This window comes from Oscillibacter sp. (assembly GCF_032018205.1).
Taxonomy (GTDB): Bacteria; Bacillota; Clostridia; order Oscillospirales; family Oscillospiraceae; genus Oscillibacter.
Genome location: NZ_DALZOY010000001.1, coordinates 221344 through 278317 on the forward strand (window position 1 = coordinate 221344; position 56974 = coordinate 278317).

Consider the following 56974-nt stretch of genomic DNA (forward strand, 5'->3'; position numbering starts at 1 on the left):
AGCCGGGCGGGGTGCTTTCGAGGTGGTAAAACCATTCTCTACCCGGTGAAGCCGCCATCCACCGTGAGGATCTGTCCGGTGATAAAGGCAGCTTCGTCTCCCGCCAGAAACGCCGCCGCCGCAGCCACGTCCTCCGGCATTCCCAAACGGCCGAGGGGCGTTTGCGCGGCAAGGTCAGCCAGCGTCTCCGGGCCGAGGGAACGGAGCATGTCCGTTTCGATGCAGCCGGGGGCCACCGCGTTTACCCGGATGTTAGAGGGGGCCAATTCCAGCGCCAGTGAGCGGGTAAGCCCGATTACGGCGGACTTTGTGGCGGCATATACCGTCTCGCATGAGGCCCCCCGCAGGCCCCAGATGGAGGAGATGTTGACAATGCTGCCTCGCTTTTCGTGGAGCATATGGGGCAGAGCGCGGCGGATGGCGCCGCGCATTCCGCCTACATTCACCGCAAAAGTGCGGTTCCAGCTTTCATCGTCCGCGTCTTGAAACAGTCCGCTGGGTGGAGAGATTCCCGCATTGTTGATCAGCGTACCCACCGGCCCCAGTGCGGTTTCTATGGCGTGGAACATCGCGTCCACTTCGCCGGATTCCGCCATGTCCGCGCCAAACGCAGCCGCGTTGCATCCGGCGCGGCGCAGCTCGTCCGCCAGCTCCTCGGCGGCTTGGCGGCTGCGGTGATAGTTGATGGCCACGTCATAGCCCTGCTGGGCAAGCTTTCGGGCAATTGCCCGACCAATTCCCCGGCTTCCTCCTGTCACCAGTGCCACGTTTGTCATGCCTGTTCGCTCCTTTGCTCCTGCCCGTCCGGAGGGCAGAACTGTGGTTATGGGTTGGACGCGCTGAATTCTCTGGGTGTGTGCCGTCCTGTCCGTCTGCGGATATTATAAATGCTTTTTATCGGGACTGCAACGGCCTTTTCAGCCGAATCACCGCGCTTTAAAGCTTTTTTGCCGTTTGAACCAAGCAAAGGGAATCTGACCGGGGCAAAGTTGTGCGGGGCTTTTCAATTGACAGCGGGGCAGAAATCGGGTAGAATAGCAAGCGGTTCACTCCTCCGCGCTTCATATGTCTCCGTAGCTCAGCTGGATAGAGCATCCGCCTCCTAAGCGGAAGGCCGGCAGTTCGAATCTGCCCGGGGACGCCACATATAAAAAAGCCGAAGCCCTTGATCAATCAGGGACTTTGGCTTTTGTGTTTTGCACTCTATGGATTTGCCAATCGTATTAGATTTTACAGATGAAAAGTTCATGGAACCACACGCTGAACAGAAGAGCAGGCTCCAATCTGTGAAGTGCCCCGCAAAAAAGTTAAACAAATATTTGAATTAAGCATTCTTGAGGGCTTATGATTACCTGCTCATCGTGCACGGACGTGTCCATCGGCTCCAGATTTATGGGCGGCATTCTTCCCGGCGTTGCGCTGGGCGTTTGCGTGATGGTGATTGCGGTGAGCTATGGCATAAAGCACAAGGCGGAAATTACCCGGATTCCCTTCAGCGTTCGCCGGGTGGGGCGGACCTTTATTCGCGGTATCGGCGCGTTTTTAATGCTGGTCATTATTCTCGGCGGTATTTATACCAGCATTTGGCATCAACCCCATTCACTTTGGCATCATCGTATGCGTGAATCTGGCAATCGGCTGCGCAACACCGCCGCTGGGCGTGAACCTGTACGTCGCGGCCGGGCTTACCCGCGACAAGGTCGATAAGGTGATCAACAGGCTCTTACTAAACTACATTATTGCCTCTGTGATCGCGCTCTTAATAATTACCTACTGCGAGCCGCTGGTGATGTTCCTTCCGAACATGATGGCTTAAAGCACGGACTTCGAAAGGATATGGCTGTCATGGACAGATTAAAAGGAAAAGTTGTTGTAATTACCGGCGGCATGGGGACGGCATTGGTGATTAAAAGCTGCTGAAAAACGGGCGCTCACCGAACGAATTACCGGGGAGCGTCCGCTGCGTTAGTTTTTTGCGGTAAGTGATTTAATCACTGAAAGGGGAGAGGGAACCTGTTATGATAACGACATAATAAATAACATAGGGGGAAACAAATATGTCAGTCATGAATATTACGAAAAACAACTTTCAAAAGGAAGTCGTTCAAAGCGATAAGCCCGTTCTGCTGGACTTCTGGGCAACTTGGTGCGGCCCCTGCCGCATGGTCAGTCCCATTGTGGACGAAATTGCAAGCGAGCGCGGCGATCTGAAGATCGGAAAAATCAACATAGACGAACAGCAGGAGCTGGCCTCCGCCTTCCAAATCATGAGCATTCCCACACTGGTGATGATGAAGGAGGGCAAGGTGATCAACCAGATGATTGGCGCTCGGCCCAAGAGCCAGATTCTTTCCATGCTGTAAAGGAGAAGTGTTATGGGATTCTTTGATTTTTTAAAAATGCCGGACATCAACACCGGCGTAGAGCAGTTTCATTCCACGCCCAACGCGATTCTGCTGGACGTACGTACGCGGGAGGAATATGCCGCAGGCCGGATTCCCGGCAGCAAAAACATTCCGCTGGACCAACTGCGCATGACGGCGCGGGAAGTGAAAAACCACGAAACGCCGCTGTTTGTTTACTGTCTCAGCGGGGCGCGAAGCCGTCAGGCAATTCCCGCGCTCCAGCGCATGGGCTATGCAAATCTCACCAATATCGGCGGCATCAACGGCTACCGGGGAACGGTGGAACGGTGAGCGCATGAAAATTGTAATTATTGGCGGTGTGGCGGGCGGGGCCACGGCTGCGGCCCGCATCCGCCGTTTGGATGAACAGGCCGAGATTGTGGTGTTTGAGCGGTCCGGCTTCGTGTCCTATGCAAACTGCGGCCTGCCCTACTACGTGGGCGGAGTGATTGAAGACCCGGAGGAGTTGACGTTGCAAACTCCCGAAAGCTTTTTGGCTCGGTTCCGCGTGGATATGCGGGTGCGCCACGAGGTAACCGCCCTTCACCCAGAGCAAAAAACCGTCACCGTTCGCAATCTGGAGAGCGGCGTGGAATTTGAAGAATCCTACGACAAGCTGCTTCTTGCCCCCGGCGCAAAGCCCACCCAGCCGAAGCTTCCCGGCGTGGGACTGCGCAAGCTGTTTACCCTGCGCACCGTGGAGGATACGCTGCGCATCCGGGAATTCGTGGAACGAGAGGTTCCCAAATCCGTGATTCTCTGCGGGGGAGGATTCATCAGTCTGGAGCTGGCGGAAAACCTGCGTGAGCTGGGACTGGACGTGACCATTGTCCAGCGGCCCCGGCAGCTCCTAAATCCTTTGGACGAAGATATGGCCGCTTTTCTCCATGCGGAAATGCGGGAAAAGGGCGTGAGGTTGCTACTGGGGCATTCCGTGGAGGGGTTTTCCGAAGCGGACGGCGGGGTAAATGTGCTGTTGAAGGATGAGGAGCCGCTTCATGCGGACATCGTGGTTCTGGCCATCGGCGTGACCCCCGACACCCGTCTTGCAAGGGACGCGGGGCTGGAACTGGGGCTGAAGGACAGCATCGTGGTAAATGACCGGATGGAGACATCCATTCCGGATATCTACGCCGTGGGCGACGCGGTACAGGTGAAGCAGTACATCACGGGTGAAAATGCGGTGATTTCTCTGGCTGGCCCCGCCAACAAGCAGGGCCGCATCGCGGCGGACAATATCTGCGGCGGGGACAGCCGGTATTTGGGCGCCCAAGGCTCCTCCGTCCTCAAGCTGTTTGGTTTAACGGCGGCTGCCACTGGGATCAACGAGCGGACGGCAAAAAAAGCCGGGATTGACTGCGACAAAGTGATACTCTCTCCGCTAAACCATGCCGGATATTACCCCGGTGGCACGGTGATGACCGTGAAGGTGGTGTTTGAAAAGAAAACCTATCGGCTTTTGGGTGCGCAAATTGTGGGCTGCGACGGTGTTGACAAGCGCATCGACGTGCTGGCCACCGCCATGCACGCGGGACTCACGGCGCTGCAATTAAAGGACTTGGACCTTGCCTATGCCCCGCCCTATTCCTCCGCCAAGGACCCGGTGAACATGGTGGGTTTTATGATTGAAAATCTGGAAAAGGGCGCGGTGAAGCAGTTTCACTGGGATGAGGTGGACGCTCTGCCGAGGGACGGCAGCGTGACCCTGCTTGACACCCGCACGGAGGAAGAATACGCGGACGGACACGCGGAGGGCTTTATGAACCTTCCTGTGGATGAACTGCGGCAAAGGATGGGGGAGCTTCCTACCGGAAAGCCTCTGTACGTGATGTGTCAGACCGGACTCAGAAGCTATCTCGCCTGCCGCGTCCTGTGTCAGAGCGGCTATGACTGCTATAATTTCTCCGGCGGCTACCGGCTGTACGGTGCCGTCACCGGTGACCATGCCGCCGGTAGCAAGGCCGCCCCCTGCGGAATGGAAAAAAAGTAAAACAGCAGCCCGCTCCGAATTTGGGGCGGGCTGCTGTTTTCGCAAATCCGGCAGGTCCGGTCCTTGTTTCGAGAGTCCACAGACCCGCAAGCCCACAGGCCTGTTTCATCCGCAAAACCAAATAATTACGTGCCCGGCTCTTTAAAATTGGAAGAAAGCGGGGTTTTACATAGTTTTTACATAGCATCGCATTTGTTTTTAACTCCGGCTATGTATGCTTAGGCTGTACTCACAAAGAATATCAATCAAGAATAAGCAATATGGAGGAAAGACAGATGAAAAAGACGATTACTATGTTTCTTGCGGCGGCCCTCGCGGCGGTCAGCCTTGCGGGCTGCGGCGGACAGACCCCCAGCACCAGCGGCGGCAGCACGCCCGCCACAGACAACACGGAAAAGTCCCTTGGCGAAATCACCGTGGTTTCCCGTGAGGACGGCAGCGGCACGAGAGGCGCGTTCATTGAGCTCTTCGGCATCGAGGTGAAGGGCGAGGACGGCACCAAAAAGGACATGACCACGAAGGAAGCCGTCATTGCCAACAAGACCGACGTGATGATGGGCAATGTGGCTGGCGACCCCGCCGCCATTGGCTACACCTCCTTGGGGTCCCTGAACGACACGGTGAAGGCCCTGTCCATCGATGGTGCGGCGGCCAGCGCCGAAAACGTGAAAAACGGTACCTATTCCATCGCACGGCCCTTTAACATTGCCACCAACGGGGAAGCCACCGGACTTGCCAAGGACTTTATTGACTTCATCCTCTCCGCAGAGGGTCAGCAGGTCGTTTCCGGCAGCTATATCGCCATCGACGCAAATGCGCCCGCCTATGCCGGGACAAAGCCCTCCGGCAAGATCAGCGTGGCCGGTTCCTCTTCCGTCACACCGGTGATGGAAAAGCTGAAGGAAGCCTATCTCGCCATCAATTCGGGCGCGGAGATTGAGATTCAGATGACCGACTCCACCGCTGGAATGACCGCCGCCATGGAGGGCGTGTGCGACATCGGCATGGCCAGCCGTGAGCTGAAGCCCGCAGAAGCAGAGAAGCTTACCGGAATTTCCATCGCGCTGGATGGCATCGCCGTGATTGTAAGCCCTGAGAATCCCATCGACGGAATGACCAGCGCACAGGTGCAGAGCATCTTCACCGGAGAAACCACCTCTTGGGATAACGTAAAATGAAAGGGCAGCGTTTGAGGGAAAGCCTCATGCGGGCAGTATTCATGGTGTCGGCCCTGACCAGCATTCTGGCCGTGGCGCTGATCTGCCTGTTCCTGTTCGCCAACGGAATACCGGCCATTGGAAAAATCGGCCTGCCGGAGTTTATACTAGGGAGGGAGTGGTCGCCTGGCGACACTCCCCCCGTCTTCGGCATTCTCCCCATGATTTTGGGAAGCATTTACGTAACGGCGGGAGCCGTCGCCATCGGCGTACCTGTTGGCATTTTCACCGCCGTGTTCATGGCCAGAATTTGCCCCAAACCCCTATACAAGGTTTTAAAGCCCGCAGTGGATCTGCTGGCGGGCATCCCGTCGGTGATTTACGGCTTTTTTGGACTTGTGACCATTGTCCCGCTGGTGCGGGAGCTGTTCGGCGGAAACGGCAGCAGCATTCTGGCCGCCTCCGTGCTGCTGGGACTGATGATTCTGCCCACCGTCATCGGCATTACGGAGAGCGCCATCCGCGCTGTGCCGGAGGAGCTGTACGACGGGGCCGTGGCTCTGGGGGCAAACCACCGGCGCGCGGTATTTCGCGTGATGCTGCCCGCCGCAAAGTCCGGCGTGCTTGCGGGGGTGGTGCTGGGCATCGGCCGTGCTATCGGCGAGACCATGGCGGTTATCATGGTGGCGGGCAATCAGGCCCGGATGCCTGCGGGTATTTTGAAGGGCATCCGCACCCTGACCGCCAACATCGTGATTGAAATGGGCTATGCCGAGGGACTGCACAGGGAAGCGCTGATTGCCACCGGTGTCGTTCTGTTTGTCTTTATACTTCTGATTAATCTTTCGTTCTCGGCGCTGCGCAGGAGGGGTGAAAAATGAAATATACGCTCATCAACCTCTTTTTCAGGGTTGGCTCCGTTCTTCGCTGGGGCGCGCGCCGCATAGCGATCTTTTTCCGCAGGCTTCCCCGTAGGATTGAGGACGCCGTTTTGCGCTTCTTTCCATGGCTGGCGGCCATTTTTACCTTTGGCGCGCTGCTGTTTCTCATCGGGCACATTCTGGTCAACGGGATTCCGTATATCCGGTCGTCCCTGTTTGCGCTGGAGTATAACACGGAAAACGTCTCTCTTCTGCCTGCGCTGGTCACAACGGTGTTTATGGTGATTCTCTCCCTGCTGATCGCCGCGCCGCTGGGACTGTTCACGGCAATTTATCTGGTGGAATACGCAAAGCGGGGCAGCCGACTGGTGCGGCTGGTGCGGGTGACGGCGGAGACGCTTTCAGGCATTCCCTCAATCGTATACGGCCTGTTCGGCTCGTTGTTTTTCGTGTCATGGCTCGGCTGGGGGTATTCTCTGCTGGCAGGCACATTAACCCTCTCTATCATGATTCTGCCCCTGATTATGCGCACGGCGGAGGAGAGTCTGAAGGCCGTCCCGGACACATTCCGGGAGGGCTCGTTCGGCCTTGGGGCCGGGCGGCTGCGCACGGTGTTCAGAATCGTGCTGCCCGCCGCCGCGCCGGGAATTTTTGCAGGAATTATTCTTGCCATGGGGCGCATCGTGGGCGAAACCGCCGCGCTGATCTACACGGCGGGAACCGTTGCCCAGATCCCCACCAGTCTGCTGGCCTCTGGGCGGACGCTGGCAATCCATATGTACGCCCTTTCCAGCGAGGGACTGTATACCGGGCAGGCCTATGCCACGGCGGTGGTTCTGCTGGTGCTGGTGGTGGGTATCAACGCACTGTCGGCCGCGCTGGCAAAAAGAATCGCAAAGGGATGAGAAACATGTTAAAATTTCAACTGGAAGACGTGCAGTTATGGTATAATGATTTCAAAGCGCTCCACGGCGTCAGCATGGACATTGAGGAGAAGGAGATCACCGCCTTTATCGGGCCCTCCGGCTGCGGAAAATCCACGCTGCTCAAATGCCTCAACCGCATGAACGATCTGGTAGAGGGCTGCCATATCACGGGCAAGCTTCTTCTGGACGGCGACGATATCAATGCGGCGCAGGACGTGAACCGCCTGCGTCGGCGGGTGGGCATGGTGTTTCAAAAGCCCAACCCCTTTCCCATGAGTATTTATGACAACATTGCTTTCGGTCCCCGGACCCACGGCGTAACCTCCCGGCTGAAGCTGGACGGCATCGTGGAAAAGGCTCTGCGGGACGCAGCCATCTGGGAGGAGACGAAGGACCGGCTGAAAAAAAGCGCTCTGTCCCTCTCTGGCGGGCAGCAGCAGAGGCTGTGCATTGCCCGGGCGCTGGCGGTGGAGCCGGAGGTGCTGCTGATGGACGAGCCCACCTCTGCGCTGGACCCCATCTCCACCTCGAAAATCGAGGAGCTGATGGCGGACCTGAAAAAGAAATATACCGTGGTGATTGTCACCCACAATATGCAGCAGGCCACCCGCATCTCCGACAAGACGGCCTTCTTCCTGCTGGGCGAGCTGATTGAATACGGCGAAACCGAGCAGGTGTTCTCCATGCCCAAAGATCAGAGATGCGAAGACTACATTACGGGGAGGTTTGGATAATGCGCAGCAGATTTGACCGGCAGTTGGAAACCCTCAACACTATGCTTATTGAGATGGGCATGCAGGTGGAAACCGCCATTGCCGCCTCCATCGAGGCGCTGAGGAAGCAGGACACGGTCCTTGCGAAAAAGGCGATTGCGGCCGATACGGAGATTGACCAACAGGAAAAAGACATTGAGGCCATGTGCCTCAAGCTGCTGCTTCAGCAGCAGCCGGTGGCGAAGGATCTGCGGCTGATTTCGGCGGCGCTCAAAATGATTACGGACATGGAGCGTATCGGCGATCAGGCAGCGGACATCGCCGAAATCTCCATTTTTCTTACCCAGGCTCCCCACGTCAAAACGCCGGAGCACATCCCCCAGATGGCGACGGCCACCGCTAAAATGGTCACTGAGAGCATCGACGCCTTTGTAAAGAAGGATTTAGAGCTTGCAAACCGGGTCATCGCCGATGACGACGTGGTGGACCGGCTGTTCGACGCGGTAAAGGGTGACTTGATCAAGCTCATGAGCGCCGACAGCTCCAACGGCAGTCAGGCAATTGATTTGCTGATGATTGCGAAATATCTGGAACGAATTGGCGACCATGCTACAAATATCGCGGAATGGGTGGTGTTTTCCATCACGGGAAAACACGAGGACGCCGCGGGATCGGAAGGTTGAACCATGCAAACGGTCTTTCTTGTGGAGGATGATGAAGATATCCGCGAGCTGACGACTTATGCGCTGGAAAACGCGGGCTTTGCCTGCACCGGCTTTGAGGACGGAGACAGCTTTTGGGAGGCGCTTTTAGCAGGTGCCTCCCTTCCGGACATGATTTTGCTGGATATCATGCTTCCCGGGGAGGACGGGCTTTCCATTTTGAAAAAGCTCCGGGATCACTCCCGGTTTGAACGCATCCCCGCTATTATGCTTACGGCGAAGAGCGGCGAGGCAGATAAGGTGCGTGGCCTGAATTTCGGCGCGGACGACTATATCGCAAAGCCCTTTGGTGTCACCGAGCTGATTGCCCGCATTCACGCGGTTTTGCGTCGGGCCGCGTCCGCGGAACGGGAAAAGGGCCTGCTTACCTACGAAAATCTTGCGCTGGATAACGAGCGGCATACCGTTACGGCCGACGGAGAGGGTGTGGCTCTGACCTTTTTGGAATTTGAGCTGCTGCGCTACCTGCTTTTAAACGCGGGACTGGTTTTGAGCCGAGACAGACTGATGGACGCTGTGTGGGGCTACGATTACAAGGGTGAGAGCCGGACGGTGGACGTGCATGTCAAATCCCTGCGGCAAAAGCTGGGTCCTGCGGGGGAGCACATCAAGACGGTGCGCAACGTGGGCTATAAACTCGGGGAGTGAGGGTATGAACAAACGGATATTCCGCTATATGGGCCTGCTCATCATTCTGACGGTGGTGGTGTTTGCCGCCCTATGGGGGACGATTCTCACCGGTCAGTTCGGCGCCCAGATTAAGGAGGGCCTGCAAACTCTTCGCGTCTCCGTCATCGACCCAAGCGGGACTGTGCTGTTTGACAACATGGCCGACCCGAAAACCATGGAATCCCACTTAAGCCGCCCGGAGGTGGCCGAGGCACTTCTGACGGGCAAGGGAGAGGACGAGCGGCTTTCGGACACGCTGGACGAGAAAACGTATTATTACGCCATGCGGCTGGAGGGCGGAAATATCCTGCGTCTGGCCCTGACCACCGACAGTCTGGCCGTGTTGCTTTTCAGGTTTGTCCCTGTTCTTCTTTTGTGCCTGATTTTAGCCGCGGGCCTTTCCTTTGTGGTGGCAAGAAGACTGACCAGAAAGCTGGTGGCCCCCATCAACAATCTTGATCTGGACGCGCCGGACCTTTCCGGCTATGACGAGCTGTTGCCCCTTCTGGAAAAAATCGGGACCCAGAAGCAGGAGCTGTCACTCCAGCTTGCGGAAATTGAAAGCCGCGCCGCCACCATCACGGCCATCACCGGAAACATGAGGGAGGGGTTGCTGCTGCTGAACGGGGAGGGCCGCGTGCTGCTGGCAAACGACAGTGCCCTGCGTATTCTCGGCGCGCGGGATGCGGATCGCAAACATCTGATTGAGCTTTGCCGGGATCCGGCCTTTCTGGAGCGGGCAAGCGCCTGCCTGGCGGGAGAAAAGGGGGAAACCTCCCTGCGGCTGGACGGCGGGTTTTACAGCGTGTTTTTTAACCCCGTGCTGGATGGGGAGGCCCTTGATGGCGCGGTGGTGTTGTTTATCGACGTGACCGAGCGGTATGCCTCGGAGCGCCAACGCAAGGAGTTTTCCGCCAACGTGTCCCACGAACTGAAAACGCCCCTCACTGCCATCGCCGCACTGTCCGAGCTGATCGCGGACGGCACGGCGAAGGACGCAGACGTGAGGCCCTTTGCCGGGAAGATTCAGAAACAGGCGCGGCGCCTGATCGACATGATTGAGGATATCATCCGCCTGTCTGAGTTTGACGAGGAGGATGTTCCACGAGAATTTACCCGCTTTAACCTTTACTCCGCGGCGGAGGCGGTGATCGACAGTCTGGAGGAAAAAGCCGCAGAGCGAAACGTCGAGGTGAAGCTGCTGGGGGCCCCTCATATGTCCGTCACCGCCAATCTCCGCATGACGGACGAGCTTTTGTACAATCTGGTAGATAACGCCATCAAATATAACCGCGAGGGCGGTAGCGTGACCGTGGAGCTGACCGAGGATGCGCAGGCCGTGCGCATCTGCGTCCGGGACACGGGCATCGGAATTTCCCGGGAGCATTTGGGGCGGATTTTCGAGCGCTTTTACCGGGTGGATAAGTCCCGCTCCAAAAAGACTGGCGGCACGGGACTGGGCCTTTCCATTGTCAAGCATGTGGTAGAGCTTCACGGAGGCCATGTGGAGGTGGAGAGCGACGAGGGCAAGGGAACCTCCTTTACCTGCATATTTAAAAAACCTTGAGGGCTGAAAAAGAGCGGACAGCAAAAGCTGTCCGCCAATAAAGCTGGTTTTATTTTGAGCTTTGCCGCAGGATTTGTAAGTCCCGCGGCAAAACTCTTTTTCTTATGCTTTTCTCGGGCGGGGAAAATGAAACATCCGTCTGCCGGGAAGAGGTTTCCTTTTTTATGTTTAAAACGCCTATGCACATCTGGCTTTTCTATAAACTCTTCCGCAATTTTTGCAGTATGGGAAAGTCCCCGTGATTACCCCTGAGACGCTTCCGACTGCTGCGCAATGCGTCCGCCGTCCGGTAAGATTTGGCCCCTTCAAAGGCGTGGATGGAAATCAGGTGAATGATGCGGTCAAGAAGACCAGCTTCCCCCGCAATCAGCGCACCGGACAGAAGGAGGTGCATCAGGTTGGAATTTTTGCTACGAGATACCGTCTCATTTTGAGAGCAGGCGGCAAACGGGGATCTCTGGTCTTCGGGGCGGCTCTCCTGCCGCCTTATTTCTCGCAGAGAAAGCGCAGCGCATCCACATAGCCCCGCAGGCCCCGGCCCTTAATGGTTTTGACGCAGGCGGAGCGAATGTAGGAGGTGGCGCGAAACGATTCCCGGGTGTCCGGGTCGGAGATGTGAACCTCCACCGTGGGGAGGCCAACCGCCTTTACAGCGTCCAACAGCGCTACGCTGGTGTGGGTATAGGCGGCGGGATTGATGACAATGCCGTCCATTACGCCATAGGCCCGCTGGATGGCGTCCACCAGCGCCCCCTCGTGGTTGGACTGGTAAAATTCCAGCGAAACGCCCAATGCGTCCGCCTCCTTTTGCAGCATTGAGCAAAGGTCATCGTAGGTTTCGCGGCCGTAAATCTCCGGTTCCCGCACGCCCAGCATGTTCAGGTTAGGTCCGTTGAGAATCAGAATCCGCACAAAAATCCCTCCAGATGGCAGCGGCGGCATCCGCCGCACTGCCGTTGTTGTCGATGCGTACGTCCCGGAACCGGCGATACAGCGGCGCGCGCTCTGCCGCCATGGCGGCAAGGTCCGCGCCCTGAGACAGGGGACGGCCCGCCGAAGGCAGCATTTCAATGGCCCGGTCAAGCTGATAAATGCGGCCGTTCTGGCGGAGAAGTCCGTAATTTTCCGCATCTTTCACTATGCCGCCGCCGCAGATGATAATTTTCCCGCTTTCGGCGCCAAAGCGCGCCGCCACGTTTTGCTCCAGCGCCCGGAAGGCCGACTCCCCGTCCTCGGCGAAGATGGCGGGAATGGATTTCCCGGCGGCCTTTACAATTTCCGCGTCCAAATCCACCGCGTCTCGCCCTGTCAGCTTCGCCAGCGCTGCGCCTACGGTTGATTTGCCGCAGCCGGGCATCCCAATCAGGACAATATTTTCCATCTTCTGGCGCAGCAGGGCCAGAATCCGCCGGGTTTCGGTGGGGTCAATCCTCCGGTTGAAGAAAAACTCCTCTGCCGCCATGGCCTGCGCCACCAGCATGGGAAGCCCGTCGGAGCAGGGAAGGCCCAGCGCTTCGGCCTGAAGCAAAAGAGTGGTTCTGCGGGGGTTGTATACCACATCCAGCACGCCCCGGCAGGCGGGAAAGCGTGTGAGGTCCACCGCCGCTTCGCCAGTGTGGGGATACATGCCCACAGGCGTGGTGTTCACCACGATTTCCCCGTCGGCGTGGCGGCTGAGGTCTCCGTAGTTGTCCGGGCCGCTGCGGGTGATGACCGCAATCTCCCGGGCGCCTGCGGCCCGGGCGGCGGCCTGGGCGGTGAGGGAGGTCCCTCCGCCGCCAAGGATTATCACTTTACGGCCTTTCAGCGCCACCCCCGCAAGGTCCGCCATGTATAAAAAGCCAGTGATATCCGTGTTCCAGGCGTACAGCTTCCCGTCCCGGCGGACGATGGTGTTCACGCTGCCGATGTCCCGGGCGGCTGGGTCGATCACGTCGCACAAAGGCATCACGTCCCGCTTGTAGGGAATGGTGACATTCAGCCCGCCGATGTCGGGCCGGGAGAGAAAGCCGGGCAGCTCGTGGGGCTCCAGCTCAATGAGCCGGTAGGCTCCGTTACCCGCCGCAGCATGAATGGGGACGGACCAGCTATGGCCCAGCGTCCGGCCAAGTAAGCCGTAAATCCTCTCGGACATGGCTTATACTTCCGAATAGTTGCCAAGGAAGTGGAAGCTCTGGCTGCTCCGCTCAATCTCCTCCAGCATGGGGAGCACCGCCGGGTCCTTGACCGAAGCCTCCAGTTCGATGAAAAAGATGAACTCAAAGTTCCGTCCCGTCACGGGACAGCTTTCCAGCTTCGTCATGTTGACGCCGAGGGCGGCGGGCTTAGAGAGAATGTCGTACAGAGCGCCGGCCTTATTCTCGCAGGCGATAATCAGGCTGATACGGTCGGCCCCGGCGTAAATGGCGGGTTCCTTGGTAATGCAGATGAAGCGGGTGTAGTTGTTGTCGCTGTCCTGTACATCGCCGTTCAAAACGCTCAGACCATACAGCTCTGCACAGGCGTGGGAAGACAGGGCCGCCACATGGGGGTCCTTCCGTTCCGCCACCAGCTTGGCGGCGGTGGCCGTGTTGTCGCAGGGAATTACCCGCACACCCGATAGACTCTCCAGAAAATGGCCGCACTGGCCGATGGCCTGGGGGTGAGAATAGATTTCCGTCAGCTCGTCGGCCTTTGCGCCGGGAAGGCCCAGCAGCTCGTGGCGGATGCACAGCCGTGTGCTGCGCACAATGGACAGCCGACGGCGCTGAAGCAAATCATACACCGCCCGGACGGAGCCGTTGGAGCTGTTTTCGATGGGCAGCACGCCAAACCGGCACAGGCCGGACTCCACGGCGGAAACCACCGCTTCAAAGCTCTTTACATAGACGATGGTGCCACGGGGCAGCAAACGGTCGCAGGCTGCCTGAGAGTTGGCGCCCTCCATGCCCTGACAGGCCACAAGACCCGTCTGAGGGAAGACCTCGGCCCCCGCCGCAAGAGACGCTCTTATCTGCGCCCCCACCTGCGTAGGCGCGCTGAGCAGCTCCGCCTGCCGGGCGCAGGAGAGGTGAAACAGCGTGGTGAAAAGCTGATGGGCGTAGCGCTCCTTGTCTCCTGCCTCCGCCGTCACTCGGGCAAGAATTTCCCGTTCTCTCGCGCGGTTGGAGATGGAAAGCCCCTGTTCGTTTTTAACGGCGGCCACGTGTTCGGAAAGCTCCATGCGCTTTAGAAAAAGCTTCAGCAGCTCTTGGTCCACCGAGTCAATTTGTCCGCGAATTTCTGAAAGTTCCATAGGAAAGGCCTCCTTATCAATTTTGCTCTAAAAGAATGTCCAGCAGCACCGTGGCCACGGCGGCCTCCACCACCGGGACGGCACGGTGGGCCACGCAGGGATCGTGTCGCCCTGATATTACCAGTTCCGTTTCCTCCATCCGGACAAGATCCACCGTCTGCTGCGGTTTTAAAATGGAGGGGGTGGGCTTGAATGCCGCCCGCAGTGTCAAAGGCATCCCGTTGGTGATGCCGCCTAAAATCCCGCCAGCGCGGTTGCGGGTGGTTTCTACCCGCCCGTCATGGATACAAAAGGGGTCGTTGTTCACGCTGCCCCGGAGAGCGGACGCTTCAAATCCAGCGCCGAATTCCACGCCTTTCACGGCGGGAATGCCGAACAGCACCGCCGCAAGGCGGCTTTCCATCCCGTCAAACATCGGCTCGCCCAGTCCGGCAGGCAGGCCCACGGCGGCGCATTCCACCACGCCGCCAACGGAATCCCCCTCCTGTGCAGCGGTCATAATGGCCCCCTGCATCCTCGCCCCCCGTGCGTCGTCCAGCACGGGGAAGGGCTTGGCGGCAATTTCTTCAAACAGGGCCGGAGCGGGCAAAAGCGGGAAGGAAACGTCCGTTTCCCCCTCTACGGAGAGAAGGTGCGCCCCCACATAGATGCCACGCCGGGCCAAAATCTGCTTTGCAATGCCGCCCACGATGCACAACGGCGCGGTGAGACGACCCGAAAAGTGGCCCCCGCCCCGCATATCCGCCTGACCGGCCCATTTGACCCACGCGGTATAGTCCGCGTGGCCGGGGCGGGGCGTATTCGCAAGAGCGGCATAGTCCGAGGAGTGCTGATCCCGATTCTGAATCACCGCGCAAAGAGGAGAACCGCAGGTCACGCCGTCCTGAAGGCCCGAGAGAAATTCGGGCGCATCCGTCTCCTGCCGGGAGGTGGAAAGGGCGTTTTGCCCGGGCCGTCTCCGGGCCAGAAAGAGGGCAAGCTCCTCCAGGTCCACCCGCTCTCCGGCGGGAAGACCGTCTGCCACCACGCCGATGGCCTTGCCGTGGGACTGACCGAAGATGCTCACATGCAGGCGGTTTCCAAATTCAGACGACATGTGCGTCACCTCCCAAAGCCAAATAATCCTCGAAAAACGAAGGGTAGGATTTGTTTACCGCCTCGGCCCCCAGAATCGTGACAGGACCGGCGCAGCGTGTGGCGGCGATGGCTGCCGCCATGACGATGCGATGATCGCCTGCCCCGTCCACCGTGCCGCCGGAAAGGCGGGAAACGCCGCAAATCGTGAGACTGTCCGCCCCTTCCTCGGCGCTGCCCCCGAGGGAGCGGAGCATGGCGGCGGTGGTTTTCAGCCGGTCGCTCTCTTTCAGGCGGAGCCGGGCGGCGTTGGTAAACCGGCAGGTTCCCTGCCGTGCCGCCGCCATCACTGCCAGCGGCGGAACCAGATCGGGACAGCCGGACACGTCGATCTCCACATCGCCGGGCTGGGAAAGCTGAGCGGCGTGTTCCGCTGCCACCCGGTCCCCCTGAGAGGATTTTGGATCCAGCCCCTCAAGCCGAAGGGAACTGCCCAAGACGTTTGCGGCATACCAGAAAGCGGCCTGAGACCAGTCGGCCTTCACCGTAGCGTTAAATGAGTGAAACCGTCCGGAAGAGACCGTCCAGCGCCGCTGGGCGGGCTGGCTGAGTACGCGGATTCCGGCGGCCCGCAGGGCCTCCACGGTCATGGCAATGTAATCGACGGATTCCGGCTTTGTAGAGGAAACAATCACGCTGTCCTCCCCCAGAAGAGGAAGGGCAAACAAAAGCCCTGTAAAAAACTGGCTGGACACGTCGCCCGGAAGGCTGTATTCCCCGCTTTTCAAGGTTCCCCGCACCGTCAGCACGCCATTTTCCATAGAGTGTGCAATGCCTTTTTCGTCAAACAGGTCAAAATACGGCGCTTGGGGCCGCTCCATCAGCCGCCCTCTGCCGGTAAACGCGCCGCTCCCGGCTATGGCAAGCGCAAGAGGTATGAAAAAGCGGAGGGTGGAGCCGGATTCCCCGCAGTCAAATCGGGGCGTCTTGTCAGTGGGGACAATCGGGCCGCAGCCGTGAATACGGAGAGAGGAAGGCCCCGCCTGTTCCCATGAGCAGCCCAAAGCTTCCACGCAGCGGAGGGTGGCCTCGATATCCTGCGACAGAGCCACGTTGTGAATGATGCTGGTGCCCTCCGCCAAAGCGGCGGAAATCAGCAGACGGTGAGCCATAGACTTGCTGGGCGGCGGCGTAACCGCGCCGCGAAGAAGGGTGGGATTGATTTGCATATCCATTTCAGCGGTCCTCCCATCCGGCGGCGAAAACGGACTCCAGCTCCTCCACGGGAACGGACTTCATTTCACATTTTCCAATTTTCTTAGGAATCACCAAGGAAATCTGCCCGCCCCGGCGCTTTTTATCAGCAAGCGCGGCCTGGGCCAGCGCGGCGGGGGAATAGTCTGTCCCGGTGGGTAGATTGTTCCGCCGCAGCGCGGTGCAAATGCGCGCCGCGCAGGGCTCTTCCGCCCAGCCGAGGGCTTCGGAGGCCCGGGCGATGATGGCAAGACCCGCCGCCACGGCGTGACCGTGGCGAATGCCGTATGCGCTGCACGCTTCAATGGCGTGCCCGGCGGTGTGGCCCAGATTCAGCGTCCGGCGCACACCGTTGTCCAACTCGTCCTGCTCCACCACGGTGGACTTGAAGGCCACGCAGCGGGTAATAATTTCCTTCAGATTGCGGGAAAGATCGTCCGTGTCCGTCAGGGCGAACAGTGCTTCGCCGGAGAGCACGCCGGTTTTAATTGCCTCCGCTGCCCCATCCGCCAGCTCGCTGGGGGAGAGGGTTTGCAGGCAATCGGTGTCGCACACCACAGCGGAGGGCTGAAGAAACAGCCCCGCCAGATTTTTCCCGTGGCGCAGGTCCACGGCGGTTTTGCCTCCCACGGAGGAATCCACCGCCGAAAGCAGCGTGGTGGGGAGCTGAATAAATTTCACGCCCCGAAGATAGCACCCGGCGGCAAAGCCCGCCATGTCACCGCACACGCCGCCACCAAGAGCTACCACGCAGTCGCTGCGGGTGAGCTGTTCCCCCGCCAGAAATTCAAGAATTTCGGAAAGGGTGGAGAGGTTTTTGTGCTCCTCCCCGGCGGGGAAAACGTGGGCGCAGACGGAAAAGCCTGCCGCCCGAAGGCTTTCCTCCACCCGGGCAAGGTAGAGCTTTGCCACTGTGCTGTCTGTGACAATGGCGACGCGGTAGGGGGACAGCACTCCTGCCGCCAGCTCGCCGCATTGGGTCAAAAGTCCCGGGCCGATAGACACGGTGTATTTTGGTTTGGTGTTCACCAAAATGGTTTGGATAGTGGATTCCATAGCGTCCTCCCGTGGATTGGGCGGTTCCTCACAAAAAGGGGCGGAGCCGCGCTGTTAGATTTTTCGGCAAGCCGAAGCGAGACCGGATAGGCTCAGTTTCCGCCGGCGGTGGCCTTCAGGTCGCGGCCCTCTCGGAGCAGGCGGAGCAGGTATTCCGTGTCCCGGCCTTTCAGCGCGTCCAGATATTCATTCAGATGTCCGATGAGAATATCCAGCTCCTCTGTGAGATAGTCGGCATTATCCATGAACAGCTCGGTCCACATGGCCTCATCCAGCCGGGCCACGCGGGTCATATCCCGAAAGCTGCCTGCGGAAAAGCCGCGGCGCTTCTGGGCTTCGGGAGACTTGACATAGGCGCTGGAGGCGACATGGGCAAGCTGGGAGGTATAGGCGATGATGCGGTCGTGCTCGTCAGGGTCGGAAAAGGTGAGGCTGGCAAAGCCCACGTCCAGAAAAAAGGATTTCAGCGTCTCCAAAAGCTGCATATCGGTCCGTTTGTCGGGGGTGAGAATCATGGAAGCCCCGTCGTACAGCCGGTCGGAAGAGTTTACAAAGCCGCCCCGCTCCAGTCCCGCCATGGGGTGACCCCCGATATAGGCAAAGCCGCATTTTTCCGCAAGGGGGGCGATTTTACGCACCACTGCCCGCTTCACGCCGCAAAGGTCCACCAGAATGGCGGATTTGGAGATGCGTTCTGCATGAGTTTCCACCCACCCAACCGCCGCAACTGGGCGGACGGCGGCCAGAAGCAAATCGCATTGAGGGATATTATCCTCGGTCAGTGCCCCGTCAATCGCGCCGCACAGACGGGCGAGGGTCATTGTCTCCGCGTCCGTGTCTATGCCCCAAACGGTGTGGGCCGTGCGGGCCTTGATGCTTTTGGCCATGGAGCCGCCCATCAGTCCCAGCCCGATGATTCCGACGTTCATAAGGCTCAGTCCTCCAGCTCTGCGCAGAAGGCGTGCATTTTGTGCAGCTTCCGGGCCAGCACGTCGAAGGTGTCCGGCTTGAGGGACTGGGCCCCGTCGCACAGCGCGTGGGCGGGATCGTTGTGCACCTCAATTAAAAGGCCATCCGCCCCGGTGGCCACCGCGCCCACGGCAAGGGTGGGCACCAGCCAGCTTTTGCCGGTGGCGTGGCTGGGGTCGATGATGATAGGGAGGTGAGAAAGCTTGCGCAGCACAGGGATACAGGCCAAATCCAGCGTGTTGCGGGTGTAAGTCTCAAAGGTGCGCACGCCCCGCTCGCAGAGAATCACGTTCTGGTTGCCGCTGGCCATGACATATTCGGCGCTCATCAGCCATTCCTCATAGGTGGCGGACATGCCGCGCTTGATCATAATGGGTTTGTCCAGCTTTCCAACCTCCTTGAGCAGGTTGAAGTTCTGCATGTTCCGTGCGCCGATCTGGATGACGTCCACATCCTCGAACAAGGGGATCTGGGAAATGTCCATCAGCTCGGAGACGATGGGCAGGCCCGTCTCCTGCCGGGCGGCCTTTAAAATCTCCAGACCGTCCGCGCCAAGGCCCTGGAAGGAATAGGGAGAGGTGCGGGGCTTGAATGCGCCGCCCCGAAGCATAGTGGCCCCGCTGGCCTTCACGGCCCGGGCGATGGCGATGACCTGCTCCTCGCTCTCCACAGAGCAGGGACCGGCCATAATGGTCAAAGTGCCGCCGCCAACTTGAGTATTGCCTACCTTTACCACGGTGTCCTCGGGATGGAATTTGCGGTTTGCGTTTTTGTAAGGTTCCTGCACGCGCTTTACATCCTCCACGATATCCAGCGCCGAGAGGAGATCAATGTCCAGTCGGGAGGTGTCGCCCACCAGACCCAGAATGGTGTGGGACTCGCCAAGGCTGGTGTGGATGGTGATGCCCTTATCCTGAAGCCAGCTAATGAGATTCTCCAGCTGCTCGCGGTTGGGATTGCTTTTCAGAATGACGATCATGATGGGTTCCTCCTTAAAATTGGTACAAAAAAGACCCGCAGCCGATTAGGCTGCGGGTCGTTTATGTACTGATATGGGTCCGACAATATCAGCCACACACACACTCGTTTTCAGCCCAACCAAAATAAGCCTTACCATAAAAGTAGGTAAAGCTAAAGTAGCGGTATTCGGCTGTGAGTGCACGTATAGACATTCATTGTCTCCTTGTTGTCATACTTTAAATTATTGAAAGCATACCACGCCCTTTGAAAAAAGAACAGAGGCAAAATGCCCAAATAATCAAAAAACATCCGATGGTATTTGGAAGATTGGCTAAATCCGGGCCGGAACAGGCTGGGGCAGGGCGCGCATTTCGGGAATAAGCTGGGGCGGAACGCTGCTCATTAAAAGCGCCGTGGCCTGCGTGATATAGCGCACGTCCCGGTTCAGGTCCGACTGCTGGTCCATATACTGCCGATGAAGCTCTTGCAGGCAGTCGTTCAGCTCGTGTCCGGCAGAGAAAGAGGCGTCAAGGCCCTCTTCGCTCAGATAAGCGCACAGATATTCCCGCAGTGCGTCTTCATACCGGTGATGTTCAAGAAGAGAGTCGGGATAATGCTCGTTGTGGGGATAGGTAAATGCGTCCGCCAGATAGTGGGTCAGCTTTCCCAGCGTGTAATACTGCCAGCAGGTCCAGCATTTTTCGCGGCGCTGAAGCCGGACGATCCGGCGGGCAATATACTGGTCGGAATTCGTATAATTATGTCCGCGCAGCTTGTAGCTGCGGATGGAGCCCTTAATATAGGAGAGGGGGTTGCAGTCCGGTTGAAAGGAGCCGAACAGAAAAGCAAGCTCAAAGCGCTTGCGCTGAAATCCGCTACGTGATTCCAAAAGAGTGGAGGCCAAAAGTTTGTGGCTGCGTTTTTGCAAAGAGCACCTCCGATCGGGGGTCTGCGGCAGTGCGCCGCACCCTCTGAAAAGTGTCTTTACTATATCACGGCAATTGCGGAAATTGCAAGTGTAAAATTATGAAAAACGTGTAAACAACAGGTGCACCGCGGCCTAATCTGTGTCAAAAGATACGAAGCGTCGGCCTGTGGCGACGGCTGGCTGTGCCGTTTGCCGAAAATGCAGCGGGGGGCAGGGTTTTGTTTGACTTTTTTGCGGGCACGGCTGTATGATAAATTCATTGCGATAAAGAACAGAGAGGACGAGACTATGAAGATTTTAAAGCAGGTGGGCATATTGTTCGGCCTGTGCTGGGCGGGTGCGCTGATCGAAAAGCTGCTTCCCATCACCTTTCCAGCCAGCGTGATCGCGCTGATACTGCTGCTGGCGCTGTTGCTGGTGGGGGTGGTGCGGGTGGACCATGTGCAGGAAAAGTCCGATTTTCTGCTGGGAAACCTGCCCTTCTTTTTTATTCCCGTGGCCACGGGCATCATGCAGTATACAGATGTGATTCTTGCGAACGGAGTGGCCTTTGTGGTGATCTGCGTGGTGAGCCTGGTTGCCACCTTTGCCGCCACTGTCTGGGCAGTGACGCTGACCATGAAGCTGATTGACAGGAGGAACGGGAAATGATGGAGTTGACCGCGTCTCCGTTTTTTGGCGTGACGCTGAGTATTCTTGCCTACTGGGTGGGCATGTCCATTCAGAAAAAGGTGAACAAGGCCTACTGCAACGGAATGCTGATTGCCGTGGCGCTGGTGATTCTCACGCTGACGGTGTTTCACATACCTTATGAAAATTACTATGTGGGCGGCAGCCTGATCAATCTGTTTCTGGGGCCTGCCACGGCCTGCCTGGCGGTTTCCATTTACACAAAAAAGGAGCTTTTGAAAACATATTGGCTGCCGGTTCTGGCGGGGTGCGCGGCCGGAGCAGTGACCTCGATTGTCTGTATCTACGGACTTTCCCGCCTGTTCGGGCTGAACCGGGAAATGGTGATGTCCCTGCTGCCCAAGTCCGTCACTATGCCCATTGCCGCTGCGGTGGCGGAGGGGAACGGGGGCCTTGTCCCTGTGGCTGCTGCTGCGGTGGTGTTTACCGGGATTCTGGGGAATCTGGTGGCGCCTCTGCTGATTCGCGTGTTCCGCGTGCGCAATCCAATGGCGGCGGGGCTGGGCATCGGCGCGTGCAGTCATGCCGTCGGCACTGCCAAGGCGCTGGAAATCGGCGAGACAGAGGGGGCCATGAGCGGCCTTGCTATCGGCCTTTGCGGGCTGATTACCTCTCTGTTGTCGCTGCTGTTTGGCCTGCTGCCCTGAAGCGGCGCGTCCGAAATGTTGCCCGCCGTAAAGCGGCGGATTTGAAGGGAAAGCGAGGAATGCTTTATGCCGCAGCGCACCGCAGGCATTTTGCTGCCGGTTTTTTCCCTGCCTTCTCCTTACGGCGTAGGTTCGCTGGGGGAGAGCGCCCGGGAATTTGTGCGGTTTCTCCACCGCGCGGGCCAGACTTGGTGGCAAATTTTGCCTGTGGGCCCGGCAGGGAGCGGAGACTCCCCCTATCAAAGCGCCTCTGCCCATGCGGGAAATCCGGCGTTTATTGATCTGGAGTTGCTCGCGGCAGAGGGGTTGCTGACGGCGGAGGAATTGTCCTCTGCGGCTCCGGGTGACGGGAAAGCGGTGGACTATCCCGCTGTGAATGCAGACCGCCGCCGTCTGCTGCGTCTGGCCTTCTCCCGGGACGGAGATAGGCGGGAACGCTTGGCAGAGTTTGCTGCCGGTCAGCCATGGCTCAAGGACTATGCGGTGTATCAGTCCGTGAAGGACGCGCTGGGGGGCCTTCCATGGTACGAATGGCCGGACGAGGGCCTGCGCCGCCACGAAGGGGCGGCCATAGCCCGCTGGCGGGAGATGCATCGGGAGGACTGCGACTATCAAATCTGGGTCCAGCGGGTGTTTTCGGAGCAGTGGAGCGCCCTGAAGTCCTTTGCAAATGGGCTGGGAGTGAAAATTCTTGGCGACCTTCCCATTTATGTGTCGCTGGACTCCGCCGACGTGTGGGCCGAGCGGGAGCAGTTTTTGCTGGACGAAGAGGGCTGCCCCGCGGCGGTGGCGGGGGTTCCGCCGGATTATTTTTCCGCCGAAGGCCAGCTTTGGGGCAATCCGCTGTACGATTGGGCCCGTATGCGCGCCGACGGCTTTGGCTGGTGGATTCGCCGGGTGGAGCGGGCGGGCGAGCTGTTTGACGCCATCCGCATTGACCACTTCCGGGCGCTGGCAAGCTATTGGGTGGTCCCTGCCGGGGCTGTCTCCGCTAAGGAAGGGCAGTGGGAGACGGGGCCGGGAATGGCTCTGGTGGGCGTTCTCACAAGCTGGTTTCCCAACCTTCGGTTTGTGGCAGAGGATTTGGGCCTTTTGACCCCGGATGTAGAAAGCCTGTTGGCGGAATCGGGCCTTCCGGGAATGCGGGTGCTGGAATTTGCCTTTTCCGGGCCGGATAACCGCTATCTTCCCCACAACTGCGTCCCCGGCTGCGTCCTCTACACTGGGACCCACGACAACGCGCCCCTCGCCGCATGGGAGCCTGCAAAAGAAGAGCTGGATTACGCCTGTCGTTATCTGGGTGTGGGGAACCGGGAGGGACTGCGCCGCAGGATTTTGCTGGCGGGGCAGACCAGCGTGGCGGGCACGTTTGTCGCCCAGATGCAGGATTATCTGGGCGATCCGGGCCGGGTCAACATCCCCGGAACGGGGACGGGGAACTGGCGCTGGCGGCTTGCCCCCGGCGCGGCTTCCGACGACCTTGCGGACGAGATTCGCCAAATGACTGAGGATGCGGGCCGATTCCCGTCCCACTCCGGTTGACGGGAGAGGAAAAGCGTGATATGCTGAGGCCGTGAACGGAAAGATACGCTCTGACTGTTCACCGGATAGAATCATCTGTTCATCTGAGCGGCAAGGATACGTTCCGAGCCGGAAGACGGAGGAAAACGCGCGCGGATTTCCGCGCGCCGTCGTCGTGCGTTCTCCCCTCCGTCTTTGGCGGAGGGGATTTTTTTGAAGGCGCACATATTGGAAAGGAGCTGGTTCTTTGGACAGCCGCGTGGCGGTGATCGCCATTTTGGTTCGGGACTCGGACTCTGTGGAGGCGCTGAACGGTCTGCTCCACGAATTTGGGGGGTATGTAGTGGGGCGCATGGGCGTACCCTATGCCAAACGGGGAGTAAACATCATCTCCGTGGCGGTGGATGCGCCACAAGCGGTCACGTCCGCCCTGACGGGGAAAATCGGGAGATTGAAGGGCGTTTCCGTCAAAACCGTATACGCACCGGCGGAGGAGCCGGGAAATATTGAATAAAGGAGCAAATCGATGAAACAAACAAAGCTTTTTGCACTCTTGATGTCTGCCGTGCTGGTGTTGGGACTGGCGGCCTGCGGAGAAAAGGGGGGAAACTCTGCCGGGTCCTCGAGTGCGGTGTCCTCTCAGGCGGCGGAGCCTGCCGCTTATTCCATTGCCGCGCTGAAAGGTCCCACTGCCATGGGTCTTGTGAAGCTGATGCACGACGCCGAGGGCGGCGAGGACCTTGCCAACGACTATACCTTTTCCCTGGCCGCGTCTCCCGACGAGGTGACCCCGAAGCTGATTCAGGGGGAACTGGACATGGCCTGCGTTCCGGCGAATCTGGCGGCTGTGCTGTATCAAAAGACCGAGGGAGAGATTGTGACCTTGGCGGTGAACACGCTGGGCGTGCTCTATATTGTGGAAAAAGGCAATGCGGTGCAGTCCCTCGGCGACCTTGCGGGCATGACCATCGTATCGGCAGGGAAAGGCGCAAGCCCGGAGCAGGCCCTGCGGTATTTGCTGGATAAAAATGGCGACAGCCTGGGCGGAAACGTGACTGTGGACTGGAAGTCCGAGCACAGCGAAAGCGTGGCGGCGCTGGCTTCCGGCGCGGCGACGGTGGCGCTGCTTCCTCAGCCCTTTGTCACCGTGGCCCAGACCAAGGTGGAAGGCTTGCGGGTGGCGCTGGACCTGAATAAGGAGTGGGACAAACTGGCGGATGACGGCAGCAGCCTAGTCACCGGCGTGATTGTTGCCCGTAAGGACGTGGTGGAGGAAAATCCGGGCGCTGTGGAGGCGTTTTTGAAGGAATACGCCGCGTCTGTTGACTGGGTGAACGGAAATGTTCCCGAGGCAGCGGAGCTGATCGGGTCCTACGGCATCGTGGATGCGGCTGTGGCGGAAAAGGCGCTGCCCGCTTGCAACATCGTGTGCATCACCGGGGACGAAATGAAGGAGAAGCTCTCCGGCTATCTTTCCGTGCTGTTTGAGCAGGACCCCCAGTCTGTGGGAGGAGCCTTGCCGGAAGATGTGTTCTACTTCGGCGCGTAAGCGCGGCGCGAAGACCGTCAGCCCTCTCCGGGGACATGGAGAAAAACCCGACCGCCCCTCGAAAAGGGGCGGTCGGGCTTGGGCCGTGGCTTTTTGGCTGGCGGTGTGGCAGGCGGGGGCCATGGCGCTGGGCCAGCGGCTGCTGCTGCCCACCCCGGCGGAGGTGCTGGTCTGCCTTGCCCGGTTGATGGTCGCGGTGAATTTTTGGCGCTCTGTGGGTTGGTCCGCCGCCCGGATTATGGGGGGATTTGTGCTGGCCTGCGGGCTGGGAACGCTTTTGGCGGGCCTGTCCGCCCGGTTTGGGTTTGTCCGGGCGCTGCTGTGGCCCGCAGTGGCGGCGGTAAAGGCAGTTCCGGTGGTGTCCTTTATCATTCTGGCGCTGGTGTGGCTACCTTCCCGGCAGCTATCGCTTTTGATCTCCGCGCTGATGGTGTTTCCCACGGTATACTTAAATGTGCTGGAGGGCGTGGACCGCACGGACACGGCGCTTCTTGAAATGGCATGGGTGTTTCGTGTCCCCGCATTTCGGAGACTGCGGGATATTTATTTACCGCAGGTTTTGCCGTGGTTTCGCTCTGCCTGCGCTCTGGGACTGGGGCTTTGCTGGAAGTCCGGCGTTGCGGCCGAGGTGATCGGCCTTGCCTCCGGGTCGGTGGGGGAGCGGTTGTACAACGCAAAAGTCTATTTTGAAACGCCGGAGCTGTTTGCATGGACCACCGTCATCGTGGCACTTTCCATGCTGTTTGAACGGCTGGTCCTCCGGCTTTTAGACAGGCTTGGCGCAAGGGAGGCGAAGGGATGACGGTGGAAATCCGGGACGTTTCCAAGTCCTATGGCGGCGTGAAGGTTCTTAAAAGCGTGAACCTGACACTCATGCCCGGCGTCACCTGCCTGTCGGCGCCCTCCGGCGCGGGGAAGACCACGCTGGTGCGGATTCTCCTTGGGTTGGAGCAGCCCGACGGCGGCTTTATCACGGGGCTTGAGATGGCACGCCTTGCCGCCGTGTTTCAGGAGGACCGGCTGCTTGACCGGCTGGACGCAGCGGGAAATCTCCGCTTTGTTCTAGGCAAAGGCTATGATGAAAAGCAGGCGGCGGCGCTGCTGGGCGAACTGGGGCTGGAGAATGTGGGCGGCAAGGCCGCCGGGGAGTATTCCGGCGGCATGAAGCGCCGGCTGGCGCTGGCCCGGGCGCTGAGTGTCCCTTTTGATTTTTTGGCGCTGGACGAACCCTTTACCGGGCTGGACGGCGAAAACCGCAAACGCGCCATCGCCTGTATCCGCCGCTGGACAGCGGGAAAGACGGTGCTGGTGGTGACGCACAATCCCGAGGATGCGGCAGGGCTGGAGGCGAGAACCGTGGGTCTGAAGTAATCCCACGGGAATTTTCAAAGCGGAATCCTCTGCCATAGGAGAGACGCGCACCTGTGGGGAGGAAAAGGACCATTGCCGGGAATACGGTTCCGCATAAAAAGCCGCCCCGCCGCATTTTGCGGCGGGGCGGCTTTTATCAATTGTGCTTATTTCATCAGGAGGTACATAACCGCCTTGATCGTGTGGAGACGGTTTTCTGCCTCGTCAAAGACGATGGACTGAGGAGATTCAAACACCTCGTCGGTGACCTCCATGTCGTCTCTGCCGAACTTTTCACCGATTTCCTTGCCGATTTTGGTCTTGTGGTCGTGATAGGCGGGCAGGCAGTGCATGAATTTGCACTGAGGGCCTGCGTTGTCCATCAGGGCCTGATTGACCTGATAGTTTTCCAGCTCCGAAATGCGCTGGGCCCACTTGGCCTCCGGCTCGCCCATGGACACCCACACGTCGGTGTAAATCACATCCGCGCCACGGGTGGCCTTCATGGGGTCGGCCTCCACCTCAATTACCGCGCCGGTTTCGGCGGCGATTTCCTTGGCCTTGTCCAGAAGCCACGCTTCGGGCAGATAGTCGTCCCGGGCGCAGAGCACCAGATGCATTCCCATTTTCGCGCAGCCGATCAGCATGGAGTTGCCCATGTTGTAGCCCGCGTCGCCGATGTACACAAGCTTCACCTTTTTAAGGTCCCCAAAATGCTCCTGAACCGTCAGAAAATCTGCCAGAATCTGGGTGGGATGGGCCTCGTTGGTCAGGCCGTTGAACACGGGGACCCCGGCGTACTTCGCCAGTTCCTCCACCAGCTCCTGCCCAAAACCGCGGTACTCAATGCCGTCGTACATCCGGCCCAGAACCCGGGCGGTGTCGGCAATGGATTCCTTGGCTCCGATCTGGGACCCGGAGGGGTCCAGATAGGTGGTGCCCATTCCCAAATCCCGGGCCGCCACTTCAAAGGCACAGCGGGTCCGAGTGGAGGTCTTCTCAAAAATCAAGGCGACGTTTTTTCCCTCCAGATAACGGTGGGGAACTCCGGCCTTTTTCTTGGCCTTCAAATCGGCGGCAGTGTCCAAAAACTCCTGAATCTCAGCGGGCGTAAAGTCCAGCAGCTTTAAAAAATGAGTGTGTCCTTTCACGGTTCATCTTCCTTTCTATCATTGCGGAGCGGCGTTTGTGACGGAGTGGGCCTTGACAAAGGCTTCCACCGCCTGTATTTGCCGGGTGGTTTCCTCTGGGGCGGGTCCGCCGTAGCAGGACCGCCGGGACATGCAGTTTTCCAAATTCAGCGCGTCGTACACGTCCTCCCCGAAGAAGGAAGAAACGGCCTTTAGCTCCTCTAGTGTCAGCTCCTCCAGCGTGAGGCCTTTCTCGGTGCACTGGGACACGAGTTTGCCCGTGACGGTGTACGCGTCCCGGAAGGGCATTCCCTGTTTGGTGAGATAATCGGCGCAGTCTGTGGCGTTGATGAAGCCCCGGCCCGCCGCCGCCCGCATATTTTCCGGGCGGACGGTCATGGTGTCCAGCATGGCGGCGAACACCGGAAGACACAGCTCCACCGTGTCGACAGCGTCAAACACCGGTTCCTTATCCTCCTGCATATCCTTGTTATAGGCCAGAGGCAAGCCCTTCATGGCGGTGAGCAGGCCCATCAGATCGCCGTACACCCGCCCGGTTTTTCCCCGGACCAACTCTGCCACGTCAGGATTTTTTTTCTGGGGCATGATGCTGGAGCCGGTGGAATACGCGTCGTCCAGCTCGATAAACTTAAACTCCCAGCTACACCATAGAATGACTTCCTCGGAAAAGCGGGAGAGGTGCATCATCAGGATAGACAGGGCGGAAAGAAGCTCCAGCGCGTAGTCCCTGTCCGAAACGCCGTCCAGAGAGTTACCCATGGGCGCGTCAAAGTCCAGTGCCTTGGCGGTTTGCCAGCGGTCGATGGGATAAGTGGTGCCCGCCAGCGCACCGGAGCCCAAGGGGCACTCGTTCAGGCGCTTGTTGCAGTCCTCCAGCCGTGTCACGTCACGGGAGAGCATGGCCGCGTAGGCCAGCAGATGGTGGGCAAAGCTGATGGGCTGCGCCCGCTGCAAATGAGTGTATCCGGGCATCACCGTGGTTTGGTGCTTTTTGGCCTGCCGCGCCAGCACCGACTGCAAATCAAGAAGCTCAGCGATGATGACCGGAATCTCGTGCCGGACGTACATCCGAAAGTCCAGCGCCACCTGATCATTGCGGCTGCGGGCGGTGTGGAGCCGCTTTCCCGCGTCGCCGATGCGGGCAGTGAGCAGCGCTTCCACATTCATGTGGATGTCCTCGTTGTCGGGCGTGAATGTCACTGTCCCGGCCTCGACGTCCGCAAGGATGCTCTTCAGGCCCTCCGCGATGGCGGCTGCGTCCTCGGAAGAGATTACGCCGCAGCTTGCCAGCATTTCCGCGTGGGCAAGACTTCCGGCGATGTCCTCGCGGTAAAGCCGTTGATCGAAGTGGATAGAGGCGTTGAAGTCGTTAACCAGCGTGTTCGTTTCCTTCCCGAACCGTCCGGACCAGAGTTTCATAAAGGTTTCTCCTTAATAGAAATCGGGGGGAGGAAAAGCTCCCACCCGATTTCCGTGATGTAAGAGGGGTCCGCCGGGCCGGGGGACCGTCCCGGTTGGTCCCGGCGGATATTATCTTTGCCGGGGCCGGCAAAAATAAACAAAAAATCAATCAGCGGGGTGCGCAGCTTACAGCTTCTTCCGCTCCCGCAGCGCCTGCACGGTGTCCGGCAGGCCCCAGAGGTTGATAAAGCCCGTGGCGTCGTTCTGGTTATAGTCGCTCTCCTCAAAGGTCACCAAATTTTCGGAATACAGGCTGTGGGGGGAGGTAATTCCGGCGTTGATGATGTTGCCCTTGTAAAGCTTCAGCTTCACCTCGCCGGTGACATATTCCTGCGTCTTGTCGGCAAAGGCGCTGAGGGCTTCCCGCAGAGGGCTGAACCACTTGCCGTTATACACAAGGTCCGCAAAGTCCACCGCCAGCTTCGTCTTCATGTGGGCGGTGTCCTTATCCACGGTGATGGTTTCCAGCGCGGCGTGGGCATGGTAGAGAATTGCACCGCCGGGAGTTTCATACACACCGCGGTCCTTCATGCCCACCAGTCGGTTTTCGACGATGTCCAAAAGACCGATGCCGTTTTCGCCGCCCAGCTGGTTGCACTTGCGCACAATGTCGCTGCCCTTCATCTTCACGCCGTCCACAGAGACGGGCACGCCCTTTTCAAACCCGATGGTCAGATAGGTGGGTGCGTCGGGGGCCGCCATGGGGCTGACGCTCATCTCCAAAAAGCCCGGCTCGTCGTACTTCGGCTCACTGGCGGGGTCCTCAAGGTCCAGGCCTTCGTGGCTCAGGTGCCAAAGATTTTTGTCCTTGGAATAGTTGGTTTCCCGGCTGATTTTCAGGGGGACGTTGTGGGCCTCGGCATAATCGATTTCCTCTTCCCGGCCCTTAATGTCCCACTCGCGCCAAGGGGCGATGATGGGCATTTCCGGCGCAAAGCGCTTGATGGCCAGCTCAAAGCGGACCTGATCGTTGCCTTTGCCGGTGCAGCCGTGGCAGATGGCATCCGCCTGTTCCTTCTCCGCAATCTCCACCAGCCGCTTTGCAATGATGGGGCGGGCAAAGGCAGTGCCCAGCAGATACTGCTCGTAATTGGCCCCCATTTTCATGGACGGGAAAATCACCTCGTCCACCATCACGTCGGTCAAATCCTCAATGTACAGCTTGGAAGCGCCGGTCTTTTTCGCCTTTTCCTCCAATCCGTCCAGCTCGCTGCCCTGCCCTACGTCGGCGGAGACGGCAATGACTTCCGCCCCGTTGTAGTTTTCCTTCAACCAGGGAATGATAATGGATGTGTCCAGACCGCCGGAATAGGCCAGCACAATTTTTTTGATGCTCTGTTTATCTTTCATGACGGAAATCCCTCCATGTATAATGTTGTTTGCTTGATGGATTTATTATACGCTATATTAGAATATTTATTCAATTGATACTCTGCACAAAAAATGCGTGCAATTTACAGTTAAAACTAATAATTTTTCGAAAAATTAAAACTATAATGAATATTTGATAATAATATTCATTATATAGTAAATTTTTATTATAATAAATTAAAATAAAAATACGCACGGTCATGAAATGTCCATGACCGTGCGCATATAAAATCGAAAACCGTCGTTTCTCAGTCCAGGGACCGCCACGCCGTTTCCAGCGCAATCTCCATCATCTCGTGGAAAGAGTCCTGCCGCTCCTGTGCGGACAGGGCTTCGCCGGTGAAAATATGGTCCGAAATGGTGAGGATGGACAGCGCCTGCTTCCCGGCCCGCTGGGCGGTCCAGTACAGACCCGCCGTCTCCATCTCCACCGCCAGAATGCCGAATTTGCGGTATGCTTCCCCCGCGGCGGCGTTGTCGTTGTAAAACTGGTCGGCGGTGAACACCTGCCCCACGTCTGCTCGGACGCCCAGCCGTTCTGCTTCCTCCACCGCGTCCTTTAAAAGGGAGAAGCTGGCGGTGGGGGCCAACTGGCCGGGAAAGCCGTACTGATCGGCAAAGTGAGAGTTGGTGGACGCGCCCAGAGCAATCACCACGTCCCGCACACGGACGTTTTCCCCGATTCCCCCGGCGGAGCCGATGCGGATGATGGAGTCCACGTCATACATATGGTACAGCTCATAGGTATAAAGCCCGATGGAGGGCACGCCCATGCCGTGTCCCATCACAGAAAGACGCTTGCCCTTGTACTCGCCGGTATAGCCCAGCATTCCCCGGACCTCATTGAAGCACACGGAGTTTTTAAGATAGTGTTCCGCTACGAATTTGGCCCGCAGCGGGTCCCCGGGCATCAAAACTACCTTTGCGATTTCATCGGGCCTTGCTTCGTTGCAGGCGGATGGAGTGGCCATGATTGATTCCTCCTTGTATTTAAAATGAACAATTATCCGATTTGTTGTCAAAAATTCCCGAATGTGGGGGATTCTTACGCTTTCTGGCGGAAGAGCGCCGCCAGCGACTTTGTGTACGGCGGGCGGCAAATGCCCTGTTCCGTGACGATGGCGGTAATCAATGCGTGGTCCGTTACGTCGAAGGCGGGATTATAGCACTTCACGTCGGACGGGGCCATGGGTTTCTCGTACCACAGAGAGCGGATTTCTTCCCCATCACGCTCCTCGATGGGGATATGGGCCCCGTCGGGGCAGTCCATGTCCACGGTGGAGGTGGGGCCGAGCACATAAAAGGGAATCCCGTAGTGCTTCGCCAGAATGGCAACGCCGGAGGTGCCGATTTTATTGGCGGTATCGCCGTTGGCTGCCACCCGGTCGCAGCCAACAAGGCAGGCGTTCACCCAGCCGTTTTTCATAACAATGGAGGCCATGCTGTCGCAGATCAGGGTCACATCCACGCCGGAGCGCTGCAATTCATAGCTGGTGAGCCGCGCCCCCTGCAAGAGCGGGCGGGTTTCATCGGAGAAAACCCGGAAGCGCATACCTTGCTCCGTCCCCAGCAAGATGGGACCTAATCCCGTTCCGTATCGGGAGGTGGCAAGGGGGCCGGCATTACAGTGGGTCAGAAGACCGTCGCCGTCCTTCAGCAGGCTCAGGCCAAATTCCGAGATGGATTTGCACTTGGCAATGTCATCATTATGAATTTCTACGGCCTTTTCGTACAGCGCATCCAGAAGCTGCCCCCGGGGGCTGTCCGCATGTTCCAAAGCGACGCGGAGCATCTGACGGATGGCCCAGTTGAGATTCACCGCCGTGGGACGGGAAGAGTTAAGATACGCGCCGTAGTCGCTGAGCTTTTTCAAAAATACCTGCCGGTCCTCACCCCGAATGGACTTGGCAAGCACATACATGCAATAGCCCGCGCATACGCCGATGGCGGGCGCGCCCCGGACCTTCAGTGTCCGGATGGCGTCGTACATCTCCTCCAGAGTTTGAAGGCGAAGCTCTCGTTCCTCGCCGGGGAGCAGGGTTTGATCAAGAATGTAAAGGGTTTCCGCTTTTCGGTCGTAGCGGATGTTTTCGGGAATTGTTGCACCCTGAAACACCGTCTTCTCCATAAATTAAATAGTTCCTTCCCTCAAGGCGTTCCGGAATAAGCGGGTTTTCATAAAACGCCGAAATGCATGCCCGGCATGTGTAGGATGCTGTTCGCACTGTCCCATGGACCGTGTGGCTCTACTTATGAGAATAGCAAAAACAAATACAAATGTAAATATAGAAGTGGACTCTTGTCCATGAGGTGGGAGGAAACCGGCGCGTTTAAAAAGGGAAGACGCAGACTGAAATCTGCGTCTTCCTGGTTTGTTGCATCCGTGGGCTGGGTTATTTCATATTGCCGCCCTTCATGGGGGACTGGGCATGTTCGGAAAAAAGCCGGAGCACGCCGCTGGAATAGCGAGGGGGCATAGGAGTCCATGCCTTTTTGCGACGCTCCAGAATTTGCTGGATTTCCTCCGCCGTTTTTTTCGTTCCGGCCACGCCCACGATGTCCAGCTTCCGCGCCGTCACGTCGATGTGAATCAGGTCCCCATCCTCCACCAGCGCGATGGGGCCGCCTTCGGCGGCCTCCGGCGAGATATGGCCGATGGCAGGACCTCTGGAAGCGCCGGAAAACCGCCCATCGGTCAAAAGAGCGATGGAGGAGGAAAGCGCGGGGTCGGAGGAGATGGCCTCTGTGGTATAGAACATCTCCGGCATCCCGCTGCCCCGGGGACCTTCATACCGGATGATAACCGCGTCTCCGGGCTGGATTTTGTGGGACAAAATGGCCGCGATGGCGTCTTCCTCACAGTTGAAAGGCCGCGCTGTGAGGACGGTGTCAAACATTTCGGGGGGTGCGGCGGTGTGCTTGATGACCGCGCCGTCGGGGCAGAGACTGCCCCGGAGGATGGCGATGCTCCCGTCGCGCCCAAGAGGACGGTCATAGGGGCGGAGAATCTCCTCGCGTTTCACGCCTGTTTTTTCAAGCAGCGCGGCGCAACGCTCATAATAACCGTTTGCGCGGCACTCCTCCAGGTTTTCCCCCAGCGTCTTACCCGTGACAGTCATGACATCCAGATGGAGCAGCGATTTGATCTCCTCCATGATGGCGGGCACGCCGCCTGCATAGTAGACGTATTGCGCCGGCCACCGGCCGGTGGGCCGAATATCCAGCAGAAAGTGCATTCCCCGGTGAAGCCGGTCGAACGTATCGGCGTCCATCTCCACGCCAAACTCCTGCGCCACGGCGGGCAGATGCAGCAGCGCATTGGTGGAGCCAGAGATGGCGGCGTGGACCATCACCGCGTTTTCAAACGACTCCCGCGTGACGATCTGCCGGGCCGTCAGCCCCTGCCGGGCCAGCCAGACGGACTGACGGCCCGCTTTGCGGGCGGCCTCCGGCAGGTCGGGACTGGTGGCGGGCAGAAGCGCGGTGCCGGGCAGCATCAGCCCCAGCGATTCCGCCATGATCTGCATGGTGGAGGCGGTGCCCATGAAGGAACAGGCGCCGCAGGAGGGACAGGCGTGTTGTTTATAATAGGTGAATTTCTCCTCGGAGATCTCACCCCGTTCGAACATGGCGCTGTACGTGCCGATCTGCTCCAGCGTCAAAAGGTCGGGACCGGCCTCCATCACGCCGCCCGTCACCACGATAGAGGGAAGGTTTATCCTCCCCATGCCCATCAGGTGCGCGGGCAGACCCTTGTCGCAGCTTGCAATAAACACCCCGCCGTCAAACGGCGTGGCGTTGGCGTGGATTTCGATCATGTTGGCAATCATATCACGGGAAACGAGGGAATAGTTGATTCCGTCATGTCCCTGCGACTCGCCGTCGCAGATGTCCGTGGTAAAATAGCGGGCGCCAAACCCACCCGCTTCGGCAATTCCCTCCCGGGCGGCTTCCACCAGCCCCATCAGGTGGGCGCTGCCGGGGTGGCTGTCACCGAAGGTGCTTTCGATAATGATTTGCGGCTTGGAAAGGTCCTCGGGCTTCCAGCCCGCGCCCAGACGGAGCGGGTCCAGCTCCGGTGCGATCTTCCGCAGCCGTTGGCTTGTCAGTTCGCTCATGAATGACCTCCTGCATAGGATTGCGCCCTGTGCGCAGGCGGTCCGACAAAGTATTCCGTCGGACCGCCTGCCATAGGGAGACGAATGTTTTAGGCGAGACGGTACTCAGGCGCGGGAAGTCCGCGCTGTGCGGCGGCTTTGTCCAGACCAGACAGAAGTGCGCGGCCTGTCTCCTGAAAATCCTCGGAGGAAAGCGTCACTGTGGGGATGGAGTCCGTAAACGGTCCGCCCCACTGAAGCCCGTCCCGAATTTTGGGGACCAGATGCACATGGAAATGGCTGACGTTGTCACCATAAATGGCGTAGTTGATTTTGTCGGCCCCGGTGTAGCGGGAGACGGCCTCGGCCACTGCCGCGACCTCGGCGAAAAAGCCGTCCCGCTGGGCGTCGGAGAGCTGAAAAATCTCGTCGTGATGCTCCCGGAGAGCCACGATGCAGCGGCCCCGATGCTTCTGATCGTTGAACAGATACACGTCCGACCAGGTCATTCCGGCGAGAGGGGTCATCAGTGCCAGAAGACGTTCGTCTTTTTCACAGTAAAAGCAGCTCACGGCCTTACCTCTGCACCCGTCCGGTGCCGTCGCCGCCCATCAGCTTCTCCACATCGGACACGCCCACGCGGTTGAAGTCGCCCAGGATGCTGTGCTTGAGGCAGGAGGCCGCCACGGCAAACTCCAAAGCCTGCTGCCGGTCTTCATAGTGATTCAAACCGTAGAGCAAGCCGCCGGCAAAACTGTCGCCGCCGCCAACCCGGTCCACAATGCTGCGGATTTCATATTTTTTGGAAACGTAGAAGTTTTTGCCGTCATTCAGGCAGGCGGCCCAGTCGTTCCAGTCGGCGCTGTGGCTCTCCCGCAGAGTGATGGCGATCATCTTCATATTGGGATACGCGGCAAGAACCTTGTCGCCCAGCGCCCGGTACTTGTCCCGGTCCAACGCGCCGGACTCCACCACCACGTCGGTGGTGATTTCCAGCGACTTTTGCACGTCCTCTTCGTTGGCAACAGCCACGTCCACGTAATTTGCCAGCTCCCGCATAATCTCGGCGGCACGCTTGCCGTATTTCCAAAGATTTTTGCGGTAGTTCAGATCGCAGGAGACGGTGATACCGCGTGCGCGGGCGGCCTTCACGCTCTCCAAAGACAGCTCCATAGCGCTTTCGGAGATGGCGGGAGTGATGCCGGTGATGTGATACCAGTCCACGCCGTCAAACGCGCGATCCCAGTCGATGTCGCCGGGCTTTGCCAGAGCAACGGAGGATGCGGCACGGTCATACACCACCTTGGAGGGGAGCTGATTCGCGCCGCTCTCCAGATAATAGATGCCCATGCGGCCGGGACCGCGCTGAATGCGCCCGGTATCCACGCCGAAGCGGCGCAGCTCGGCTGTGCAGGCGTCGCCGATGGGGCCTTCGGGCAGGACCGTCAAAAAGGCGGCGTCCATGCCGAAGTTGGCAAGGGACACGGCTACGTTTGCCTCGCCGCCGCCGAAGGTGGCCTCCAGCGCGGGGGACTGGAAGAACCGCTCCTGTCCGGGGGCCTTCAGGCGCAGCATAATTTCACCAAATGTCAGAAATTTCATAAACGTTTCCTCCCTGTGTTACTTTTGCAGCAGATGCACGGCGAAGCCGCCGAATTCCTGCTCCAGATATACGGCGACCATTGTCTCGCCTTTGTATTTTGCGGTACTCTCGTTCAGACGGAAGCCGCGCTTTGAAAGCTCTGCCGCCGCGCGGGGAATGCTGTTGGTGCGCACGGCGATATGACCGTTCTTCCCCAGATACATGGACTTCATCACTTCCACGGCGGAACCGGCGAAGTTGGAGCTGCCGCCCTCTTTCACAGCGAAGCCAAAGGCACCCTCAAACTGCTGGCAGACCTCCAGAGAGGTGTTCGGGTTCTCGGTGTTGACGCCCACGTGGGCAAGCTCGAAACCCAATGCGCCGCGCCGGGCCTCGGCGCACAGAGCGGTGATGCGGTCAAAGCGCCCGGCGGCAATATCCGCCTTGTCGCACAGCCAGCTTCCGCCCACGGCGTGAATGAAGGGAGCCGCCAGAAACTCGCCCAGATTCTTAGCGTTTACGCCGCCGGTGGGAATAAACCGAATGCCTCCGAAGGGGCCGGAAAGGGACTTCATGGCGGGCAGTCCGCCGTACACGCTGGCCGGGAAGAACTTGATGACCTTCAGTCCATGGGCCATGGCGGCCATGATCTCGGTGGGGGTGACGCAGCCCGGGGTGATTGCCACGCCGTTTTCCACACACCATGCCACGACTTCCTCGCAATAGCCGGGGGAGACGATGAACTTTGCTCCCGCTTCCACGGCGGTTTTGCACTGCTCCAGCGTGATCACCGTGCCTGCGCCCACCAGCATATCCGGGCACTCCTTCGCAACGGCGGCGATGGAGTCCCGCGCGGCGGCGGTGCGGAAGGTGATCTCCATGACATCAATGCCTCCGGCCAGCATGGCTTTCGCGGTGGGGACGGCGTGAGATGCGTCCTCAAGAACCACCACCGGAACGACACCGGCCTGATGCAGTCTTTCCAAAATTTCCATAATATCGCGTTCCTTTCTTTCTGGGGCCTGTCCTGACGGACGCGGCCTTACAGAGTGTTGACGGGGTATCGGGGGGCCTTCCCGGCGAGAACGTCGATGACGTTTTGCGCGGCCTTTGTCTTAAGCTCCTCCACGCCTTCCATGGTGCTGTAAGCGGTGTGGTCGGTCAAAACCACATTGGGCAGGCGACAGAAGGGAGAGTCGGCCCCCAGAGGCTCATGGTTGTGGGTATCCAGACCGGCAGAGAGAATCGTCCCGCGCTCCAGCGCGTCCAGCAGGTCCGCATCGTTTACCAGTGGGCCGCGGCTGACATTGATAAGGATGGCGGTGGGTTTCATCTTTCCAAGCGTCCGTGCGTTGATGATGCCCTCTGTCTCTTTGTTGGCATGGAGATGGAGAGAGATGATATCGGACTGGGAGAGAACCTCGTCCAGCTCTGCCTTCCGCACGCCCAGCGCCGCCAAATCTTCCGCGCTTACATAGGGGTCATAGGCCAAAACCTCGCTAAGACCAAAGCCGGACACCTTTTGAATCAGCGCCCGGGCGATGCGCCCCGCGCCGATGACGCCCAGCGTCTTGCCTTTCAGGCGAAAGCTGGTGCCCTGAAGGTTCCAGGCACCCTCTCTTATCCGGCGGTCCCGCATGGGGATGTGACGCAGGCAGGAGAGCATCAGCGCCAGCGCGTGGTCGGATACGTCCTCCATACAATAGTCGGGGACGTTGGTGACTTGGATTCTATGGGCTGTGGCCGCGTCCAAATCCACGTTTTCAAAGCCCACGCCATAACGGCTGATCACCTTACAGCGCTTGAGGCCTGCCACAGCCTTGGCGGTCATGGGGGCCAAATCCAGCAATATGGCGTCGGCGTCGGCGCACTGGGAGATTAAATCCTCTTCGGTTTCGCAGTGGCAGAGTCGAAGCTCCGCACTGGCGGATTCGAGCATCTTCCGCTCGATTTCATAGCTTGCGTGCCGCTCATCGCTGACACAGACGGTATACGTTGTCATGTGTTCCTCCAATGCTTATTTCACCAGATATCCGCCGTCCACAGGGATGACCGCGCCGTTGAGGTAGTCTGAGGCGCGGGAGGCCAAAAAGATGGCGGTGCCCTTCATGTCTTGACCGGTGCCCCAGCGGTGGGCGGGAATGCGGTCGGTAATTTCTTTATAGCGGGGATTTGCGGGATCGGTGAGGGCGGTGTTCATCTCCGTGTCCATATAGCCGGGAGCAATGCAGTTGACATTGATGTTCCGGCCTGCCAGCTCGTTGCACATGTCCTTGCTGAACTGCGCCACGCCGCCCTTGGCCGCCGCGTAGGCGGGCACGGTAAAGCCGCCGAAAAAGGTCAGCATGGAGGCAATGTTAATGATTTTTCCGGAGGGCTCGGCCTTCTTCAAAAACTCCCGGGCCGCCAACTGGCTGAGATTAAACGGGGCGGTGAGGTTCACCTCGATCACCGCGTTCCAGTCCTCAGCCGGGAACTGCTCGCAGGGGAAGCGGCGCTGAATGCCTGCCGCATTAAGCAGAATATCCAGCCCGCCAAGAAGTTCCACGGCCTTGTAAAAGCCCTGCTCCCGCTCCTCGGCGTTGGCAAGATCCACCTTCAGCCCGTGGCAGTTGAAGCCGCGGCCGCGAAATTCCGCGGCAATGGTCTCCGCCTTGTCGGAAGAGCCAAAAATCACTACGGAGGCGCCCGCCTCCATCAAGCCCTCGGCCATACTGTGGCCCAGTCCGCGGGTGCCGCCGGTGACGATGGCGCGGCGGCCGGCCAAGTCAAATAAATTTGTCATTGAAACAATCTCCTTATTAAAACCGATTTATGCTCGGTAGGCATGTCAGGGAGCCTGAAGCGCGCCGTCCGCGCGCCTTGTGCGTGTCCATGTCGTCACTGCCGCCTCGCAGGGGAATTTTTTGGCGGCTTCCTCATCCAGCTCAACACCCAAACCGGGGCGGTCGCTGGGATAGACGTATCCGTTGTCTTCTCTCAGCGCTCCCGGAAAGACCTCCATCAGCGCATCCTTGGGGCCGCGAAGCTCCTGAATGATAAAGTTGGGGGGCTGTGTGCCGGACCACTCCTGAATCCCGAAGTTCTCGGCGGCGAGGTCCAGATGAATGTTGGCAGCGTGGGCCACCGGCGACATGTCGCCCGGCCCGTGCCATGCGGTACGCACGCCAAACTGTGACGCAAAAATTTGAAGCTTGCGGGCGGGCGTGATGCCGCCCAACTGGCTGATGTGACAGCGGATATAGTCGATGAGCTGTTCCGTAATCAGCGGTTTCCATTCTGCGGGATTGTTGAACAGCTCGCCCTGTGCGATGGGCGTGCTGGTCTGCCTGCGAAGCTGGCGCAGCCAATCCGTCTGCTCGGTGGACACCGGGTCCTCCAGATACATGAGATGGGCGGGCTCCAGCAGCTTTGCAAGCCGGATTGCATCAATGGGCTGAATGCGGCTGTGAACGTCGTGGACAAACTGCAAGTCGTCGCCCAGTCGCTGCCGCAGCGCGGAAAACAGCTCCACGGTGTTTCGGATATACTGTTCGGCGTTCAGATAAACGCCGTCGGGCGCCCCGCGGGGCGCGGAAGCGGGCGCAGAACCGTATTCGCCGCCATATCCGCCGCATTGGCAGCGAATGTGCGTAACGCCCTGCGCACGGTATTCCTCAATGCGGTCGCACAGTTCCTCCAAATCCCGCCCCTCAGCGTGACGGTAAATGGGAACGCCCTCCCGCAGCTTGCCGCCAAAAAGCTGATAAACAGGCATTTTTGCCAGCTTGCCCTTGATATCCCACAGGGCCATGTCCACGCCGGAAATGGCGTTGTTACTAATGGGGCCGTTGCGCCAGTATGCGTTATAGTGCATCATCTGCCAAAGCTGGTCGATGTTGGACACATCCTGTCCCACCAGCAGGGGGCGCAGGTATTCATCCACCACCGCGCCTACCGCCAGATGGCGGTAGGCAAAAGTGGCGCAGCCCAGACCGTAAAGCTCCGGCTCGGAGGTTTCCACCTTGATCACGACCAGATTGATCCCCTCGGGTGCGGTGTAAATTGTGCGGATATTACGAATGGTAATGGACATTTACTTCACCAGATATCCGCCGTCCACGGGGATGACCGCGCCGTTGAGATAGTCGGAGGCGCGGGAGGCCAAGAAGATGGCAGCGCCCTTCATGTCTTCGCCGGTGCCCCAGCGGTGGGCGGGAATGCGGTCGGTAATCTCCTTATAACGGGGATTTGCGGGATCGGTGAGGGCGGTGTTCATCTCCGTATCCATATAACCGGGAGCGATGCAGTTGACGTTGATGTTCCGCCCTGCCAGCTCGTTGCACATGTCCTTGCTGAACTGCGCAATGCCGCCCTTAGCCGCTGCGTAGGCGGGCACGGTGAAGCCGCCGAAAAACGTGGCCATGGAAGCGATGTTGATGATTTTTCCGGCGGGCTCGGCCTTCTTCAAAAACTCCCGTGCCGCCATCTGGCAGAGAACGAAGGGGGCGGTAAGGTTGACCTCGATCACCTCGTCCCAATCGGACTTTGGAAATTGCTCGCAGGGATAGCGGCGCTGAATGCCTGCCGCGTTGATGAGAATGTCCAGTCCGCCAAGAAGCTCCACAGCCTTATGAAAGCCCTGCTCCCGTTCCTCGGCGTTGGCAAGATCCACCTTTAGCCCGTGGCAGTTGAAGCCGCGGCCGCGAAATTCCGCGGCAACGGATTCCGCCTTTTCAGTGGAGCCGAAAATCACCACGGAGGCGCCTGCCTCCATCAAGCCCTCGGCCATGCCGTATCCCAGTCCCCGTGTACCACCGGTGACGATGGCACGATGGCCGGAAATGTCAAACAGATTGGTCATACTTGTATTTCCTCCTGTGTTTTGTAAAATGTGCGGCGCTCAGGACTGAAAGCTTTCAAGCGCGGGGTCCAGAACGGCCAGATCATAGCGGCGGCTGGGCTGAGAGAATGCCGCCAGCACCCAGAAATAGGCATTCCGCGTGCCGGGGCAAGCCACGGTGGGATGATAGCCCGCGGGGGCCTGCACCATCGTGCCGGAGTGGACAGTGTGAGTCACGATGTCTTCCACGCCGCCGCTTTCGAGATAGCTGATATGCAGGCCGAAGTGAGGCAGAGGCATATCGAAATAGCAGTAAATCTCCTCTAGATCCCGCTCGTGCTGGTGGGGAGGCCAGCTTGTCCAGGCGCCTTCGCCGCCCCAAGTGAGTCCGCAGATCAGCTTGGAAGCGGGCTCCTGATGGGACAGGGTAAACATAACCTCCCGGCGGCCCACGCCGCTGCCGTGAATCTGGTGGATATCGCCGATGGGCAGGCTTAGGTCAAACGACCGGAAAAACGGCGCGCCCACGCCCTCGCACTTTGCCGCGGCGATATAGAAAATGCAGTTCTCCAGCGCGGTGATACGGATGGATTCACCGCCGGGAACATAAAACGCGTCAAATTTTTTCATGGTCTGGTTTAAAGATGAATGGTCAGACAACTTTGCGGAGCCTTCGATTAAAACCGGGTTCATCTCCAGTGTCTGCGTTTCCAGCACATAAGAATCTCCGGCGTTCAGATTCAGACGATAAATCTGCGCTTCACGGCATTCGCAAGTATCGGGAGTGACAACTGCGTGGAAACCCGGGGCCTCGGGGGACTGGACGCTCCAGCGTTCCATCCGCTCTTTATTGGATTGATTGCGCATAATAAAACCTCCATTTTAATTTTACTGCAAGAATCATCAGACAAATTAAAGAGTTTTCGTTCAAAAAAACAGCCGGTATACACGCGGCTTTCACAGAAAAAAATCCTTTGCGGCTGCCGCCGCATTTTATCGCGGCGGCAGCCGTATTGGAATCAGATTTATATCAGGCAGGTGCTGAACCAGGGGAAGAACACCGTCAGGAAAAAGACGGCGACATATCCGACAAGAAAAGGCATCTCGGCCTTGGCAATCTGGCCCATGGGCAACTTGGTAACCGATGTGGCGGAGAAGATGTTGACGGCAACCGGCGGCGTCATGGTGCCGATGACATTGGAAACGCACACGATCATACCGAAGTGAAGCGGATGGATACCCAAGCTCTGAGCAATGGGCCAGAGCACGGGGACCAGCAGCACGCAGATAGCGGTACCCTCCATGAAGGTGCCGAAAATCAGCAGGATAATGGCGACAATCAGGCAGAACAGCGTGCTGCTGAGGTGCATGTTCACCACTGTTTCTACCAGACTGCTGGACAGGCCGGAGAAAGTAAACACCCAACTGAAGGCCGTGGAGGCCGAGATGATGAAAAGAATCATCGCCGAACTCTTGGCGGAATCGTATAGGATCTCAATCAAATCAGAGAACTTGAGCTCATGATAGAACAGGGTTCCGGCAATCAGCGCCCAGATGCAGGCGACCACGGAGCTTTCAGTGGGAGTGAGGATGCCGGAATAGATGCCGCCCAGAATGATGATGGGAGTGAGCAGGGCGGGGATAGCGTCAAAGAAAATCTTCAGAATGTCCATGGCGGTATGATGCTCTTCCTGCTTGGGCCAGTTCTCTTTTTTGGCATACCACAGTGCCACGGCAATCAGCACGACGCAGATCAGGATGCCCACCAGCAGACCCTGCTTGAACATGCCGCTGACGGACGCGCCGGTGAGCGTGCAGTAAATCACCATGATGATAGACGGCGGAATCACGGGGCCCAGACCGCCGCTGACCACCAGCAATCCTGCGGTGCGGGGGCCGGGATAACCCGCCTTCACCATGTCGGCATACAGCATGGAGCCGATGGCAATGACTGTGGCGGGGGCGGAGCCGGAGAGAGCGGCGAAGAAGGCGCAGGCCAGAACCAGCGCCACAGCCATGCCGCCCCGGACGCGGCCCACCAAAATACTGGCGAATTTGACGATCCTGCGGGAGATGCCGCCTTTGGTCATCAGGTTGCCGGCCAGCACAAAAAATGCGATGGCCATAATGGACACGCTGTCAAGGCCGGCATAAAAACGCAGAGGAATGGAGGCGGTGGTGGCCGGGGCCATGATATTCTGGGCGAAGAGAATCATCGCGGTGGCTGAGACGCCCAGAGAAATGGAAATGGGAACGCCGATGAAAAGGCATACGATAAATACGCCGAACAAGAGTACTCCGGTCATGCCTGCTCCTCCTTATCTCCAAATTGATCGGCAGGCTTTGTAACCATTTTTACCAACGTGCCCAGTTGCACCAGCGTCATAATAGTAAAGCCGATGACGAGTGCCATGTAGGGAATGGCCATAGGCCAATTGAGGCTGGTGGTGGTCACATTGCGGGCGATATTGGTCTGTACGTTGATGATGGCGCCTCGGGTGGCCATCGCGGTAAAGGCGATCAGGATAAGCTGCGCCACAATATCAATCACTTTGCGCAGCCCGCCGCTGAATTTGCTGATTACCGCCGTTACGCGAACCTGCGTTCCGTCTCTCAGACCGGCCTCTGCTCCCAAAAGCACCATATACACCATGGAAATGCGGGCCAGCTCGTCAAGCCATGAAACGGTGGCGCGAAAGACGTTCCGTGCCAGCACGCTGCCGAACATGGTGGCCACCATGATTACGAAGGCCAACACCATCAGCAGCCGTTCAGACCTGTCCAGCCAACCGAGTATTTTCTTGAGTGAATTCATCTACCGTTCTCCTTTTTCTCAAATCTGCGTTGCGATCGAAAACCGCTCCCGATAGCCCCGGATAGCTCGGGCGACCGGAAGCGGTTTCTGATTTATCTCATGAGGGCCTTGGAATCATTAAGCGTTCTTAAATGCAGCTCTATCCGCATCCAGCGCGTCCAGCCAAGTCTTGTCGAAGGAAATGCCGTTGGCGGAGTCTGCGACATAGGCAGCGTAGCGATCCTTCAGAGTCTGGATGTCGCTTTCGGACAGGTCATAGAAGGTGACGCCCTTTTCGGTCAGCTTGTCCACGGCCTCGTTGTTGTAGTCCACCAGATACTGCCACTGGTCGCTGCAGCCCTCGGTGACACCCTGCATGAACTCATCCATCAGGCCAAGATCTGCGACCTTCTGATAAGCGTAGTCGCTCATGCACAGCATGATGTAGCAGAAGTAGTGGTTGGACCAGGTAACATAGGGAGCGACCTCATAGTAGTTGCCGGCCCAGTTGTTGGAAATGGCATTTTCCACGGCGGACACGGTTCCCTGCTGCAAAGCGGTGTACTGCTCAGTGGCAGACATGGGAGTGGCAACTGCTCCGAAGCTGTTCCACATGGCGGTCTGCAGGTTGGAGCTCATGGTGCGGATCTTCAGGCCCTGCATGTCGGCGGCGGTCTGAATGGGGTCCTTGGAGAAGATGTTGCGGAAGCCGGATTCCATCCAGCCGATCATGTGCATTCCGGCGGCTTCGACACCTTCGTTGAACAGTCTGCCGGTCTCGCCGGTCATGGCGTAGTTGGCTTCCTCAGCGCTCTCCCAGAGGAAGGGCTGCTCCAGAGCGGCGCACTCGGGGAAATAGTTCTCCAGCACGCTGTTGGCGCAGGTGGCAATGTCGATTTCACCGTTGGCGCAGCTTTCAATTGTCTCCGCCTCGCTGCCCAGAGTGGCGCCGGCGTAGACCTGAATCTGAATCTGCCCGTCCGTGTACTGATTCACCAGTTCGGCCACCCGCTTGGCGCCAGCGGCGTAGTTGGTGTTCTCACCGTCGGTGAGCGCGTATTTCAGGGTGAGCTTTGCTTCTCCGGAGGAACCGGAAGAGGCGTTGGAACCGGCGGAGCCAGCCGGGGCGGAGCTTCCGCAACCTGCCAGCATGGTAGCCGTCATTACGCCGGCCAGCAGCATCGAGAGACACTTTTTCATTTTCACAATCTCCTTCTTAATCCAAACTATCATCGATGAACGCAGGTTTAATCATCAGATGTATTTTGTGATAAAACAGTATCATCCAGACAAACTAACGTCAAGTGTTGTCACAAATTTCACAATAATTTCATCCTTTTCACTGCTGTGGCGACATTTTTTTGTGCGCTTTGCCGTTAATACGTCTGATCTTTGTTAAGAAAAAAGCTTTAAATATGTGCCCCTGAATGGCAATGCGCCCCGCCCCGCTTTTGAAATCCGAAACAGTTATTTTTTTCCTTGATTCGCGTCGAGATGTCTGAGGATGGACTCGCGGTTGGTGTTCAGGTGCAAAATCATATCAAACCGCGCACCCATGGGGTCGCACCGGGAAATTGCGTTCACAATCTGCCGATGCTGAATAATGGACTGCCTGCGGTTTTCGTCGTTGGTGGTGGTGATGATGACATTGACGGATGAAGTGATAATGGGGATTAAGTTTCGCAGTACGTCATTTCCGCTGCATTCGGCTAAAAATCGGTGAAACTGAGCGTCCACGGCGGAATAATCCTCTTCCGCGTTCACCAATTCTTCCATTCTTTCACAGTATTCATACATCTGCCGTACCTGCTTAGGCGCAGCCTTGCGTGCCACGATCTGCGCGATTTCCGGCTCCAGCATCAGGCGGATATCCAGCAGCTCGATGGCCAGCTTTGGATCGTTTCCCATAAAGGTAAGTCCGAGAGGGTCTTCGGGCACACCGTTTTTGTCGGAAACAAAGGTGCCAGAACCTTGACGCACATGGAGAATGTTGCGGGCAACCAGCCGACGCGTGGCCTCCCGCAAAGTGCTTCGTCCGACTTTCAATTGCTGTGCCAACTCGTATTCGTTGGGGAGCCTGTCTCCTGATTTCATATTATTGCTCAAAATCAACTGAATTATCTCATTCACCGCCGTATCCACCAGTGTTTTTCCGGCTGTCTCGTTTGTCCCCATCTTGATTCCTCCTTGAATTTCCTTTGGACTGTGCGTTGCGCAGTGCGGTATCGGAACGCCGAGGTGTTTGCTGCGGTCTGCCTGTTCTGCAAAAAACGGCGGCAGACGAAAGATGCTGGGCAGACGGCGGCGCCGTCACTGGTTATACCTGTTATCGAAGTTATTATAATATGTCAGACAGCTTTTTACAAGCGGATGTAAAAAGGCAGAGTTTAATCCGAAGGACAAGAATTTAAAAATAGGTCGGATGTATAGACTGCCAGATCTGCGGCAGAGGGCGGTTCAGAGCGGTGCGTGTTCCTCTTTTGCGGCGAAAAAAGAGACGGGGAGACCCGGCAAGACATACCGGAACTGCCCCGTCTTTCTTAAAAAAACGGCGTGGGTTCTAAAGCTGGCGTCAGGGCTGCTGCTTGGAAGTGTCTCCGTTCTCTTCGGCGAATCGGGGGGCGAGTTTTGCCCTCGCCTCGTATTTTCGGCGGAATTCTGTCATTTCCTCCTCATCCCGGTCGTCCAGAGCGTGAAGGCCGCCAAGGCCCTCCATGTGGTGGGTCAGCTCGTGAGAAAGGGTGGTCCAAAGCTCGTCCTCCCAGTCTTCCTCCGTCCAGTTTTCAAGCTTTGCGAGGACGGCAAAGGAGCCGTAGTAAAGGTCGATATATTTTCCAAGGCAATTGTCGCAGAATTGCCCCATGATATACAGCTCGCTGCCGGGAAACTCCGGGTCCGGCAAAGCTTCCTCTTTAAGGTTTACTCCGCCGTTTAGCCCTTGAAACAGCACTTGGGGGAACTGCTCCGCGATGCGATCCAGCAGGTCCCCTGTTTCGTCGAAGGTCAAAAGCTTCATAAAACATTCTCCTTTGCCGATTTGTTCGCCGCCCGATTAGTTTGCCTGCTTCATGGAAAGGGAGATCCGCTTTTTCTTCTCCTCCACTTCCAGTACCACCACCTTTACCACGTCGCCGACGGATACGGCCTCGGAGGGGTGGCGGATAAAGCGGTCGCTGACTTGGGACACATGGACCAGTCCGTCCTGATGGACGCCGATGTCCACAAACGCGCCAAAGTCGATGACGTTGCGCACCGTGCCGGTGAGGACCATGCCGGGGCGCAGGTCCTTGATGTCCATCACGTCCGTTCGCAAAACTGGCTTGGGCAGCTCGTCCCGGGGGTCCCGGCCCGGCTTTTGCAGCTCGGATGCCACGTCCCGCAGCGTGGGCACGCCCACGCCGCACTCAGCCGCCGCTTTCTCCTCGCCATAGGCTTTCAGGCGATTTGGAAGGTCCCCCAGTGCACCGGCGGAAACGTCCGCCAGTGTATAGCCGGTGATCTTGAGCAGTGTTTTCGCGGCGGCGTAACTCTCCGGGTGGACGGCGGTGTTGTCCAGCACGTTGGAGCTCTCCGGCACCCGCAAAAAGCCCGCGCACTGCTCAAAGGCCTTGGGGCCCAGCTTTGATACCTTTAAAATCTGCTTCCGGGCGGTGAACGCGCCGTTCTCCTCTCGGTATTTTACCACGTTTTTGGCGGTTGATCCGGTCAGTCCTGCCACATAGCCAAGTAGTGACGCGGACGCGGTGTTCACGTCCACGCCCACGGCGTTTACACAGTCCTCCACCACCGCGCCCAGCGCTTCGTCCAACTGCTTTTGAGGGCAGTCGTGCTGGTACTGGCCCACACCGATGGCCTTGGGGTCGATTTTCACCAGTTCCGCCAGCGGGTCCTGAAGCCGCCGGGCGATGGACACGGCGGAGCGGAGGTTTACGTCGTACTGGGGGAATTCCTCTGCCGCCAGCTTGGACGCGGAGTACACCGAAGCGCCCGCTTCGGACACGATCATATAGCTGAGGCGGCGGCCCATGTCCGAAAGCTTTTGAATCAGCTCCACGGCCATCTGCTCTGTCTCCCGGCTGGCGGTGCCGTTGCCAATGGCGATGTGCTCTACGCCGTGGGTCACGGCCATACCGGAGAGCTTGGCAATTGCTTCGTTTTTCTGGCGTTCTCCAAAGGTGGGGTAAACCACGGCGGTGTCCAGCACCTTGCCGGTACCGTCCACGATTGCCACTTTACAGCCGTTGCGGTATCCGGGGTCCAGCCCCATGGTGACGCGACCCTTCACCGGTGGCTGCATCAAAAGGGGCTTTAAGTTCAAGGCAAACTGACCTATGGCCCCCTCGGCGGCCCGGTCGGTAAGCTGACCGCGAATTTCACGTTCTAAGGAGGGGTACAGCAGCCGGTCCCATGCGTCGTCCGCGGCGGCGCGGACAAAGGCGTTTGCGGCGGAGCCGGGGCGCACCACCTGACGGCGCAGCGCCACCAGCGCGGCTTCCCGGTCCAGCTCCAGCCCCACCTTCAGCATCCCCTCCCGCTCGCCACGGTTGATGGCGAGAATCTGATGACCCTGCATCCGGGAGAGGGCTTGGGTGAAGTCGTAATACAGGCGGTAAACCGTGTCCTCCGCCGTGGCAGCCGCGCTGCGCAGGCTGGCCTGCCGCAGAAGAAAGCCCCGCAGGACCTTGCGGACCTCCGCGTCGTCGCTGACAAGCTCCGCCACAATGTCCGACGCGCCCGCAAGCGCGTCCTCTGCTGTTTCAACGCCCTTTTCCGCATCAATATACGCCTTGGCGGCTTCCTGTGGGTCGGGACAGTCCCGCCCCTGCGCGTACAGCAGCAGGGCAAGGGGTTCCAAGCCTTTTTCCTTTGCAATGGTGGCCCGGGTGCGGCGCTTTTGTTTGTAAGGCCGATAGAGGTCTTCCACCTCCGCAAGGGTCTTCGCCCCGTCGATGGCGGAGGAAAGCTCCTCCGTCAGCTTGCCCTGCTCCAAAATGGCGGCTTTCACCGTTTCCCGCCGCTCCGCAAGACCTCGGAGGTAGGTCAGCCGCTCATCCAGCGTCCGAAGCACCGTGTCGTCCATGGCGCCGTGAAGCTCCTTGCGGTAGCGGGCGATGAAGGGGATGGTGTTCCCCTCGTCGATCAGCTTTACCACATTTTCCACATACCGGGGGTCCTGATTCAGTTCCTCCGCCAAAAGTTGAATGATCTCCATAAAGTGTCCCTTCCAAAAACGTTTTTGCAGGGGTGCTGCGCGCCCCGTGGGATTGTCCGGCTTGGCATGCCGTCCTTTTTGGGGCGGAATGCGCGGTTCACCAGCACAGGCGCTTCTCCCTGCGAAGAAGCGCCTGTAAGGATGCGCTTATTTGTGATACAGCTTTCCGCTGCCGAATTTTGGTTCGCAACTCACCTGAATGCCCAGCCGCCGCAAAAGCTGCTCGTCCACGGGGGAGAGAATCACGGTGAAATGGGCCTCCGCGTCCCGCAGCTTGGGAAGCTGCTGCTGGGCCAGCTCCGCGAGGGGATTGGTCAGGGCAGAAATGGTCAGGGCCAGCAGCACCTCGTCGGTGTGCAGGCGGGGATTGCGGTGGGCGAGATACTCCGTTTTCAGGCGGCACACCGGCTCTAATACCTGCGAGGAAATCAGCTCAAACTGGTCGCCGATGCCGCCCAGCGCTTTCAGGGCGTTTAAAAGAAGGGCCGATGCGGCCCCCAGCGTGGCGGAGGTTTTGCCGGTGATAATGCGTCCGTCGCTCAGCTCCATGGCTCCGGCTGGCGCGCCGGTGGCCTCGGCCTTGGCGAGGGCTGCGCCCACGGCGGGGCAAAGCTCCGGCGTTACGTCCGCCTGATTCATCAAAAGTTTTAGCTTGCGCACGGTTTCCGCGTCGCCCCGGCCTCGGGCCTCGTCCGCTTCTGCGGCATAAAACCGCCGAAGAATTTCCCGCCGGGAGGCAAAGCGGCAGGCCTCGTCGTCCACAATGCAGTTGCCCGCCTGATTTACGCCCATGTCCGTGGGGGACTGGTAGGGAGAAGAGCCTTGAAGCTTGCGGAACATGGCGTCCAACACGGGGAAAATCTCCACGTCCCGGTTGTAGTTCACCGCTGTGGTTCCGTAAGCCTCCAGATGGAAGGGGTCGATCATATTCACGTCGGACAGGTCCGCCGTGGCGGCTTCGTAAGCCAGATTTACCGGGTGCTTTAAGGGCAGGTTCCAGATGGGGAAGGTTTCAAATTTTGCATAACCCGCCTGCACGCCCCGCTGATTCTCATGGTATAGCTGGCTGAGGCAGGTTGCCATTTTCCCGCTGCCGGGACCGGGAGCCGTCACCACCACCAAAGAGCGGGTGGTTTCTATATAGTCGTTTTCCCCCAGCCCTTCGTCGCTGACAATGCGATCCACATCCGAGGGATAGCCCGGAATAGGGTAGTGCAAAAAGCACCGCACGCCAAGAGTCTCCAACCGGCGGCGGAAGGCCTGCGCGGCCACCTGTCCCTCCCAGCGGGTGATGACCACGCTGCCCACGTACAGCCCGAGGGAATGGAAGCTGTCGATCAGGCGGAGCACGTCCTCATCATAAGGGATACCCAGATCTCCCCGAATTTTATTCTTCTCGATATCTCCCGCTGCAATGGCGATGACGATTTCCACATCCGCCGCCAATTGCTGAAGCATCCGCACCTTGCTGTCCGGGGCGAAGCCCGGCAGCACACGGGAGGCATGGTAGTCGTCAAACAGCTTTCCCCCGAATTCCAGATACAGCTTTCCTCCAAAATCACCGATTCGGCGGCGAATATGCTCCGACTGGAGCTTTAAATATAACTCGTTGTCAAATCCAATGTGTACCATACAATGGTCCCCCTCCGCTTATCGCCCTAAATTTATATCAATCCGAATTTTACCGCAAACTTTTGTTTGCGGTAAAATATGTCATGCTTTTCAGTGGTCCCCGCAGGGGACGAGAAAAATGACCTAAATCAAATAAAATGTCCACAATGCGGACATTCTACCACAAACCACGCCGCTTGAAAAGCGCGGATGCCCCTTTTTTCACCGGAAAGCGCGGGGAAACGGTTTACTTTGCTGACCCGGAGGGGTACAATGGGCGTGCGGCTTCGGACCGCCAGAAGGAATCCTGCATTCCGCTGCGCGCAGGGGGCGGGAGAGCATCCAAATAAGAGATATATCAGAAATTTATAGTGGCTATTAAAAACGAACCCTTTACTTATGCCTGCGCCTTCTGTATAATTAAAAAGGTTGCGGGTCTTTTGGAAAAGGACCTGTGCGATGGTACAAATGAAACTTTTGGGGAGGCTGGCGCTATGGCAAACTGCGCGATTGTAGGCATCAACTGGGGCGACGAGGGGAAGGGTCGAATGGTGGACCTCATCACCGACCGTTACGACGTGGTCATTCGCTACCAGGGCGGCGGCAACGCCGGGCACACCGTGGTGAACGAATTTGGCAAGTTCGCTCTGCACCTGCTGCCCTCCGGTATTTTCCGCCCGGGTGTGGTGAATATTTTGGGCAACGGTGTGGCTGTGGACTGCGAAAGTCTGTGGACCGAGATGGAGGACATCCGAAGCAAGGGCGTGTCCATCACCCCGGAGAATTTGAAAATCAGCGACCGGGCGTCTCTGTTGCTGCCGTGGCACCGCCTGCTGGACGGGCTGGAGGAGCAGCGCCTTGCCGACAAGAAATACGGCTCCACCAAGCAGGGCATTGCCCCCTTCTATTCTGACAAATTCCAGAAGAAGACCGTGCAGGCGGGGGAGCTGTTGTATCCCGCCCGCTTGAAGGAGCATCTTGCGTCGCTTTTAGAGTGGAAGAACCTGACGATTGAAAGAGTCTACGGGGCGAAGCCCTATACCATGGATGAGCTGATGAATTGGATCGGGGACTTCGGCGAAAAGCTGAAGCCCTTTATCTGCGACACCGGCGCATTTTTGCGCGAGGCGCAGGCGCAGGGCAAGAGCTTCCTGTTTGAAGCCCAGCTTGGCTCTCTCCGGGACTTGGATTACGGTATTTATCCTTACACCACCTCCTCCAATGCCATCGCGGCCTATGCCCCTGTGGGCTCCGGCGCGCCGTGGGCTAAGATTGACGAGGTGGTGGGCGTGGTGAAGGCATATTCCTCCTGCGTGGGAGAGGGGCCGTTCACCTGCGAATGGTTTGGCGAGGAGGCCGAACAGCTTCGGGAGGCCGGAAATGAATACGGCGCGAAGACCGGCCGGCCCCGCCGGGTGGGGCCCATCGATCTGGTGGCCACACGATATGGCGTGGAGGTGCAGGGCGCGACGAACATTGCCCTGACCAAGCTGGACGTGCTGAGCTATTTGGAAAAAATCCCTGTGTGCGCCCGCTACGAGCTGGACGGGAAGCAGACCGACGCGTTCCCCTTCCCGGCGATTCTCTCCGAGGCAAAGCCTGTGACGGAGTATGTGGACGGCTGGAAGTGCGACATTTCCGGCGTGCGCCGGTGGGAGGATTTGCCCAAGGCCGCGCAGGACTATGTGCTGCTGGTGGAAAAGGCCATCGGCTGCCGCATCGGCTATGTCTCTGTGGGGCCGGAGCGGGACTCTATTGTTATCCGGTAAAACCAAAATCTGCGGGGAAACCCGCTGTATCCCTGGGGAGGGAGACGACCTCCGGGCGTCTCCCTCTTTCTGACTTCACTGTGAAAGGCTGACACACTATGAGCAAGGAGCGCTATGAATCCCCTCTGGCATCGCGGTATGCATCAAGCTATATGCTGCGCCTGTTTTCCCCCGACACCCGATTTCAAACCTGGCGGAAGCTGTGGGTGGAGCTGGCCCGGGCGGAGCAGGCCCTTGGCCTGCCCATCACGCAGGAGCAGGTGGAGGAGCTTGCCGCCCATGTGAGCGACATTGACTACGACTGCGCCGCCAAGCGGGAAAAAGAGGTCCGCCACGACGTGATGGCCCATGTGTATGCCTTTGGGCAGGCAGCGCCCTCTGCTGCGGGAATCATTCATCTGGGGGCCACCAGCTGCTATGTCACCGACAACGCGGATTTGATTATTTTCCGGGACGGGCTGAACTACCTCCGGGGAGAGCTTTGCGCGGTGCTGGAAAATCTGGGTGATTTCGCGGAAAAGTACAAAGCTATGCCCACGCTGGGCTATACCCATTATCAGCCTGCCCAGCTTGTGACCGTGGGCAAGCGGGCGACGCTTTGGATGCAGGATTTGCTGTCGGATTTGGAGGAGCTGGACTTCGTTCTTGCGGGCATGAAGTTTTTGGGGTGCCGGGGCACCACCGGTACGGAGGCAAGCTTTCTGGACCTGTTTGACGGGGACGGCGAAAAGGTTGACGAAATGAACCGGCTGCTCTGCGCCGCCTTCGGCTTTGGCGAGTGCTTTTCCGTCTGCGGGCAGACCTATCCCAGAAAGCTGGATAGCCGGATTTTAAACGTGCTTTCCTCCATCGCCCAGAGCTGCTATCGCTTTGCCAATGATTTGCGGCTGTTGCAGCACGACCGGCAGATTGAGGAGCCCTTTGAAAAGAACCAGATCGGTTCCTCCGCCATGCCCTATAAGCGAAATCCCATGCGGGCGGAACGAATCTGCTCCCTTTCCCGCTATCTGATGGCGGACGCCATGAACGCCCCCATGACCGCAAGCGTACAATGGCTGGAGCGGACGCTGGACGACTCCGCCAACCGGCGCATCTCCCTTCCTGAGGGCTTTTTGTGCGCCGACGCGATTTTGCGCCTGATGGCCAACGTAACGGACGGTCTGCATGTCAACGAAAAAATCGTGGACAAAGCGGTGCGGGAATATCTGCCCTTTATTTCCACGGAAAATCTGATGATGGAGGCCGTGAAGCGCGGCGGCGACCGCCAGCAGCTCCACGAGGTCATCAGGGAATGCTCCATGACCGCCACGGCCCGGATGAAGGAGGGCGAACCCTGCAATTTGCTGGAGCTTCTGGCAGGGGAGCCGATGTTTGGCATGACGGCAGAGGAAATCGCCGCGGTGCTGGACCCTGCGCTTTACATCGGACGGTGTCCCCGGCAGGTGGAGGCGTTTTTGGAGAAGGCGCGGCCCGCTTTTGCCGGCGCCTCCGGCGGAAGCGTTGAAATCAGTCTGTGACCGGCATCGGGCCGCGCTCTTCGGGAAATCTCCCGAGACGCGGCCCGCCGCCAGCAAAATTTTGCCGCCGTCAAGGAATTTTCACAGGATGCGGCTGCAAAAAATGTTTGGTAAAGTGACAGATGTCCTCCGTATAGCGTACTTTCCCGGAGGTTATGACGCAATGTTTAGAAAAAATGCAGGGGCCTGCCGGAGATATTCGTTTAATTTGACGTTGACAGCGGCGCTTTGGGATGGTAAACTTGCTCCATTAAAACCGCAGCGGTTTTATTTAAAAACTGAAAATATCAACAAAGGCGTTGATGGAGAAAAGTACCGCGGAAAATCGGTCAAAGTGAGCAGGTGGCAGTGGGAAGCCTGCACAAGAGTCCGCGCGAAGAACACTCCGGAGCTGCGATCTGAACGCGGGGACCCCTGCTATTAGGAAAGACGAGTTGCGACCGTTAAAGCGCACGGGCTTGTTGGAGCCTTGAAGGTGACTGTTTTACAGTAAGTTAGGTGGCACCGCGGATAGCAGCTATTCGTCCTAAAATTTTAGGATATAGCTGCGTTTTTATACGCTCTTTTAAGAAAGAGGTAGAAAATCCGGAGGTGCTTTTTATGTGTTCAATTATGGGTTTTTCAAGCAAAAAATTGACGGAGGAAGAGGTTAAAGTTTACTTTGACCGCTCCGTGGACCGGGGACCGGACATGAGCCGCGTTTCCGAAACAAAGTCCGGCTATCTCTGCTTTCACCGTCTGGCCATCATGGGCCTGAACGAGACGGGGATGCAGCCCTTTCAGCTTGAGGGGGATCAGGCGGTGTGCAACGGCGAAATCTACGGCTTTCGCCCCATTCGCAAAAAGCTTTCTCAGCGGTATTCGTTTAAAAGCGGAAGCGACTGCGAAATTCTGCTTCCCATGTTCCACGAATACGGGCTGTCCATGTTTGCCCGGCTGGACGCGGAGTTTGCCCTGATTATCTACGACTGCGCAACCGATTCTCTGATTGCCGCCCGGGACCCCATCGGCATCCGCCCCCTGTTCTACGGGTACGACGCGGACGGAGCGATTATATTCGCCAGCGAGGCAAGAAATCTGGTGGGCCTGTGCGCCGAGATTTGCCCGTTCCCTCCGGGACACTATTATGCCTACGGCAAGTTTATCCGGTTTGCCGACCTCACGGAGGTAACCTCTCGGGTCCGAGGCGATCTGGACGCCGTTTGCCGGGGAATCCGCGACAGACTGATCGCCGCCGTGGATAAGCGGCTGGACGCGGACGCGCCGGTGGGCTTTCTTCTCTCCGGCGGATTGGATTCCTCCTTGGTGTGCGCCATCGGCTCCGTAGTTCTGGGCAAAAAAATTCGCACCTTCGCCATCGGCATGGATCAAGACGCGATTGACCTTAAATACGCACGGGAAGCGGCGGATTTTCTTGGCGCGGACCACACCGAAATTTACATGACCCGGGAGGATGTGCTTGCGGCGCTTCCGGAGGTTGTCTCCCTTCTCGGCACATGGGATATTACCACCATCCGGGCCAGCATGGGCATGTATCTCTGCTGCAAGGCAATTCATGAAAAGACAGACGTTCGGGTCCTGCTCACGGGCGAGATTTCCGACGAGCTGTTCGGCTATAAATATACCGACTTTGCCCCTTCCGCCGCCGCGTTTCAGCAGGAGTCCCAGAAGCGGATTGAAGAGCTTTATATGTACGATGTGCTTCGGGCTGACCGCTGCATCGCGGACAACTCCATCGAGGCCCGCGTTCCCTTCGGCGATCTGGGCTTTGTAAAATACGTCATGGCCATCGACCCCGCCATGAAGCTTAACACCTATGGAATGGGGAAGTATCTCCTGCGCCACGCCTTTGAAAACGACCATCTGCTGCCGGAGAGCATTCTGTGGCGAGAGAAGGCGGCTTTTTCCGACGCGGTGGGCCACTCCATGGTGGACGATTTGAAGGCCTATGCCGAGACGGTTTACACCGATGAGGAGTTTGAGCAGCAGCGGCGTAAGTATGATTACTGCACGCCCTTTACAAAGGAAAGCCTGCTGTACCGGGAGCTGTTTGAGAAGGCGTATCCCGGTCAGGCCAAAATGATCAAGGATTTCTGGATGCCAAACAAAGCGTGGGAGGGCTGCGATGTAAGCGACCCCTCCGCACGGGTGCTCTCCAATTACGGGCAAAGCGGAACGTAAGCAATTCGGGGCCTCGGCCCCTAATTTCCATAAAATCGGCGTATCACACAGAAAACAGGAGGATGAATGCTATGACTACCACACCGACCGCCCTGCCGGAGCTGTTCGGCAGCCTTGTTTTTAATGAGGAAACCATGCGCCAGCGCCTGTCCCCCGCGTCTTACAACGCGTGGAAAAAGTGCATTACTGACGGCACCTCTTTGGATATTTCCATTGCCAACGAGATTGCCGAGTCGATGAAGCAGTGGGCCGTGGAGCACGGGGCCACCCACTTTACCCATTGGTTCCAGCCCATGACCGGCGTCACTGCGGAAAAGCACGACAGCTTTGTGGCTCCCATCGGTGGGGGGAAGATTGTCATGGAGTTCTCCGGCAAGGAGCTGGTACGGGGAGAGCCGGACGCGTCCTCCTTCCCCTCCGGCGGACTGCGGGCCACCTTTGAGGCCAGAGGCTACACCGCATGGGACCCCACGGTTTTTGCCTTTATTAAGGACGGAAGTCTCTGCATCCCCACGATCTTCTGCTCTTACTCCGGCGAGGCGCTGGACAAGAAGACTCCCCTGCTTCGTTCCATGAACGAGGTCAGCCGTCAGGCAGTGCGCATTCTGCGCCTGTTCGGCGACACGGAAACTCGGCGCGTCACGCCGCAGGTGGGGCCGGAGCAGGAGTATTTCCTCATCGACAAAAAGGGCTATGCCCAGCGGGAAGACCTGCGGTTCTGCGGGCGGACTCTGTTTGGGGCAAAGCCCCCCAAGGGGCAGGAGTTGGAGGACCATTACTTCGGGGCCATCCGTCCCCGCGTGGCCGCGTTTATGAAGGAACTGGACGAGGAACTGTGGAAGGTGGGCGTGCTTTCCAAGACCAAGCACAACGAAGTGGCTCCCTGTCAGCATGAGATGGCTCCCATTTTCTCTGATGCAAACACAGCTTGCGACCATAACCAGTTGGCCATGGAGATGATGAAGCGGGTGGCCGACCGCCATGATTTGGTCTGCCTGCTCCATGAAAAGCCCTTCGCCGGCGTCAACGGCTCTGGCAAGCACGACAACTGGTCTCTTGGAACCGACACGGGCAAGAATTTGCTCAAGCCCGGCTCCACTCCCA

Annotated in this window: 54 protein-coding genes, 1 tRNA gene and 1 other annotated feature (1 of these 56 cut by a window edge); of the genes, 24 read left to right on the forward strand and 31 right to left on the reverse strand. The window is 58.3% G+C overall.

Going from position 1 to position 56974, the window contains the following annotated elements:
- Window positions 1–38 precede the first annotated feature (38 nt).
- Window positions 39–776: an elongation factor P 5-aminopentanone reductase gene (gene ymfI / locus RTU96_RS00980; RefSeq protein ID WP_312634429.1), complete on the reverse strand. Its 738-nt coding sequence runs from the start codon at window positions 774–776 to the stop codon at window positions 39–41.
- Window positions 777–1067: 291 nt separating this feature from the next.
- Here ymfI and RTU96_RS00985 point away from each other — a divergent pair.
- The 13 genes from RTU96_RS00985 (at window position 1068) to RTU96_RS01040 (ending at window position 11030) form a co-directional block, all read left to right on the forward strand.
- A tRNA-Arg gene (locus tag RTU96_RS00985) sits at window positions 1068–1144 on the forward strand.
- Window positions 1145–1344: 200 nt separating this feature from the next.
- A complete protein-coding gene (locus RTU96_RS00990; RefSeq protein WP_312634431.1) occupies window positions 1345–1707 on the forward strand; it encodes a TRAP transporter large permease subunit in 363 nt (120 codons plus the stop codon).
- Entirely contained in the window at window positions 1622–1816 is a 195-nt protein-coding gene (locus RTU96_RS14710) for a TRAP transporter large permease subunit (protein ID WP_397356197.1), read from the forward strand. The genes RTU96_RS00990 and RTU96_RS14710 overlap by 86 nt, the downstream gene beginning before the upstream one ends.
- A gap of 241 nt (window positions 1817–2057) precedes the next feature.
- Window positions 2058–2363, forward strand: a complete 306-nt coding sequence (gene trxA, locus RTU96_RS00995; RefSeq protein WP_293007327.1) for a thioredoxin — start codon at window positions 2058–2060, stop codon at window positions 2361–2363.
- 12 nt (window positions 2364–2375) lie between these two features.
- The gene (locus RTU96_RS01000) at window positions 2376–2696 is read left to right on the forward strand and encodes a rhodanese-like domain-containing protein (protein ID WP_312634432.1); all 321 of its coding nucleotides are present in this window, start codon (window positions 2376–2378) and stop codon (window positions 2694–2696) included.
- Between the two features lie 4 nt (window positions 2697–2700).
- Window positions 2701–4395 (forward strand): FAD-dependent oxidoreductase, encoded by a 1695-nt coding sequence (locus RTU96_RS01005; RefSeq protein WP_312634435.1) that lies wholly within the window; start codon window positions 2701–2703, stop codon window positions 4393–4395.
- A gap of 275 nt (window positions 4396–4670) precedes the next feature.
- Window positions 4671–5573, forward strand: a complete 903-nt coding sequence (locus RTU96_RS01010; protein ID WP_294852802.1) for a substrate-binding domain-containing protein — start codon at window positions 4671–4673, stop codon at window positions 5571–5573.
- A 26-nt stretch (window positions 5574–5599) separates the two neighbouring features.
- Window positions 5600–6433, forward strand: a complete 834-nt coding sequence (gene pstC, locus RTU96_RS01015) for a phosphate ABC transporter permease subunit PstC (RefSeq protein ID WP_367271209.1) — start codon at window positions 5600–5602, stop codon at window positions 6431–6433.
- Complete coding sequence (gene pstA, locus RTU96_RS01020; protein ID WP_312634437.1) at window positions 6430–7338, forward strand: phosphate ABC transporter permease PstA; 909 nt, start codon at window positions 6430–6432, stop codon at window positions 7336–7338. The genes pstC and pstA overlap by 4 nt, the downstream gene beginning before the upstream one ends.
- Before the next feature lie 5 nt (window positions 7339–7343).
- Entirely contained in the window at window positions 7344–8093 is a 750-nt protein-coding gene (pstB, locus tag RTU96_RS01025; RefSeq protein WP_367271210.1) for a phosphate ABC transporter ATP-binding protein PstB, read from the forward strand.
- Window positions 8093–8755, forward strand: a complete 663-nt coding sequence (gene phoU, locus RTU96_RS01030) for a phosphate signaling complex protein PhoU (RefSeq protein WP_294852812.1) — start codon at window positions 8093–8095, stop codon at window positions 8753–8755. The genes pstB and phoU overlap by 1 nt, the downstream gene beginning before the upstream one ends.
- 3 nt (window positions 8756–8758) lie before the next feature.
- Entirely contained in the window at window positions 8759–9442 is a 684-nt protein-coding gene (locus tag RTU96_RS01035; RefSeq protein WP_294852815.1) for a response regulator transcription factor, read from the forward strand.
- Between the two features lie 4 nt (window positions 9443–9446).
- Window positions 9447–11030 (forward strand): ATP-binding protein, encoded by a 1584-nt coding sequence (locus RTU96_RS01040; protein WP_312634440.1) that lies wholly within the window; start codon window positions 9447–9449, stop codon window positions 11028–11030.
- 486 nt (window positions 11031–11516) lie between these two features.
- Here the strand turns inward: RTU96_RS01040 and aroQ are convergent, their stop codons facing one another.
- The 9 genes from aroQ to RTU96_RS01085 form a co-directional block, all read right to left on the reverse strand.
- Entirely contained in the window at window positions 11517–11942 is a 426-nt protein-coding gene (gene aroQ, locus RTU96_RS01045; protein ID WP_312634441.1) for a type II 3-dehydroquinate dehydratase, read from the reverse strand.
- The gene (locus RTU96_RS01050) at window positions 11914–13164 is read right to left on the reverse strand and encodes a shikimate kinase (protein WP_312634442.1); all 1251 of its coding nucleotides are present in this window, start codon (window positions 13162–13164) and stop codon (window positions 11914–11916) included. Before RTU96_RS01050 ends, aroQ begins: the two co-directional genes overlap by 29 nt.
- A 3-nt stretch (window positions 13165–13167) precedes the next feature.
- Window positions 13168–14304, reverse strand: coding sequence for a prephenate dehydratase domain-containing protein (locus RTU96_RS01055; RefSeq protein ID WP_312634444.1), 1137 nt, complete (start codon window positions 14302–14304; stop codon window positions 13168–13170).
- 16 nt (window positions 14305–14320) lie between these two features.
- A complete protein-coding gene (gene aroC / locus RTU96_RS01060; protein ID WP_312634446.1) occupies window positions 14321–15400 on the reverse strand; it encodes a chorismate synthase in 1080 nt (359 codons plus the stop codon).
- Window positions 15390–16613: a 3-phosphoshikimate 1-carboxyvinyltransferase gene (locus RTU96_RS01065; RefSeq protein WP_312634447.1), complete on the reverse strand. Its 1224-nt coding sequence runs from the start codon at window positions 16611–16613 to the stop codon at window positions 15390–15392. The genes aroC and RTU96_RS01065 overlap by 11 nt, the downstream gene beginning before the upstream one ends.
- A 1-nt stretch (window position 16614) precedes the next feature.
- Complete coding sequence (gene aroB / locus RTU96_RS01070) at window positions 16615–17688, reverse strand: 3-dehydroquinate synthase (protein ID WP_312634449.1); 1074 nt, start codon at window positions 17686–17688, stop codon at window positions 16615–16617.
- Window positions 17689–17780: 92 nt separating this feature from the next.
- Window positions 17781–18617 (reverse strand): prephenate dehydrogenase/arogenate dehydrogenase family protein, encoded by an 837-nt coding sequence (locus RTU96_RS01075; RefSeq protein WP_312634451.1) that lies wholly within the window; start codon window positions 18615–18617, stop codon window positions 17781–17783.
- Between the two features lie 5 nt (window positions 18618–18622).
- Complete coding sequence (gene aroF, locus RTU96_RS01080; protein ID WP_312634453.1) at window positions 18623–19636, reverse strand: 3-deoxy-7-phosphoheptulonate synthase; 1014 nt, start codon at window positions 19634–19636, stop codon at window positions 18623–18625.
- 312 nt (window positions 19637–19948) lie between these two features.
- Window positions 19949–20545 carry a zinc dependent phospholipase C family protein gene (locus RTU96_RS01085; protein ID WP_312634454.1) on the reverse strand — a complete coding sequence of 199 codons (597 nt, stop codon included), beginning with the start codon at window positions 20543–20545 and terminating at the stop codon, window positions 19949–19951.
- A gap of 288 nt (window positions 20546–20833) precedes the next feature.
- On the opposite strand from RTU96_RS01085, the gene RTU96_RS01090 reads away from it, so the two are divergent.
- From RTU96_RS01090 to RTU96_RS01120, 7 genes are all read left to right on the forward strand, one after another.
- Window positions 20834–21196, forward strand: a complete 363-nt coding sequence (locus RTU96_RS01090) for a CidA/LrgA family protein (protein WP_293009923.1) — start codon at window positions 20834–20836, stop codon at window positions 21194–21196.
- Window positions 21193–21882 carry an LrgB family protein gene (locus tag RTU96_RS01095; protein WP_312634455.1) on the forward strand — a complete coding sequence of 230 codons (690 nt, stop codon included), beginning with the start codon at window positions 21193–21195 and terminating at the stop codon, window positions 21880–21882. The genes RTU96_RS01090 and RTU96_RS01095 overlap by 4 nt, the downstream gene beginning before the upstream one ends.
- A 66-nt stretch (window positions 21883–21948) precedes the next feature.
- Window positions 21949–23424 carry a 4-alpha-glucanotransferase gene (gene malQ, locus RTU96_RS01100; RefSeq protein ID WP_312634457.1) on the forward strand — a complete coding sequence of 492 codons (1476 nt, stop codon included), beginning with the start codon at window positions 21949–21951 and terminating at the stop codon, window positions 23422–23424.
- Between the two features lie 226 nt (window positions 23425–23650).
- Window positions 23651–23917 (forward strand): TM1266 family iron-only hydrogenase system putative regulator, encoded by a 267-nt coding sequence (locus tag RTU96_RS01105; protein WP_312634460.1) that lies wholly within the window; start codon window positions 23651–23653, stop codon window positions 23915–23917.
- Between the two features lie 12 nt (window positions 23918–23929).
- The gene (locus tag RTU96_RS01110) at window positions 23930–24952 is read left to right on the forward strand and encodes an MqnA/MqnD/SBP family protein (RefSeq protein ID WP_312634462.1); all 1023 of its coding nucleotides are present in this window, start codon (window positions 23930–23932) and stop codon (window positions 24950–24952) included.
- A 121-nt stretch (window positions 24953–25073) separates the two neighbouring features.
- Entirely contained in the window at window positions 25074–25754 is a 681-nt protein-coding gene (locus RTU96_RS01115) for an ABC transporter permease subunit (RefSeq protein WP_312634548.1), read from the forward strand.
- On the forward strand, window positions 25751–26323 hold the full coding sequence (locus RTU96_RS01120) for an ABC transporter ATP-binding protein (RefSeq protein WP_312634463.1): 573 nt from the start codon (window positions 25751–25753) through the stop codon (window positions 26321–26323). The genes RTU96_RS01115 and RTU96_RS01120 overlap by 4 nt, the downstream gene beginning before the upstream one ends.
- Before the next feature lie 146 nt (window positions 26324–26469).
- Here the strand turns inward: RTU96_RS01120 and argF are convergent, their stop codons facing one another.
- The 21 genes from argF to RTU96_RS01225 all read right to left on the reverse strand — a co-directional run bounded on the left by argF (window position 26470) and on the right by RTU96_RS01225 (window position 50424).
- Entirely contained in the window at window positions 26470–27453 is a 984-nt protein-coding gene (gene argF, locus RTU96_RS01125; protein WP_312634464.1) for an ornithine carbamoyltransferase, read from the reverse strand.
- Between the two features lie 18 nt (window positions 27454–27471).
- Complete coding sequence (gene argH / locus RTU96_RS01130) at window positions 27472–28872, reverse strand: argininosuccinate lyase (RefSeq protein WP_312634465.1); 1401 nt, start codon at window positions 28870–28872, stop codon at window positions 27472–27474.
- A 168-nt stretch (window positions 28873–29040) separates the two neighbouring features.
- Window positions 29041–30264 carry an argininosuccinate synthase gene (locus RTU96_RS01135; RefSeq protein ID WP_312634466.1) on the reverse strand — a complete coding sequence of 408 codons (1224 nt, stop codon included), beginning with the start codon at window positions 30262–30264 and terminating at the stop codon, window positions 29041–29043.
- Window positions 30265–30533: 269 nt separating this feature from the next.
- Entirely contained in the window at window positions 30534–31256 is a 723-nt protein-coding gene (gene deoD / locus RTU96_RS01140) for a purine-nucleoside phosphorylase (protein ID WP_312634467.1), read from the reverse strand.
- A gap of 74 nt (window positions 31257–31330) precedes the next feature.
- Entirely contained in the window at window positions 31331–32413 is a 1083-nt protein-coding gene (gene mtnA, locus RTU96_RS01145; RefSeq protein WP_312634468.1) for an S-methyl-5-thioribose-1-phosphate isomerase, read from the reverse strand.
- Window positions 32414–32678: 265 nt separating this feature from the next.
- Entirely contained in the window at window positions 32679–34394 is a 1716-nt protein-coding gene (ilvD, locus tag RTU96_RS01150) for a dihydroxy-acid dehydratase (protein WP_397356233.1), read from the reverse strand.
- A 98-nt stretch (window positions 34395–34492) separates the two neighbouring features.
- The gene (locus RTU96_RS01155; protein WP_312634471.1) at window positions 34493–34954 is read right to left on the reverse strand and encodes an HIT domain-containing protein; all 462 of its coding nucleotides are present in this window, start codon (window positions 34952–34954) and stop codon (window positions 34493–34495) included.
- 4 nt (window positions 34955–34958) lie between these two features.
- The gene (locus RTU96_RS01160; RefSeq protein ID WP_312634472.1) at window positions 34959–35984 is read right to left on the reverse strand and encodes a sugar kinase; all 1026 of its coding nucleotides are present in this window, start codon (window positions 35982–35984) and stop codon (window positions 34959–34961) included.
- An 18-nt stretch (window positions 35985–36002) separates the two neighbouring features.
- Window positions 36003–36959: a bifunctional 4-hydroxy-2-oxoglutarate aldolase/2-dehydro-3-deoxy-phosphogluconate aldolase gene (locus RTU96_RS01165; protein ID WP_312634473.1), complete on the reverse strand. Its 957-nt coding sequence runs from the start codon at window positions 36957–36959 to the stop codon at window positions 36003–36005.
- A gap of 47 nt (window positions 36960–37006) precedes the next feature.
- On the reverse strand, window positions 37007–37966 hold the full coding sequence (locus RTU96_RS01170) for a C-terminal binding protein (protein ID WP_312634474.1): 960 nt from the start codon (window positions 37964–37966) through the stop codon (window positions 37007–37009).
- A 15-nt stretch (window positions 37967–37981) separates the two neighbouring features.
- Window positions 37982–38749, reverse strand: a complete 768-nt coding sequence (locus RTU96_RS01175; RefSeq protein WP_312634475.1) for an SDR family NAD(P)-dependent oxidoreductase — start codon at window positions 38747–38749, stop codon at window positions 37982–37984.
- Window positions 38750–38794: 45 nt separating this feature from the next.
- On the reverse strand, window positions 38795–40039 hold the full coding sequence (locus RTU96_RS01180; protein WP_312634476.1) for an enolase C-terminal domain-like protein: 1245 nt from the start codon (window positions 40037–40039) through the stop codon (window positions 38795–38797).
- Window positions 40040–40807: an SDR family NAD(P)-dependent oxidoreductase gene (locus RTU96_RS01185; protein ID WP_312634477.1), complete on the reverse strand. Its 768-nt coding sequence runs from the start codon at window positions 40805–40807 to the stop codon at window positions 40040–40042. It lies immediately after the preceding gene.
- Window positions 40808–40846: 39 nt separating this feature from the next.
- Window positions 40847–41653 (reverse strand): 5-deoxy-glucuronate isomerase, encoded by an 807-nt coding sequence (locus tag RTU96_RS01190; RefSeq protein WP_312634478.1) that lies wholly within the window; start codon window positions 41651–41653, stop codon window positions 40847–40849.
- 158 nt (window positions 41654–41811) lie between these two features.
- Window positions 41812–43092 (reverse strand): TRAP transporter large permease, encoded by a 1281-nt coding sequence (locus tag RTU96_RS01195; RefSeq protein WP_312634479.1) that lies wholly within the window; start codon window positions 43090–43092, stop codon window positions 41812–41814.
- On the reverse strand, window positions 43089–43601 hold the full coding sequence (locus tag RTU96_RS01200) for a TRAP transporter small permease (RefSeq protein ID WP_312634480.1): 513 nt from the start codon (window positions 43599–43601) through the stop codon (window positions 43089–43091). Before RTU96_RS01200 ends, RTU96_RS01195 begins: the two co-directional genes overlap by 4 nt.
- A gap of 117 nt (window positions 43602–43718) precedes the next feature.
- A complete protein-coding gene (locus RTU96_RS01205; RefSeq protein WP_312634482.1) occupies window positions 43719–44780 on the reverse strand; it encodes a TRAP transporter substrate-binding protein in 1062 nt (353 codons plus the stop codon).
- Window positions 44781–45047: 267 nt separating this feature from the next.
- Entirely contained in the window at window positions 45048–45755 is a 708-nt protein-coding gene (locus RTU96_RS01210; RefSeq protein WP_312634483.1) for a FadR/GntR family transcriptional regulator, read from the reverse strand.
- 397 nt (window positions 45756–46152) lie between these two features.
- The gene (locus tag RTU96_RS01215; protein ID WP_312634484.1) at window positions 46153–46596 is read right to left on the reverse strand and encodes a metallopeptidase family protein; all 444 of its coding nucleotides are present in this window, start codon (window positions 46594–46596) and stop codon (window positions 46153–46155) included.
- Window positions 46597–46632: 36 nt separating this feature from the next.
- Complete coding sequence (locus tag RTU96_RS01220) at window positions 46633–48792, reverse strand: Tex family protein (protein ID WP_312634485.1); 2160 nt, start codon at window positions 48790–48792, stop codon at window positions 46633–46635.
- Window positions 48793–48939: 147 nt separating this feature from the next.
- Window positions 48940–50424: a DUF1846 domain-containing protein gene (locus RTU96_RS01225; protein WP_312279389.1), complete on the reverse strand. Its 1485-nt coding sequence runs from the start codon at window positions 50422–50424 to the stop codon at window positions 48940–48942.
- A gap of 473 nt (window positions 50425–50897) precedes the next feature.
- Between RTU96_RS01225 and RTU96_RS01230 the strand changes: the two genes are divergently transcribed.
- The 4 genes from RTU96_RS01230 to RTU96_RS01245 form a co-directional block, all read left to right on the forward strand.
- Window positions 50898–52172: an adenylosuccinate synthase gene (locus RTU96_RS01230; protein WP_312634487.1), complete on the forward strand. Its 1275-nt coding sequence runs from the start codon at window positions 50898–50900 to the stop codon at window positions 52170–52172.
- Between the two features lie 98 nt (window positions 52173–52270).
- Window positions 52271–53689 (forward strand): adenylosuccinate lyase, encoded by a 1419-nt coding sequence (gene purB, locus RTU96_RS01235; RefSeq protein ID WP_312634488.1) that lies wholly within the window; start codon window positions 52271–52273, stop codon window positions 53687–53689.
- 290 nt (window positions 53690–53979) lie between these two features.
- Window positions 53980–54221, forward strand: a binding site (T-box leader).
- Between the two features lie 68 nt (window positions 54222–54289).
- Window positions 54290–55870 carry an asparagine synthase B gene (asnB, locus tag RTU96_RS01240; RefSeq protein ID WP_312634489.1) on the forward strand — a complete coding sequence of 527 codons (1581 nt, stop codon included), beginning with the start codon at window positions 54290–54292 and terminating at the stop codon, window positions 55868–55870.
- Between the two features lie 71 nt (window positions 55871–55941).
- Window positions 55942–56974: the 5' end (the start) of a glutamine synthetase III gene (locus RTU96_RS01245; protein ID WP_312634490.1), read on the forward strand. 1058 nt of this gene lie beyond the right edge of the window; only the first 1033 of its 2091 coding nucleotides appear in the window; its start codon is at window positions 55942–55944; the stop codon falls past the right edge of the window.

Excerpts from the sequence above, each read along its gene's own strand:
- ymfI (WP_312634429.1), bottom strand. The coding sequence starts at position 776 with ATGACAAACGTGGCACTGGTGACAGGAGGAAGCCGGGGAATTGGTCGG.
- RTU96_RS00990 (WP_312634431.1), top strand. The coding sequence starts at position 1,345 with ATGATTACCTGCTCATCGTGCACGGACGTGTCCATCGGCTCCAGATTT.
- trxA (WP_293007327.1), top strand. The coding sequence starts at position 2,058 with ATGTCAGTCATGAATATTACGAAAAACAACTTTCAAAAGGAAGTCGTT.
- RTU96_RS01000 (WP_312634432.1), top strand. The coding sequence starts at position 2,376 with ATGGGATTCTTTGATTTTTTAAAAATGCCGGACATCAACACCGGCGTA.
- RTU96_RS01005 (WP_312634435.1), top strand. The coding sequence starts at position 2,701 with ATGAAAATTGTAATTATTGGCGGTGTGGCGGGCGGGGCCACGGCTGCG.
- RTU96_RS01010 (WP_294852802.1), top strand. The coding sequence starts at position 4,671 with ATGAAAAAGACGATTACTATGTTTCTTGCGGCGGCCCTCGCGGCGGTC.
- pstC (WP_367271209.1), top strand. The coding sequence starts at position 5,600 with ATGCGGGCAGTATTCATGGTGTCGGCCCTGACCAGCATTCTGGCCGTG.
- pstA (WP_312634437.1), top strand. The coding sequence starts at position 6,430 with ATGAAATATACGCTCATCAACCTCTTTTTCAGGGTTGGCTCCGTTCTT.
- pstB (WP_367271210.1), top strand. The coding sequence starts at position 7,344 with ATGTTAAAATTTCAACTGGAAGACGTGCAGTTATGGTATAATGATTTC.
- phoU (WP_294852812.1), top strand. The coding sequence starts at position 8,093 with ATGCGCAGCAGATTTGACCGGCAGTTGGAAACCCTCAACACTATGCTT.
- RTU96_RS01035 (WP_294852815.1), top strand. The coding sequence starts at position 8,759 with ATGCAAACGGTCTTTCTTGTGGAGGATGATGAAGATATCCGCGAGCTG.
- RTU96_RS01040 (WP_312634440.1), top strand. The coding sequence starts at position 9,447 with ATGAACAAACGGATATTCCGCTATATGGGCCTGCTCATCATTCTGACG.
- RTU96_RS01050 (WP_312634442.1), bottom strand. The coding sequence starts at position 13,164 with ATGTCCGAGAGGATTTACGGCTTACTTGGCCGGACGCTGGGCCATAGC.
- RTU96_RS01055 (WP_312634444.1), bottom strand. The coding sequence starts at position 14,304 with ATGGAACTTTCAGAAATTCGCGGACAAATTGACTCGGTGGACCAAGAG.
- aroC (WP_312634446.1), bottom strand. The coding sequence starts at position 15,400 with ATGTCGTCTGAATTTGGAAACCGCCTGCATGTGAGCATCTTCGGTCAG.
- RTU96_RS01065 (WP_312634447.1), bottom strand. The coding sequence starts at position 16,613 with ATGGATATGCAAATCAATCCCACCCTTCTTCGCGGCGCGGTTACGCCG.
- aroB (WP_312634449.1), bottom strand. The coding sequence starts at position 17,688 with ATGGAATCCACTATCCAAACCATTTTGGTGAACACCAAACCAAAATAC.
- RTU96_RS01075 (WP_312634451.1), bottom strand. The coding sequence starts at position 18,617 with ATGAACGTCGGAATCATCGGGCTGGGACTGATGGGCGGCTCCATGGCC.
- aroF (WP_312634453.1), bottom strand. The coding sequence starts at position 19,636 with ATGATCGTCATTCTGAAAAGCAATCCCAACCGCGAGCAGCTGGAGAAT.
- RTU96_RS01090 (WP_293009923.1), top strand. The coding sequence starts at position 20,834 with ATGAAGATTTTAAAGCAGGTGGGCATATTGTTCGGCCTGTGCTGGGCG.
- RTU96_RS01095 (WP_312634455.1), top strand. The coding sequence starts at position 21,193 with ATGATGGAGTTGACCGCGTCTCCGTTTTTTGGCGTGACGCTGAGTATT.
- malQ (WP_312634457.1), top strand. The coding sequence starts at position 21,949 with ATGCCGCAGCGCACCGCAGGCATTTTGCTGCCGGTTTTTTCCCTGCCT.
- RTU96_RS01110 (WP_312634462.1), top strand. The coding sequence starts at position 23,930 with ATGAAACAAACAAAGCTTTTTGCACTCTTGATGTCTGCCGTGCTGGTG.
- RTU96_RS01115 (WP_312634548.1), top strand. The coding sequence starts at position 25,074 with ATGGCGCTGGGCCAGCGGCTGCTGCTGCCCACCCCGGCGGAGGTGCTG.
- RTU96_RS01120 (WP_312634463.1), top strand. The coding sequence starts at position 25,751 with ATGACGGTGGAAATCCGGGACGTTTCCAAGTCCTATGGCGGCGTGAAG.
- argH (WP_312634465.1), bottom strand. The coding sequence starts at position 28,872 with ATGAAACTCTGGTCCGGACGGTTCGGGAAGGAAACGAACACGCTGGTT.
- RTU96_RS01135 (WP_312634466.1), bottom strand. The coding sequence starts at position 30,264 with ATGAAAGATAAACAGAGCATCAAAAAAATTGTGCTGGCCTATTCCGGC.
- deoD (WP_312634467.1), bottom strand. The coding sequence starts at position 31,256 with ATGGCCACTCCATCCGCCTGCAACGAAGCAAGGCCCGATGAAATCGCA.
- mtnA (WP_312634468.1), bottom strand. The coding sequence starts at position 32,413 with ATGGAGAAGACGGTGTTTCAGGGTGCAACAATTCCCGAAAACATCCGC.
- RTU96_RS01160 (WP_312634472.1), bottom strand. The coding sequence starts at position 35,984 with ATGAAATTTCTGACATTTGGTGAAATTATGCTGCGCCTGAAGGCCCCC.
- RTU96_RS01165 (WP_312634473.1), bottom strand. The coding sequence starts at position 36,959 with ATGGAAATTTTGGAAAGACTGCATCAGGCCGGTGTCGTTCCGGTGGTG.
- RTU96_RS01170 (WP_312634474.1), bottom strand. The coding sequence starts at position 37,966 with ATGACAACGTATACCGTCTGTGTCAGCGATGAGCGGCACGCAAGCTAT.
- RTU96_RS01175 (WP_312634475.1), bottom strand. The coding sequence starts at position 38,749 with ATGACAAATTTATTTGACTTGGCCGGCCGCCGCGCCATCGTCACCGGC.
- RTU96_RS01180 (WP_312634476.1), bottom strand. The coding sequence starts at position 40,039 with ATGTCCATTACCATTCGTAATATCCGCACAATTTACACCGCACCCGAG.
- RTU96_RS01185 (WP_312634477.1), bottom strand. The coding sequence starts at position 40,807 with ATGACCAATCTGTTTGACATTTCCGGCCATCGTGCCATCGTCACCGGT.
- RTU96_RS01190 (WP_312634478.1), bottom strand. The coding sequence starts at position 41,653 with ATGCGCAATCAATCCAATAAAGAGCGGATGGAACGCTGGAGCGTCCAG.
- RTU96_RS01195 (WP_312634479.1), bottom strand. The coding sequence starts at position 43,092 with ATGACCGGAGTACTCTTGTTCGGCGTATTTATCGTATGCCTTTTCATC.
- RTU96_RS01200 (WP_312634480.1), bottom strand. The coding sequence starts at position 43,601 with ATGAATTCACTCAAGAAAATACTCGGTTGGCTGGACAGGTCTGAACGG.
- RTU96_RS01205 (WP_312634482.1), bottom strand. The coding sequence starts at position 44,780 with ATGAAAAAGTGTCTCTCGATGCTGCTGGCCGGCGTAATGACGGCTACC.
- RTU96_RS01210 (WP_312634483.1), bottom strand. The coding sequence starts at position 45,755 with ATGGGGACAAACGAGACAGCCGGAAAAACACTGGTGGATACGGCGGTG.
- RTU96_RS01215 (WP_312634484.1), bottom strand. The coding sequence starts at position 46,596 with ATGAAGCTTTTGACCTTCGACGAAACAGGGGACCTGCTGGATCGCATC.
- RTU96_RS01220 (WP_312634485.1), bottom strand. The coding sequence starts at position 48,792 with ATGGAGATCATTCAACTTTTGGCGGAGGAACTGAATCAGGACCCCCGG.
- RTU96_RS01225 (WP_312279389.1), bottom strand. The coding sequence starts at position 50,424 with ATGGTACACATTGGATTTGACAACGAGTTATATTTAAAGCTCCAGTCG.
- RTU96_RS01230 (WP_312634487.1), top strand. The coding sequence starts at position 50,898 with ATGGCAAACTGCGCGATTGTAGGCATCAACTGGGGCGACGAGGGGAAG.
- purB (WP_312634488.1), top strand. The coding sequence starts at position 52,271 with ATGAGCAAGGAGCGCTATGAATCCCCTCTGGCATCGCGGTATGCATCA.
- asnB (WP_312634489.1), top strand. The coding sequence starts at position 54,290 with ATGTGTTCAATTATGGGTTTTTCAAGCAAAAAATTGACGGAGGAAGAG.